Genomic DNA, 56,583 nt, shown 5'->3' with positions numbered 1-56,583 from the left:
CGCGTCCCGTCGGTCCGGAGTCGGACCGGGCGTTAACGGGCCGCGGCGGCGACGCGCTCGCGCTCCTCCTTCTGGGAGATGGAGTAGGAGGCGTTGGCGTCGTAGTCGGCGGCCGCGATCAGCTCGTTCGCGAGCGCCTCGGCGGCCGAGGTGGTGGACTTGTACGTCGCGTTGGCGACGGCGTCGGAGATGAAGAGCAACGCCTGATCGACGCGGCGCTGGGGCGCGACGTCGACCGCCTTCGGGACGGAGATCCCGCCGTACTTCAGGCGGACCGTCTCCTCGCGCGGCGCGGCGTTCTCGACGGCACGTACGAGGATCTGGACCGGGTTCTCCTCGGTGCGCTCGTGGATGACGTCGAACGCGTCACGGACGATCCGCGTGGCCTGCTGTTTCTTGCCCGTGTTCTCCTCGGTCTGCATCAAGCGGTTGATCATTCGCTCGACCAGCGAGATCTCGGACTTCTGGAACTGCTTGGACGCGTGTCGCCCCATCGTGTGGGCGATCGGCGTCACCGTCATGTACCGCTTCGTCGAGGGGTCCTCGTAGGCGATCTCGGTGACGTCCCAGACGTCGAACAGCTTCGCGTTCGCGGTCGCCGCCTCGCTGGCGGCGGGCGCGTCCGGGTCCGGCTCGTCGGCGGGGACGTCCGCGTCGGCCTCCGCCTCGACTTCCTCCCCGCTCATCGGACCGGCTTCTCCGCGTTTCCGCGAACCAGTTCGATCATCGAGACGCCGTTGACCTTCTCGACCTTGTAGTTGACGCCGGAGAGGTCGCCCATCGCACGGCCCTTCGCGCCGCCGATCCCCGCGATCGTGACCTCGTCGTGCTCGTCGATGAAGGAGATGGCGCCGTCGCCGGGACAGAACGCCGTGACCTGCTTCCCGTTCTTGATGAGCTGAACCCGGACGCACTTTCGGATCGCCGAGTTCGGTTGCTTCGCCTCGATCCCGACCTTCTCCAGGACGATCCCGCGAGCCTGCGGGGCGCCCTCGAGGGGGTCGGACTTCTTCTTGAGCCCGCGCTCTCGCCGAGCGTACTCGGAGTCGGACCAGCGGCGCTTCTGCCGGTCCTGTTTGAGCTTACGGGCGGCATATTTGCCGTTCGCCATCGTACGCCTCCTTCCCGACGGAGCTACTTAAGCGTCGTCTTTCCACCCGGAGAAACGCGCGCAGAAGGCTCGAGCGGTACCTCTCGACGGATCTGCGCGCGTTTCGTCGATCGAAAACGACGGACGCTCGTGACCGTTGAACCGGTAAGCCCCCTCGAGAACCCGTCGTTGTCTCGGAGCCGAACCCGTCGTTGTCTCGGAGCCGAACCCGTGGGCGGTCCCCCACTCACCCCTCGGTCTCGTTGCGCGCCTCCGCGACCCAGTCGGGCTCGGTGACCGTCACACCCCGGTCGCGGTACGCGATGTCGACCTCGACGGTCGCCGTCCCGTCGTCGTGAGGACCCTCCCAGGACTGCTCGATCCGCGGGACGAACCCGGCCTCGAACACGTGGACGGTCGCCGACGCGGTCTCGACGCGCGCCGGAACCGACCGCTCGCCGTCGAACGAGTCGGAGACGAACCGGGCGGTCCGCGCGCCGTCGACCTCGCCGTCGCCATCGGCCCGCGGCTCCCAGTTTCCGAGCCCCTCGTGGGTCGTCTCCCCCGAGTCGTCGGATTCCTGCGGGACCTGGATCCCGACGCGCGCCTCCGATCGGAGCGCCTCCGCGAAGTCGTCGGCCGTGCGCTCGACCGCCTGCCGACCGTAGCGGACGTCCTCGTCGGTGCGTTCGCGGAACAGCGCCTCGCCGTCGGCGACGTATCGTTCGATGACCTCCGGCTCCCCGGTTTCGGTCACCTCCTGTCTGAGATACGACCGACCGTTCTCGAGGTCGTAACGCGACTCGTACTCCTGTGAGGGGAGCCACGGGCTCGGGTCGTCATCCCCGTCGTAGCTCGTCTCCGCGGTGGAAAGGAGGGTCACGCCGCCCGCCTCCACCGCCGACTCGACGTGGGTCGTGGCCAGCGTCTCGACGTCGAGCCCGGCGCCATCGCGCCACTCGGCGTCCGGGAAGGGGCCGTCCGCGTCCCCGCCGAGACAGCCCGCGAGGCCGACGCCGGCGACGGCTCCGAGCGCCGTGAGAAGGTGTCGCCTGTTCACGTGGCGTCCGTTCATGCTCGTCCGTGCGGACGCACGGAAAAAAGCCCGCCGACCCGTCCGCGGGTCACCGCTGGCCGGGCCGGGTCACGTGAGTTGGACGTCGTCGATGTCGTGATGGCGCTTCGCCAGCGTCCGCGCGGTCTCGATGTTGCGCCCCTCCGCACCGATCGCGACGCCGCGGTCCGGTTCGGGCACCTCCACGTACGCCACCCGGTCGTTCTGCTCGGAGACGGTCACCGCGTTGACCGCCGCCGGCGCGAGCGCGCTCGCGACGAACGCCTCGGGCGTGTCCGCGTCCTCGACGAGGTCGATCGACTTGCCGAGCCGGCGTTCGGCCTCCTCGACGGTCTCGCCCGCCTGGCCGATCGCCGCGGCCATCTCGCCGGCCGGGAGCAGGAACACGAGCCGGTCGCCCTCCACGAGGCAGTCCTTCGGCGCGACCCCGGTCAGCTCGTCGAACCGCCCGATGTAGCGCCGCGCCTCGTCGGAGAGCTCGACGCGCATCAGTCGTCCGTCGGCTTGCCGCCGTCCGAGACGACGCGCGACCCCATCCGGAGGTCGACGTCGCCGGTCCCGATCGAGATGGGCTTGCCGGCGATGACGTTCTCGATGACGCCGTCGAGCTCGTCGTACTCGCCGTGGACCGCGGCGTCGAGCAGGTGGTTCACCGTCACCTCGAACGCCGCGCGCGCGAGTACCGAGTCTTTCGAGCCGGAGATGCCGTGCCGGCCGATCGACTCGATCTCGCCGTTGTTCGTCATGATGTCCGCCACCAACATCAGGTGCCGGACGTTCACGTCGTCGAGCCCCTGCTCTTCGAGCGTGTTCTTCGTCTCGTCGATGATCGTCTCGCGGGCCGCCTCGACCCCGAGGTTCCGGTAGATCTCGTGGATGTTGTTACACGTCGTCCGCGAGGCGTCGACCCCCTCGATCTCGAGGACGTCGCCGAAGGCCGACCCCTCCGTGTAGAGGACGAACTCCTCGCCCTCATCGAGCCCTTCTTTTCGGATCACGACGCGTTCGACCTCCTCGATCCCCTTGAAGACGATGTCGCGGAGCCGCTCGACCAGCTGGAGGAGCTCGCGGTAGCTCGGCTCGTTCGGGCCGAACTCGATCACGGTCCCCGCCTGTCGGGCGTCGACGCCGAGCGAGTCCTCGATGGTCTCGGTGATGATCCCCGCGACCTCCGAGGGGTCCGAGTGGGTCGGCCACCGCTCCAACAGCGTGTCGTCGTTGAGGTCGATCCGCACGAGCATGTCCGCGACGTTGGTCGAGACGTCGCCGAGCGCCAAGATCCGCGTCGACTCGATCGACCAGACGACCTCGTGGGCCTTCTCGCGGTCCGTCGCGTACTCGCCCTCGAGGTGAACCGTCATCATCGGCGTGTCCGGCGTCTTCCGGGCGTCCACCAGCTCGATGAGCCGGGGGAGCCCCTGCGTGACGTCGATCTCCGCGACGCCGGCGTAGTGGAAGGTGTTCATCGTGTTGTGGGTCACGACACCCTCGGCCGTCGTGAACGTCTCCAATCCCTCGACGGAGAAGTCGTACACGTGGTCGTGGTCGGAGGACACCGTCTCGATCGAGTCGATCCGGTCCCAGACCACGTCGCCGTCGACGGCCCGTCCGAGAGCGTCGAGCGCCGTGGAGTCGACTCCAGCGTCTTCCGCCTCGGCGACGATGTTCCGGAGCCGCGTTCGCCCGATCCGCTGTCGGTTCGATGCGGCGTTGATCTGTCGACTCGGGATCCCCGCGTCGGATGCGACCTCGCGGAGCGCTTCCCCGAAGTTCGGGATCTGGTCGGTCGCGTCGGGACCGTCGGTTTCGACGGCGGCGGCGAGGGAGTCGAGCTCCCTCCCACGGGCACCGACCATCCCGATCTCGTCGTTGAATCGCGCGACGTGTTTTTTCGGGACGCGAAGGGTCCGAGACTCGTCCTGCTTGCCGAACGTCGCGTACACGTCGAACCGAGCGAGCAGGAGTGCGATCCCGGCCGTGAGTCGATGGCTCGTCGAACTGGATCGGACGGCGTTCCGTCCGACGTTTCCGTCTCCGCTGAAGTACCCTCGGAGTAGGCCACGGACGAACGCCTCGTCGGCACCGAACGCGAACCCGGGTACCGTTTTTTCGCCGTCTTCGACGCAGATCTCACGGAACAAGTCGGCGAGGACGGTTCCGTTCACGCGGATGTCGTAGCCGCGAGCGAACCCACTATCGTTCTCGTATTCGTTGATCGAGAGGTCGAATCGCTCGGCGAACGTCCGGACACCCTCCTGGAACGTCTCGTCAACGTTCGAGACGGAAACGTAGTGGTCCGTGAGGGAGCCTTCGGCGAGCCACGCGCCGACGAAGAATCCGGTCTCCTCGTCGAGCGGGAATCGCTCGGGTAACCCGACCGTCCCACCAACCGGGTAGACGCTCCGTTCGTCGATCTTCCCCGTTTCCAGTGCCGCACGTTTGTTCCGAAGCTGGTCGGGGCCGCCCGGAACCGCGTCGACGCCGCCGTCGGTCAGCGTCGACGTGTACCAGTAGTCCGTTACCGGGAGGTACTCCCGAAGGTCGACCGTGTCCGGCCCGTCGGCCTCGAACGATCCGACCACCGGGAGCCAGTCGCCGACATCGAGATCGTCGCCGGCGACGGGAACGACATCGTTGTCCCGCCGCGTGACGAACGAGTGCGCTTTCGTCGCCCGGATCGTCCGTCCGGATTCGAGTTCGAACCGGAGGAGTTCGTCCGGCGTTTCGTGTCGACTGATCTCCTCGACGGCTTTCCATCGAACCGTCTCGTCGTCAGCCAACGAGAGCGTCTCGAGCCCGTTCGGCGCGAGCGCGACTTCGTGTCCATCGATCTCGCGTGTCTCGGCTCGTTCAAGTGCGTCGTCAACGACCGAGCCGATCTCGACGACCTCGGTCTCGCCGTTCCGTCGGACAACGACCCGCTCGTCGTACGGAACGCTCATCTGCGTTCCGGGTTCCCCGATCGACTGCGCGGAGACGGTCCCCACGGGCTCTAACGGGTCGACGCGCGTCTCGATGTACCGGTTCTCGACGCCGGTCACGATGTCGGTCGCCTGCTCGATCGTGATCTCCCCGTGTTCGTCGGCTTTCGCCTCCAGCGTCTCGTACACCTCGGTCTTCAGTCGCTTCGGGAGCTCCGTCGCCTCCACGACGGCCTCCATGTCGTCGGTGACGTGTTCGTACTCAGTCATCGGATTCCACCCCCAGCTCGTCCGCCTTGTTCAGGCCCGGTCCCGCGTGCTCCGAGAGGTTCGTCGGCGGCGTCCGCTCGCCGAGGAACCGCTCCTTCTCGTCGTCGGAGTCGAACTCCGAGTTCAGGACGCGGTCGGCGATCCCGTCCACGTCGATCCCGTCGCCCTCGCCGGAGGAGACCTTGATCGGTGAGGTGCCGTCCTCGCCGAACTCGAACTGGACGATCCGTCCGGAGGTGTCCCGGACGGTGCCGTCGTACTGCGCCTCCAGCTCGGAGAGCGCGTTGATGAGCCGTCGCTGGAGGTAGCCGGACTTGGAGGTCCGGACCGCCGTGTCGACGAGCCCCTCGCGGCCGCCCATCGCGTGGAAGAAGAACTCCTCGGGCGTGAGCCCGCCGCGGTAGGAGTTCTCCACGAAGCCGTGCGCCTCCGCCGAGAGGTCGTCGGCCTCGTAGTGGGCGAGCGTGCGGTCCTCGTAGCCGCGGTTGATCCGCTCGCCGCGGACCGCCTGCTGGCCGACGGAGCCGGCCATCTGCGTGAGGTTGAGCATCGAGCCACGCGCGCCGGAGCGGGCCATCACGACCGCCGGGTTGTCGTCGCCGAAGTGCTGGTCGGCGATCTCGCCGGCGGAGTCGCGGGCCTTCCCGAGCGTCTGCATGATCTTCATCTCCAGCGTCTCGTCGACGCTACGGCCGGGCAGGGACTCCAGCTCGCCCGCACGGTACGTCTCGATCAGTTCGTTGACGCGGTCGTAGGCGCTGTTTATCGCCTCGTCGACCTGCTCTTCTGCTGCCGGCGGGATCGACTCGTCGTCGATCCCGATCGAGAAGCCGAAGTGCATGATCGCCCGCATCGCGAGCGAAGCGATCTCGTTGATGAAGACGCGGGCGCGCGTCTCGCCGTACTGCTTGGTGAGCGTGTCGACGACCTCGCCGCCGAACGCGCCGACCGCGTCCTCGTCGATGGTTCCCTCGACCAGCTCCCCGTTCTCGATGACGACGGCGTCGCCCGTCGAGGAGGTGAACTCCAGGGAGAGGTCGCCGGGCAGTAGCTCCGAGAACAGCGTCCGACCGGTCCAGAACTCCCGGCCGTCGTCGTCGACGCCGTCGGCCGTAGGTAGCTCGTCCACCCGCGTCGCCCGGAGCAGGTCGAGCGCCTGCGTCTCCGTGAACTCGGGGTTCGTGTGGGTGAGCAGGTACGTCCCGGAGATGTGGTCCTGGATCGCACCGATGATGTTGCCGCCGAACCGCGGCGAGAGGATCTGCTCTTGGACGCGCATGAGCACCCGTGCCTCCGCGCGGGCCTCCTCGTTCTGGAGCGCGTGCATGTTCATCTCGTCGCCGTCGAAGTCGGCGTTGTACGGCGGACAGACGACGGTGTTGAGCCGGAACGTCTTGTACGGCATCACGACCACCTCGTGGGCCATGATGGACATCCGGTGCAGCGACGGCTGGCGGTTGAAGATCACGATGTCGCCGTCGACGAGGTGACGGTTCACCTCCCAGCCGGGGTCGACCTTCTCCGCGAGCTCCTCGCAGTTCTTCTCGGTCACCTTCAGCCGCCGACCGTCGGGACGGCGCACGTAGTTCGCACCCGGGTGCGCCTCGGGGCCGTTCCGGACGTACTGGCGCGCGTCCTCGACGTTTCGCTCGGTGACGTTGAGCGTCTGGGTCATCTCCTTGGCCACGCGGTCGGGGACGCCGACCTCGTTCAGGCTCAGCGTGGGGTCCGGCGAGATGACGGTCCGGGCCGAGAAGTTCACGCGCTTCCCCGAGAGCGACCCGCGAAAGCGCCCCTCCTTGCCCTTCAGCCGCTGGCTGAGGGTCTTGAGGGGCCGGCCGGAGCGGTGTCGTGCGGGCGGCGTCCCGCTGATCTCGTTGTCGACGAACGTCGTGACGTGGTACTGGAGGAGTTCCCAGAGGTCCTCGATGATGAGCTGTGGCGCGCCCGCCTCGCGGTTCTCCATGAACCGCTGGTTGATGCGGATGATGTCGACCAGCTTGTGGGTGAGGTCGTCCTCGGAGCGCTGGCCGTTGTCGAGCGTGATGGAGGGGCGGGTGGTGACCGGCGGGACCGGCAACACCGTCAGGATCATCCACTCGGGCCGGGAGTGTTCGGAGTCGATCCCGAGCACCTCGAGGTCCTCGTCGGGGATGTCCTCGAACCAGTCGCGGACGTCCGAGGGCATCAGCTTGTTCATGTCCTCCTCGGTGAGGTCGATGTCGAGCGCCTTCTCGATGGCGCGACGGTCCTCCTTGCGGGGGCGGAACTCGCCGGCCATGATCTCGTTTATGCGCTCCAAGGAGATGTCCGTCTTCTCGGCCAGCTCCTGGGGGGAGGTGCCCGGGTCGTCCGCCTCCTCGTCGGGCTGCATCGCGGCCGCGATGTGTTCGGAGTAGTCGCCCGAGAGCACGTCCTGGACCTCGTAGTAGGTCGTCGGCTTCTCGTGTTTGATGTCCGCCTGCGGCTCGGCGCAGTACGGGCACGTCGACGCCTTCCGGGCCTGCCGGACGGCCGCCTTCAACACGTCGTGGGGGTCCTCGCCGAGCTCCTCGGCGCGTTCCAGCCGGTCCTGGAACTCCTCGCGCTCCGCCTCGGTGAGCGCAAGCTTCCCGCACTCGCGGCACGTCGACCGCAACAGTCGACGGATGAGCTTCGTGAATCCCACGTGGATGACGGGCGCGGCCAGCTCGATGTGGCCGAAGTGGCCGTTACACGAGCCGGAGTGGGACCCGCAGGTCCGACACTCCAGCCCGGGGTCGATGACGCCGAGCCGCGGGTCCATGAGCCCCATGTCGATCGGGTAGCCGTCGTCGTCGTACGTGTCCGCGGTGATCACTTTCGTGGCCGACATGTCCCGGTACGTCTCCGGGTCCATCAGGCCGAAGTCGATCCCGCCGAGCACCTTCGGTGTTTGCATTGACATTTAAATCGCGTCCTCCAGTTCGAGTTTCGGTCGGATACCCAGGGCGATCATCTCGTCGAGCAGGAGCTTGAACGCGTAGCTCACCTCGAGTTCGTGGATGTCGTCCTCGTCGCCCGTGACCGGGTCGTACACGCGGCGCTGCTCCCTGTCCTCGACGGCGACGAGGCCCGTCTCCGCGGAGACGTACACCTGTTCGGCGTCGGACGATTCGAGCAGTCGTTCGTTGAGCACCATCGACGCGCCGTGGCCGATGATCGTGTCGCGCTCCATCTCCCCGACGCGGAGCCCACCCTCGCGGGCGCGGCCCTCCGTCGGCTGGCGCGTGAGCACCTGGACCGGCCCGCGCGAGCGGGCGTGGAGCTTGTTCGACACCATGTGGTACAGCTTGTGGTAGAAGATCGTCCCGACGAAGATCTCGGCGTCGACCTTCTCGCCGGTGACGCCGGAGTACATGACCTCCTTACCGGAGGACTTGAAGCCGTGGTCCTCCAAGCTCCCCCGGAGATCCGCCTCGTCTTCGCCCTGGAACGGCGTCCCGTCGACGCGTTCGCCGCGCAGCGAGCCGACCTTGCCGCCGAGCATCTCCAGCACGTGGCCGACCGTCATCCGGGACGGGAGCGCGTGCGGGTTCATCACGAGGTCGGGGACGATCCCCTCCTCGGTGAAGGGCATGTCCTCCTGTGGCGCGAGGTGCCCCACGACGCCCTTCTGGCCGTGTCGGGACGCGAACTTGTCTCCAAGCTCCGGGGTCCGCTGGTCGCGCACCTTCACCTTCGAGAGCTTCGAGCCGTCCTCGCCCTCCATCAGGGTGACGGTGTCGACGACCCCGGACTCGCCGGAGCGCATCGTCACCGACGTCTCCCGGCGTTTCTGCGGGGAGAGCCCGCCCATGTCGTCCGGCTCCTCCAGGAAGCGCGGCGGGCTCGTCTTGCCGAGGAGGACGGAGGACTCGTCGACCCGCGTCTCGGGGTTGACGAGGCCGTCCTCGTCGAGGTGCGTGTACGCGTCCTCGCCGCGCGCGCCCCGGACGTCCTGGTCCGGGATCTCGAAGCGGTCCTCCTGTCCGCCGGGGTACCGGCGCTCCTCGCCCTCGTAAGTCCGGAAGAAGTGCGAGCGCATCAGCGCGCGGTCGACGGAACCCTGGTTCATCACCAGGGCGTCCTCGATGTTGAACCCCTCGTAGCTCATCACGGCGACGACGAAGTTCTGGGCGGCCGGCCGCTCGTCGAAGCTGATCTGATCGGAGGTCTGCGTCTTCACCATCGCCAGCTGTGGGTAGTGAAGCAGGTGCTGGCGGGTGTCCGGGCGGATCCGGTAGTTGGCGGAGGGGAGCCCGAGCGACTGTTTCATCATCCCCGCGCCCATGGTGATCCGCGGGCTGGCGTTGTGCTCGGGGTAGGGGATCATCCCCGCGCCGATGCCGAACACCAGCTGAGGGTCGATCTCGAGGTGGGTGTGTTTCCCGGTCACGTCCTCCTCGTCGACGGCGACGAGGATGTCTTCCTCCTCCTCGGCGTCGATGAACTCGATGTAGCCGCGGTCGACGAGGTCCTCGAATTCGACGTCGCCGCGCTCCAACGCGGCGATCTCCTCGTCGCCCAACAGTGGATCGCCGTTCTCGACGACGATCAGCGGCCGGCGAGCGCGTCCCGCGTCCGCGTTGACGATGACCTCGCGAGTCCGATCCTTCACCGAGACGTTCACCATCTCGCTCACGTCGCCCCGCCGGCGCGCTTCGCGGATCTGGTCGGCGAGCTCGTGCGGGTCCGGATGGGTCCCGACGAGGCTCCCGTTGACGTACACCTTCGCTTCGCGTTCTGCTTGTGCCATGATCAGTCGTCCGCCGTCTGTCGTTCGACGCCCTCGATGCCGGGGATCCCCTCGACACCCATCGACGCCAGTTCTCGTTTCAGCCCCTGTTCGTCCTCGACGGTCTGTGACAGCTCCATCGCCTGCGCGAAGTTCTTCACGAGCCCGCAGTTCGGTCCCTCCGGCGTCTCGGAGGGGCAGATGCGACCCCACTGGGTCGCGTGGAGGTCGCGCGCCTCGAAGTGCGGCTGCGACCGCGACAGCGGCGACCGGAGCCTGCGCAGGTGAGAGAGCACGCCCATGTAGTCGGTCCGGTCGACGAGTTGGGAGACGCCCGAGCGCCCGCCCACCCAGTTACCCGTCGCGATCGGGTGTTCGAGCCGCTCCGTCAACACGTCCGAACGGACCACCGTGTTCACGGTGAGCTGCCGGTTGCGCATGTTGGCGCGTTCGAGCTGGTACTTCACGTCGCGCGCCAGCTTGTTGAGCGCGGTCCGGAACAGGTCGCGCATCAGGTCGCCGGAGACCTTCAGCCGCTTGTTCGCGTAGTGATCCTTGTCGTCGGCCTCCCGGCGGTCCAAGGCGAGTTCGAAACACGCCTCGGCCATCCGGCAGAGGTAGTACGCCTTGTTGATGCGGACGTCCTCCTCGTCGACGCCCTCCTCGTGGAGGTGCGGGAGGAGGTAGCGGTCGATGACGTAGTTCGCCCGCTTGAGCTGGTAGTTCTTCCCCTGGCCGCTCGCGACCCGCTCGCCGAGGGTCTCGATGGCCTCCTCCGTGGTCTGGACGGAGGCCTCCTCCAGGTTCTCCAGCATGAACTTCACGATCTCGGGGTCGTCCGAGACGCGGTGGACGATCTCCTCGTCGGACTCGAGCCCGAGCGCGCGGACGAGCGTCACGAAGTCGATCGAACCGGACACCGAGGGGAACGACACCTCGAGGAGCCCCTCGCGGTTGCGCTCACACAGCACCAGCGCGCGGTACCCGCGGCGCTGGGAGAACGTCTTCGCGACCTGGATCTCGTCGCCGTACTTCGAGTCGTACTCGGCGAGGATCTTGTTGGGCGCGAGGTCCTCCGAGGTCATGAGCACGCGCTCGGAGCCGTTGACGATGAAGTAGCCGCCGGGGTCGACGGGGTCCTCGCCGATGTCGATCAGCTCCTCGTCCGTGAACTCCGCCATATTACACTTGTCGGAGCCGACCATGATCGGCATCCGGCCGACCTTCGTCTCGGTGCTGTCGACGACGGTCTCGGGCTCCTCGTCGCCGCCGCGCACGATGGACATCTCCATGAACACCGGCGCGGAGTAGGTGATGTTCCGGAGGCGGGCCTCCTGGGGGTACAGCAGTTCCTCGGAGCCGTCGGCCTCGCGGACCCGGGGGGTGACCATCCGCACGTCGCCGAGTTCGACGTAGACGGGTTCCTGGCCCTCCTTGTCGCCGATATCGGTATCTATCGTCTCCTTCTCGTCGACCACTTCCTGCATCCCGCGGCCCAGGAAGTTGTTGAACGATCTGAAGTGGTGTTCGGCGAGCCGTTCGTCCGAGAAGTACTCGCGTGACACCACGCGTCGGTCTTGCCTGTTCATGAGATGACCAGTCGGAACACGACTGCTTGGTCCGTCGTTCGCGAATCTCGAACGATCTTCACTACGTCCCCGACGGCGGCGTCGTCCGGGACCGCGGGGTCGGTGCGTTTGATCTTCGGTAGGTTCGTCTTCTTCACGTCGTACTCGGCCAGGACCGCCTCGACCTCCTCGGGGTCGTCGAGCAGGACGTGGTCCGGGACGAGTTCGTGTTGGCTTACGTCTACCATGGGTGGTGGTGGTGGGGAAAAGCTATCACGAGATACTACAGACTGTTACCGACTCCAGCCGGATAAGGTTTGTCAACTCCGCTGAGCACCGCTCTCCGCGACGGGGCGTTCAACGTCCTCACGGTGGGGAGTGACACACAAAAACGTACCGCCCGCCCTGTGACGTACCGCCCGCCCTGTGAGCGGTCACCACCGCCGTCGGCGATGACAAGTCTTATTTGCCAGACACGGGTACGACAGGTTGCGACGCGCCCGGATGGTGTAGTGGCCCATCATACGACCCTGTCACGGTCGTGACGCGGGTTCAAATCCCGCTCCGGGCGTTTTCGACGAACGACACGGCGAGTGGAGCGAGGCGAGGTATCGCGGGCACCTCGAGACGCGAACGGCGAAGCCGTGAGAACCGATCGACCGGCGTCACTCGACGTCGATGCGGTGTCCGTCACTCCCCGACGCGGACCGTTTCGGTAGCGTGACGGTGAGCACGCCGGCGTCGTAGCCAGCGCTCGCGGCGCTCGGCTCGACCGCCACCGGCAACGGGAGCCGTCGGGAGACCGACCCGTGGCGACGCTCGCGGAGGTGGTAGCGCTCGCCGTCGTCCGCTTCGCTCGCGTTCCCGTCGTCCACGTCGTCCGCGTCGGACGACTCCTCGCCCCCCGGCGTCGCCCCGACGGTGAGCGTCTCGTCCCTGAGCTCGACGCTGATCTCGTCGTCGTCGAACCCCGGTAGGTCGACGAGCACGGTCAACTCCTCGTCGCCTTCGATCACGTCGACGTCGACGTCGGAGCGTCCGGGCACGTCCAGGCCCGTCCCGAGCTTCTCGAGTTCGCGGTCCATGCGCTCGAACAGTTCCTCGATGTCGCTGAACGGATCGCGTCGGGTCATACGGGTCAGGATTCGCTCCCGAACGACTTGAACGTGTGGTCGACCGTCGCGGGACGGAGCGTGTCGCGGACGGGCGAGAGCGTCCTAGAGGAACGGCCGCCAGTAGTACGGGCTGACGAAGCCCTCGACGAGGCCGGCGACCGCGAGGAGGACGCCGACCCCGACCACGACCCAGAACGCGTGCTCGAGCGCGTCCGCGAACCCGACACGGCTCAGCCGCCCGCGGAACGCGCGCCAGGCGACGACCCCCAGTCGAACGCCGAGCGCGCCGGAGACGACGATCGCGGGGATCTCGAGGAGTCCGTGCGGAACCACGAACGCGACGAGCGCCGGGAGGTTCGCCTCCAGGGCGGCGACCGCGCCGAGCGCGAGACCGTTGAACGCGATCGAAGCGAGCGCGGGGACGACGAGCGCGACCCCGCCGAACGCCGTGGCGATCGTCACCGTCCAGTTGTTCCCGAAGAACGCGAGGGCCGCGGCCGGCGGGAGGTGCCCCGCGAGCCGCGCCTCGATCGAGGTGGGGGCGACCCCGACGAACGGCTCGGCCAGCGTCCACCCCGCGATGCCGCCCGCGACGCCGACGGCGACGACGAACAGGTGGGTGCCCGGCGTCCGTCGGACGAAGACGCGCGTCTCGGCCAAACCGCGACGGACCCCGCCCGTGAACTGTGCGCGGACCCCCTCGGTCGGCGGGTCCACGGGGGCGACCGCACTGCGGTGGTCGCCGTAGAGGACGGTCTTCAGGAGGTCCAGCGCCGGCGCGGCGAGGACCGCGCTGGCGAGCGCGACGGCCGCGCCGCCGCCGAGGAACGCCAGCGCGGACGCGGCCGAGGAGATCGCGACGAGGACGCCGACGGCGACGACGAGGTAGGCGACGGCGTCGACCGGGTTCGACCGGACGAACCCGCCCGCGCCCTCGACCGCGTCGAACACGCCCGCGTCGTCGACGACGATCGCCGCAGGGGCGAACGCGAAGACGATCCGGACGAGCACGAGCGCCGTCCCCCCGGCCAGGAGCGCGCCGAGGCCGACGACCGCGCCGGCCAGCGGCCCGCCAACGAGCGACGCGACGCCCACGGCGACGCCCGCGAGGAGGAGCACGCCAACCCACAACAGGAACTCCGCGAGGTAGAGCGCGAGGAACGTGAGCCAGCGATCCCGGACGCCGGCGATCCCCGCGGTCAGTCCCCGCACCCCGCGCAACCGGGCGAACACGGCGCTCATCTGGCCGGCCGAGACCGCCGCGTACGCGAGGACCGATATCAGGAGGGCCAGGGCGCTCCCGACGGCGACGAGCGCGACGGCGGTCGGCGAGACGAGTGGCTCGAGCGCGGGCGCGATCGCCTCGGCCCACCGCTCGACCGCCTCGGGGTCCTCGAAGTCCGGCGGCGTCGGGTCGGTCCCCGCGAGGGCGTCTCGGACGACGGCGAGCCGACCGGTGAGCTCGGCGTGGAGGTACACGCCGGCGAGCGCGACGAGGAGGGCGGTGCGGGCGATCACGGGGACGGCCGTCCCGAGGAAGTAGAACGGGAGGAGGTCCGCCGGTCGCCGTCGGAGGGTCGAAACGGTGGCGGTGACCGCCGTCGACAGGTCCATGTCCGCCGGTTCGTCCCTATGACACTTAACAGCGTGTGCCGCCGGTTCGTCCCTGTGACACTTAACAGCGCGTGCCGCGACGCCGCTACTCGTCGGGGTACTTCGGCTCGCGGCGCTCGGCCCGCTCGGTCGCGCGTTCGATCACCTCCCGTACCGTGTCCGACCCCTCGCCCGCGCGGTAGACGTCGCCGTGTCCGGGATACATCGCCTCGACCGTGTCGGGCAGGCGGTCGAGGAGCCGGTGGAGGCTCTCGATCAGGCGCTCGCGCGACTGCCCGGCCATGTCCGTTCGACCGAACGAGCCGTCGTCGAACGCGCCGTCGTTGTAGACGACCACGTCGCCGGTGTAGACGCGCGCTTCGCCCACCAGCGAGACGTGGTCGTCGGCGTGGCCGGGCGTCTCCACGACCGTACACGGCTCGCTCCCGACGAGCACCTCGTCGCCGTCGCCGATCGCCACGTCCCGGCGCGGGTGGTCGGCAGCCGCGAACAGCCGCGGCTCGAACCGGTCGAGGACGGCGTCGAGTTCGCCGACGTGGTCGTGGTGTTGGTGGGTGAGCACGACCCGATCGACCTCGTCGACGTGCTCGGCGACGACGTCCTCGACGCCCGGCATGGTCCCCGCGTCGACGAGCGTGGTCGCCTCCCCGGGGACGAGGTACGCGTTACAGGTGAACTCCTCGGCGTCGGCGGTGACGGTGATCGGCTCCATGTCCGTACTACCCGGCCGACCGGACAAAAACGTGTGCGACGGCGTCGCAGTCGCGAACCGTCGGGGAAACGGCAGGCTTACTGATCCGACAGGGGGTTTATATGTGTCGATCCATTACTGTCACACACACATGGGTTTCGGGAGCTACGACGAATCCGAACAGGAGAACCAGGACCTGGACGCGGACTTCGACGACGACGACGGCGTCCAAGCCGCCCAGGAGACCCACGACGGGTCCGTCGAGTACGAGCCCGGCGCGTCGAACGACGAGCTTCTCGACCGGCTCCAGGAGATCAAATCCGAAGGGACGTGACGCGTTCGCGACGCCGTGACTGACCCGCCGAGCCGGACGCTCGGTGTCGCCTTCTCCGACGGGGACCGCGTGAGTCGGGTCGCCGGGGCGGTCCTCAGGTCCGACTTCGCCCTCGACGGCCTGGCCTACGGGTCCTGTACGGTCGGCGGCACCGACGCCACCGACGCGGTCGTCGACCTCACAGCCGACCTCGGTCGCGAGGACGTTCGCCACGTCTGTATCGCCGGCGTCGCGCCCGCGTGGTTCAACCTGCTCGACCTCCGACGGATCCACGAGGCCCTCGACCGCCCCCTCTCCGCGGTGAGCTACGAGGCGAGCCCCGGGCTCGAACCCGCGCTCCGCGAGGCGTTCGACGGTGACGGCGATGGCGACGACGACGGTGACGGCGATGGCGACGACGACGGCGACGGCGATGGCGACGACGACGGCGATGGCGACGACGACGACGACGACGCGCTCGCCGACCGGCTGGCCCGCTATCGGTCCCTGCCGTCCCGCCGACGGGTCGACCGTCCCGACGACCCCGCCCCGTCCGCCGACCCCCTCTTCGTTCGCGCCGTCGGCGTCGACGACGACCGCGCCGTCGAGGTCGTTCGGTCGCTCGTCCGCGAGGGGTTCCGCCGCCCCGAACCGCTCCGGGTGGCGGCCATCGCGGCGAGCGCCCACCGCGAGGCGGTTCCCGACGCGCCGTTAGGGCCCTGAGTTCGGCGCGACCTCGACGGTCCGCCGGTGCCACCCAGTCGACCCGCCCGGCCGTGGGTCGGTCCGCTCTTCGGTCTGGACCGTCCCGTCGCGCCGTACCGCGCGGACGACGACGTCGAACTCGGTCCGGTTCGGGGCGTCGAACGCGTACCGCCAGCGCCGCCACGCGTGTGCGCCGATCTGCCCCTCCAGTTCCCCCTCGCTCCACGTCTCCCCGCCGTCGACGCTGACCTCGACGCCCGACAGTTCCTCGAGGCCGGTCTCCAACCCGCCGAAGGCGACCCCGCCGACGACGACCCGGTCGCCGTCGCGCTCGGCAGCCCGGACGTACGACATCGTGTTCGCGACCGCCTCCTCGTCCCAGCCGCGCTCCTCCCAGTAGGCCTCGTGGTCCACGTCCGAGACCTCGATCCGCTCTATCCACTTCGTCATCTTCATGCCGTACCGCCCGGGGACGAGCAGTCTGGCCGGGAAGCCGTGTTCCGTCTCCAGCGTCCGATCGCCCATCCCGTAGACGATCAGGACGTCCTCGCGGTCGACGATCTCCATCGGGATCGCCTCGCTGTAGCCGTCGGCGGCGTGCGTGACCACGTCGACCGCGCCCTCGGCCGGCCGCGCCGCCGTGACGAGGTCGGACAGCTGGACCCCCGTCCAGTGGGCCGTCCCGATCAGGTCGCCGCCGACCTCGTTGGAGATACACACCATCGTCGTCGGCTGCTCGACGCTCTCGTCGTGGCCGACCAGGTCCTCGTACGCGAGCGAGTACGGCTCCGCGACCGCCCCGTCGACGTCGAGGCGCCACGCCTCGAGGTCGAGTATCGGCGGGTTCACGTTGACGTCGACGACGTAGTGGTCCGCCGGCGACGTGACCGCAGCAGGCATCGTGCCGAAGTCGAACGCGGGGTCGCCGGACGGGGGCGAAACCGACCGCTCGAGCGGCTCCCCCACCCGCTCGCTCGGCTCCGGCCCGCCCAGCCGGTCGAACAGCAACCGGAGGCCCGCGAGCGGGACCGCGCCGGCGACCGCCAGCCCGCCGACGCGCCGGAGGAACCCCCGACGACCCCGGAGCCGGTCGGTCCGCGGGAGCCTGCGAGCGACGAGCGCCGGCGGCGCGACGGCGACGAGGAGCCCGACGACGAAGCCGCCCGAGGGCGTCGCTCCGGCGGCGAGAAGCAACGGCACGGTCGCGAAGAGGCCGACCACAGCGACCGTGGTGCCGGTTCGCGCCCGGAGCGTCCGCCCGACCGCGGGGTTCCCCGCTCGCGCGAGCAGGACGGGAACGACGAGCCCGCCGACGGCGGCGACGCCGACGACCCCCGCGACCACGGCGGCCACGAGGGTGGGCGTCGCGTAGAAGCCGAGCAGGTCGATCGCCAGGGTCGAGAGCCAGCCGGGCGAGCGCGCGATGACCGCCTCGGCGACGGGCTCGATCCCGAACCCGCCGACGAGCGGCGCGGCAACGAACAGCCCCGCGACCCACGCTGTGCCGACGACGGCCCCGCCCAGCGCGCGACGGACGACCGTCTCGCGGTCCCCGTCCGCGCCCCCGTCCCCGCCGTCGGGTGCGTCCGGATCCATGGCGGGTATCACCCCGTACCGGCCGCGGGTCGGGACGGTTCGGCGGGCGTCGCTCCGGGAGGTGTGTGTCGCGTCCGTCGCATCTACCCCTCATTGGTCTGTTAGCACATAACGTGTCGGGTCGAGAGCGCGGCTATTTGTCCCCGGCCGCCCACTGCCCGGCCATGACGGACGTGACCTTCCGCGACCGCGAGCGGGTCGCCCGGACCCCGCCCCACGGCGTCGCGCTCGACTGTCTCGCAGCGGGGATCGAGGCGGCGCTCCCGGCGAACGTCGTCGCCGACGCGGTCTCGGTGGCGGACGGAACCCTCCGGATCGAGGCGGTCGACGGCGGGGCGGACGCGGACGACGGCGGGACGGGCGCGGACGACGGCGGGGCGGACGCGGACGACGGCGGGACGGGGTCGTACGACCTCGGCGCGTACGAATCGGTCCGCGTCGTCGGGGCGGGTAAGGCCGCCGACGGGGTGGCGACGGCGGTCGTCGATCGGCTCCGTGGAGGACTCGGAGACCGCCGCGCCGGCAGGCCCGACGACCGGTTCGCCGGCAGCCTCGGCGATCGGTTCGACGGCGGGGTCGTCGTCACCGACGACCCGGACCGGTCGGGCGAAACCGGGCCGTTCGAACTCCTTCCCGGCGACCACCCCCTCCCGACCGAGCGCGGCGTCGAGCACGCACGGCGCGTCGTCGACGCTGCGGCGGCCGGCGGCCCCGACGACCTCGTCCTCGCGGTCGTCACGGGCGGCGCGAGCGCGCTCCTCGCCGTCCCGGCCGACCCGATCGACGTCGACGACCTGCGCGAACTCACCGACGCCCTGCTCGCTTCCGGCGCGTCGATAGACGAGATCAACGCCGTCAGGAAACACTGCTCGGCGGTCAAGGGCGGCCAGCTCGCCAGGGCCGCGGCCCCCGCCACCGTCGTGACGCTCGCGGTGAGCGACGTGGTCGGCGACGACCTCGCCGTGATCGGCAGCGGCCCGACCGTCCCGGACCCCTCGACGTACGACGACGCGCTCGCGACGCTGAAGCGGTACGGGATCGACGCCCCGGCGACGGTTCGCGAGCGTCTCCGCGCGGGGGCTGACGGCGACCGTCCCGAGACGCCGGTCGCCGGGGACCCGGCGTTCGAGCGCGCTCGGACGTTCGTGATCGGGAACGCGCGGACCGCGCTCGACGCGGCCGCGACGGCCGCGGCCGACCGCGGATACGACCCGGCCGTCGTCGCGGACGACGTGGTCGGCGAGGCCCGGGACGCGGGCCGGGAGCACGTCGCGTTCGCCGAGGCGTGCGCCGTGGACGGCCGGCCGGTCGCCCCGCCCGCGGTGTTGCTCACGGGCGGCGAGACCACCGTGACGCTCGCGGACGGGACCGGCGACGACCCGGTCGAGCCCGGCTCCGGCGGGCCGAACGCGGAGTTCGTCACGAGCGCGGGGATCGAACTCGAACGCGAGGGAGTGGTCGTCGCGAGCGTCGACACCGACGGGATCGACGGGGCGAGCGACGCCTGCGGGGGGATCGTCGACGCCGTGACGCTCCCGACCCCAGCCGCGCGGGACGCGCTCTCCCGCCACGACGTGGCCCCGCTGTTGGACGAGGCCGACGCGCTCCTCCGGACGGGGCCGACGGGGACGAACGTGAACGACCTCCGGGCGGTCGTCGTCACGGAGCGGTCGAAGTGAGCGGCACGGACGGGAACGGCCGTCCGGTCGTCGACCGTCCGGACTTATGTCTCCACCCTCCAACCCGAACGTATGAGTGAGGACGGAGGCGACGCGGACACGGTCGTCGACGACGGAGCGCTCAACGCGAACGGTTCCGCGCTCGACGCTGACCTGCGCGTGGGGGCCTGCGAGCGCTGTCCGGCGCTGGTGGAGTCGCGGAGCCGGATCGTCGAGGGCGTCGGCCCGACGGACGCCGACCTGCTGTTCGTCGGCGAGGGCCCCGGCGCGAACGAGGACGAGCAGGGGGAGCCGTTCGTCGGGCGTTCCGGCGACGTTCTGGACGAGGCGTTGCGGGACGCGGGGCTCGCGCGCTCCGACGTGCGGATCACGAACTGCGTCCGGTGTCGGCCCCCGGAGAACCGCGACCCGACGACCGAGGAGCTGGCCAACTGTCGCGGCCATCTCGAGGCGGAGATAGCCGGGCTCGACCCGGAACTGATCGTCACGCTGGGGAAGGTGCCGAGCGAACACCTCCTCGACCGGTCGGTGCGGATCACCGCCGAGTCGGGCGACGTCGTCGACGCGCGGATCGGCGGGGCCTCCCGGCGCGTCCTGCTGTCGGTCCACCCGGCAGCGACGCTGTACGACCGGAGCCAGCGGGACGGCTTCTTCGAGACGATCGCCCGGGCGGGCGCGCTGAGCGGGGTCACCGCCGGCGGTGACGGCGGATCCGGCGGCCAGTCCAGGCTCGGCGAGTTCTGACGGCGCATCGAACCGACCGCTCCTCCCCCGAGAACGGTCGACGGGTGCCTGCCCCAAGGGAAACCGATTTTTCCGTCCCCCTCCGAGACGTGGTATGAGCACCTTCGAGCCGCCCGCGGAGACGCTGGCGGACGTCGTCCTCGTCGACTACGGCCTCGGGAACCTCCGGTCCGCGACCCGCGGGCTCGAACGCGCCGGCGCGGCGGTCGAGGTCACCGACGACCCCGAGGCGTTCGCCGCGGCCGACGGCGTCGTCCTCCCGGGCGTCGGCGCGTTCCGCGAGGGGATGGAGAACGCCGGTCCGCTGCGCGAGGCGCTGACCGACCACGCGGCCGCCGGCCGCCCGCTCTTCGGGATCTGTCTCGGAATGCAGATGCTCCTCACCTCGAGCGAGGAGGCCGACCACGAGGGCGAAGGCGAGGTGACCGGCCTGGACCTGGTCCCCGGCACCAACGTCCGGTTCGACGTGGACCGCAAGGTCCCGCACATGGGCTGGAACGAGCTGTCGGTCGAACGAGAACACCCGATCGTCGACGGCGTCGACGGCGAGTACGCCTACTTCGTCCACTCCTACTACGCCGAACCCGACGACCCGAACGCCGTCGTCGCGACCGCCGACTACGGCGTCGACTTCCCGGCGGTCGTCGCCAACGGGGCGGGCAACGTCTTCGGCACGCAGTTCCACCCCGAAAAGAGCGGGGAGACGGGCCTCCGGATCCTCCGGAACTTCGTCGAGTACTGCGCGGACCGGTAGCCCTACAGCCCCTCGTAGGGGCTCGCCTTCGCGTCCGTCAGCCGGTCGACCTGCTCGTCCGAGAGGTCGATCGCCGTAGCAGTCAGGTTCTCCTCGAGCTGGTCGACGGTCCGTGCGCCCACGATCGGCGCGGTGACGCCGTCGCGGTGGACCAACCACGCGAGCGCGACCTGTGCCGGCGAGGCGTCGACCTCGTCGGCGACCGCGTCGAGCTCGTCGTGGACGTCGAAGTTCTCCTCGGTGAGGTAGCCGTCGCGGAACCGGCTCGAGGCCGCCACCTTCGAGTCCTCCGGGAGGTCCTCCTCGCGGTCGTACTTGCCGGTCAGGAAGCCCTGTCCGAGCGGACTCCACGGGCAGACCGCGAGCCCCTGCGTGCGGGCGAACTCGAGGTAGTCCCCCTCGATCTCGCGGTCGACGAGGTTGTACCGCGGCTGGAGCACGGTGAACGGCTCCCACCCCTCGGCGCGGGCGATCTCGTTCGCGCGGGCGACCTTCCAGGCGTTTGGCCGGTGCGTCGACGCCCCGAGGTAGTGGACCTTCCCGGACTCGACGAACCCGTTAAGCGTCTTCATCGTCTCCCGGGCGTCGGTCGCGTCGTCCCAGCGGTGGATGTAGAGCACGTCGACGTAGTCGGTTCCGAGCCGGTCGAGCAGGGCGTCGAGGCGGTGTCGGAGGTTCTTGCGGTTCGTCCCGCGGCTGTTGGGGTCGCCGTCGCGGATCTGCCAGTAGATCTTCGAGGCGACCGTGTAGCGCTCGCGGTCGCGGTCGTCGAGCCAGTCGCCGATCCACTCCTCGCAGGTGCCGCCGCCGTACACGTCGGCGGTGTCGATGTAGCGCCCGCCGGCGTCGGCGTACGCGTCGAGGAGTTCGTGGGCCCGCCCCTCGCCGATCTCTATCTCGCCCGCCTCGTTCTCCTTGCCGAACCGCCAGGTGCCGAACTGGAGTTCGCTGGTGTACAGGCCGGTGCCGTCGAGCTTCACGAACTCGAGGTCGATCTCGTCGAGCGTGGACGTCATCGGCGTCCGCTTGGAGCCCTCGAGTCAAAAGGACCGAGGAAGCGGAAGGGATCGACGTCGGGGCGGGGCGGTGACGGGAGTGACGCGATCCGAGGGACAAGACTCTTGAACCGCACGCGCCAGAGACGGACGGATATGCTGCTAACCGGAACCGTCGTCGCCGACGCCGGGACCGTCATCGACGACGGGGCGGTCGTCGTCGAGGACGACGAGATCGCCGCGGTGGGCGAGGCGGAGCGCCTCCGTGAGACGTACTCCGACCACGAACGACGGCGTTTCGACATCGTCGCGCCCGGACTGGTCGGCGGTCACATCCACTCCGTCCAGTCGCTCGGGCGGGGGATCGCCGACGACGCGGCGCTGCTCGACTGGCTCTTCGAGGCCGTGTTGCCGATGGAGGCCGCGATGGACGCCGAGGCGACGCGGGCGGCCGCCGAGCTCGGCTACCTCGAGTGTCTCGAGTCCGGAACGACGACCGTCGTCGACCACCTCTCGGTGAACCACGCGGGCGAGGCGTTCGAGGCGGCGATCGAGACGGGGATCCGCGGGCGGCTCGGCAAGGTGTTGATGGACGAGGCGTCGCCGGACGGCCTGCTCGAGGACACCGACGAGGCCCTCGCCGAGAGCGAGGCGCTGATCGAGGCGTACCACGGCGCTGCCGGTGGTCGGGTGCGGTACGCGGTCACGCCGCGGTTCGCCGTCACCTGCAGCGAGGCGTGCCTGCGCGGCTGTCGCGACCTCGCGGACCGGTACGACGGCGTGACGATCCACACCCACGCCAGCGAGAACGAGGACGAGATAGAGCGGGTCGAAGCCGAGACCGGGAAACGAAACGTCCACTGGCTCGACGAGGTCGGGCTCACCGGCCCGGACGTGACGCTCGCACACTGCGTCCACACCGACGAACGCGAGCGGAAGGTCCTCGCGGAGACGGACACCGTCGTCACCCACTGTCCCTCCTCGAACATGAAACTCGCCTCGGGGGTGGCCCCGGTACACGACTACCTCGACCGCGGGATCACGGTCGCGCTCGGCAACGACGGGCCGCCGTGTAACAACACCCTCGACCCGTTCACGGAGATGCGGCAGGCGAGCCTCCTCGGGAAGGTGGACGCCCGCGACCCGACCCGCCTACCGGCCGAGACGGTCCTCGAGATGGCGACGGCGAACGGCGCGCGCGCAGGGGGCTTCGACCGGATCGGCCGGCTCACGCCGGGGTACGCCGCCGACGTGATCGGGATCACGACCGAGCGGACGCGGGCGACGCCGGTCCACGACCCGATATCGCACCTCGTGTACGCCGCCCACGGCGACGACGTGGTCTTCACGATGGTCGACGGCGAGGTCCGGTACGACGACGGCGCACACGTCGGGATCGACGCTGCGGCGGTCCGTGCTCGCGCAGTCCGGCAGGCGGAGCGGGTCGTCGCCGAGGCGGGGATCGACGCGCCGGGATCGTGACCCTCGGACGCGGAACCCGCCGGAACCGGAACCTGCCGGAACCGGAACCCGCCGGAACCGGAACCCGCCGGAACCCGTCGGACCGGGCGCCGATCCGAACACGCACCCCGAAGCCGCCACAAACCGGGTTGATCCGCGCAAACTCGGAGTGAGTATCTTCGGAGTATATCCGGTCGGGTTCCCTTCGATGAGCTACCATGACGGACCGATCGCGGACGACAGGCGACGACCGCACGCATGACACGCCAGGTGACGGGGTCGGGCGACGTGAGTTCGTCGCGCTCGGCGCGGGTGCGAGTGCGACGATGCTGGCGGGCTGTGCCGGCGACGGGGGCTCCACCTCGTCCGACGGCTCCGACGGGTCGGACGACGGCTCCGACGACGCCGACGGTTCCGGCGGATCGGAGACGCTCACCGGCACCTTCCGGCTCCTCATCAGCGACGCGCCGGCGGATATCGAGGACTTCGACAGCCTCGACGTCACCCTCGACGAGGCCCGGCTGTTCGAATCACAGGACGGGGAGGACGAGGAGGACGACAGCGACGACGAAACGGCGGACGAGGAGGACGATGACGACGGCGAGGACGACGGCGAAGGCGACGAAGGCGACGAAGACGACAGCGACGACGACGAAGCCGACAGCGACGACGACAGCGACGACGACGAAGACGACAGCGACGATGACGACGAAAACGGCGACTCCGATCGTGGCTTTACCGTCGTCGAGCTCGACGGCGCGACCGTCGACCTCACGCAGGTGATCGAAGAGGACGCGATCGCGGTGTTCGACGGCGAGATCCCGGCCGGAAGCTACGAGAAGGTCGAACTCTCCGTCACCGACGTCGAGGGGATCGTCGACGGCGAGCAAGTCGACGTGAAGCTCCCGAGCGAGAAGCTCCAGATCACGAACGGCTTCGAGGTCACGACCGACGAGCCCGTCAGCTTCGTCTTCGACATCAACGTCGTGAAGCGTGGGCCGAACAACGGCTACATCCTCCGACCCGTGATCTCCGGGAGCGGAGTCGCAGGACGGGACGTCGAAGTCAACGAGATCGACGACGAAGACGACGGCGGAAAAGACGGAGAAGACGACGACGAGGACGACGACGACGGAGGAGACGACGACGGAGGAGACGACGACGAGGACGACGACGACGAGGACGACGACGACGGAGAAGACGACGACACAGAGGAGTCGGGATCGGAACCGGCGGACGACGAGGACGGTCCCGAGACCGGCGGAAACGAAACGCAAAACGGGACCGACGACTGACGCGTGATCGGGGGCCGAGTCGAGGAGCCGGACGCGAGCATCGACCGGCCCGACCGGCCCGACCGACCCGACCCAAATCGATCCGACCGAACTGACCCGACCGACCCGAATCGATCCGACCGAACTGACCCGACCGACCCGAACCGATCCGACCGAACTGACCCGACCGACTCGAACCGGTCGCGTCCCCGCAGAGATCCGGACGGAACTCCCGGAATCGATGGGTTCAAAAATCGGATCCCACGAACGTCCAGTATGAGCCGCAAACGGAGGGATAATTCGTGAGTATCGGAACCGGCGGGATCCGGCGGGCGAGCCGGATCGCGAGCAAGTACTTCGTCGTCTGGGTGCTCGTCGCCTCGGCGCTGGCGCTGTACTCGCCGGGGACGTTCACCCCGATCGCGCCGTACATCACGCCGCTCCTCGGGGTCATCATGCTCGGGATGGGGCTCACGCTCGAGCCGGTCGACTTCAAGCGGCTGGTCGAGCGCCCCCGCGACGTGGCGATCGGCGCGGTCGCCCAGTGGCTCGTGATGCCGCTCGCGGCGTGGGCGCTCGTGGTCGCGTTCGACCTGCCGGACGCGCTCGCCGTCGGGTTGATCCTCGTCGGGGCCGCCCCCGGCGGCACCGCCTCGAACGTGATGACGTACCTCGGGAAGGGGGACGTGGCGCTCTCGGTGGCGATCACGACGGTGACGACGCTCGCCGCGCCGGTCGTCATGCCCGCGTGGGTCGTGTTCATCCTCGGGGAGAGCCTCGAGGTGACGTTCATGGAGATGTTCGTCAGCATCGTCCAGATCGTGATCGTCCCGGTCGTGCTCGGGTTCGCGATCCGGTACGCCCTCGACCGGACGGCACCGCGCGTGGCCGAGGTCGGCCTCGACGTGTTCCCGGCGGTGAGCGTCGCGGCCATCGTCGCCATCGTCGCCGCCGTCGTCGGCCTCAACGTCGAGAACATCCTGACCGCGGCGGCGTTGGCGTTCGCGGCGGTCGTCGTCCACAACGGCATCGGGCTCGGCTCGGGGTACGGCATCGGGAAGCTGACCGGGATGTCGGAGGACCGTACCCGCGCCTGCGCGTTCGAGGTGGGCCTCCAGAACAGCGGGCTCGCCGTCGCGCTCGCGACGTCCTTCTTCAGTGCGGAGGCCGCGCTCATCCCGGCGCTGTTCTCGGTCTGGCACAACGTCTCCGGGCCGGCGCTGGCGAGCTACTTCTCGGCGAACCCGCCCGCCGACGGCTCCACAGGAGCGAAGCCGTCGGCGGCGGACTGAGGCGGGTCGACCGCAGTCGGCGGAACGACGTTCAGTATCTTTCAAGGCGGAGCCCCCGGGCTCAAGGAGCGAGAGCTTCCGATACGTCGGAAGCGCGAAGCGAGTAGGCCGGGGAGGAAGCCGACATGATGGGAAACGAACACCGATGCTGTCACTGAGAGACTTGCCACCCGATACACTTTTTCCGGGCGCCGCCATACCGATGAACAGTGGTACCGTCGCACACGTCGCCGGTATCACGGGCCGCAGTAGCCCGGCCCCCGAATGGTGTGGACACCGACCCCGAAGGTCGTTCGGTACGGGCGAGGAACGACCTTCCTCCCCAGCGACAACTGACGGCGAGTCCCACATCAAAGCCCCACCCTCAACGAGCGAATCCGTCAGGGTGAGCGAAGTAGAGTGGGGTCGGTTACACGAGCGACCCGTGCGTCGCCGACGCGGAGTCGCGCTTTGCCCACCCGAGCGCCGTCGCTTCGTCGTTGAACGGCACGATCTCGACCCCGCCGACGTCGAGCGTCCGCTCGAGGTACCGGCGTTTCGGCCGCTCCGCGACGACCGCGAAACGGGTCACGCCGTGTTCGAGCGCGACCGCGACCGACCGGCGGAGCGTCCGCCGACCGGCGTCCGAACAGGGTCGGTCGGTTCGAACGACGACCACGACGGCCTCGATCCGGGGCGTGACGACGAGCGAGCGCCAGCGATCGAGCAGCGCCTCGCCGGCAACGGGGCTGATGCCCGTTCCGTGCGGGAACTCCACGACGAGAACCCCCTCGTCGATCCGCGTCGACCACCGCTCGCCCGGATCCATGCGAACGGGTGACGTACCAGGGGGCATAAGCGCTCGCGTCCGAATATCGAGAGAGATAATTGGCGGGGACGGACCTGCGGATCCGGACGCGTCCACACCGAAGGACGGAAAACCGACGGGCGTGGGTTCGGTCGGCGGTTCTCACGCACCGGGATCGGTGGACGGTCGGTTCGCCCACCCTACTCGTCGCCGCTGGGAGCGCGGACCTCCTCGTCCGCGTCCGCTCCGCACTCCGCTGCCGAACCGTCGTCCGCGCGGTCGCGGGCGATCTCCACGACCCGCTCGGCGAGGGCCGCGAAATCCGCCGTATCGGGGACCACGTCGACGTCGATCCCTAGACCCCTCGCGGTTTCGGCGGTCGGCGGACCGATCGCGCCGACGACGGCGTCGTTCGCCCCGGCGAGCGCCGCTGCCCGGACCCCCCGATCGTCGGCGGCCGCGAGGAAGTGCTCGACGGTGAGCGAGGAGGTGAACGCGAGCGCGTCGAGCTCGCCCGCAGTCGCGCGCGCGACCGACCTCCCCGCGTTCTCCGGCCGGGTCAGCCGGTAGAGGACCGTCTCGGTCACGGTCGCGCCGGCGTCACGGAGCCCCTCGAGGAGCACGTCGCTCCCGTGGTCCGAGCGCGCGACCTCGACGCACACGCCGTCGACCCGGTCGCGAAGCGTCGCCACGAGCCCCGCGGAGGTGTACTCCTCGGGGACGAGATCGACCGCCCAGCCGGCCTCGCGGGCCGCGGCCGCCGTCGACGGGCCGATGGCGACGAGCGTCACGTCGCCCGGGTCCCACCCGGACTCGGCGGCGAGTTCGACGCCCGTCTTGCTCGTGAACACCACGACTACAGCGTCGTCTCCCGGGGCCGTTCCCGTCGGTTCGACGGCGAGCATCGGGTCCGGCACGGGGCGTGCGCCCAGCGAGGCGAGCAGGTCGACCGCCTCATCGATCCGCTCGTCGTTCGGGCGAAAGACGGCGACGCGTGGACCGGCGTCGTCGCTCACGCGTTGTCACCCCGGGACGCCGTACCCTCGCGTTCCGGTCCGCCCTCGGTGGGCATCGTTTCGGGGCCGGCCTCCGCGTTCGTCAGGAACCCGACGACGCGCTCGCGGGTCGCCGCCACGTCCCCGATCACCGTGATCGCGGGCGGCTCGATGCCGGCATCGTCGCGGACGTCGACGATCGTCTCCAGGGTGCCAGTCGCGACCCGCATGTCGGGCCACGTGGCGCGCTCGACGAGCGCGACCGGCGTGTCCGGGTCCATCCCGGCGTCGCGGAGCTCTGCGGTGTACGCCGGCAACTTGCCGACGCCCATCAGGACGACTACCGTCCCGCCGGTCGCCGCGAGCGCGTCCCAGTCGACGGCCGACTCCGCCTTGGTCGGGTCCTCGTGGCCGGTGACGAACGACACCGAGGAGGCGTGGTCGCGGTGGGTGACGGGGATCCCGGCGACCGCCGGGCCGGCGATCGCCGAGGTGACGCCGGGGACGACCTCGAAGGGGACCCCCGCGTCCGCGAGGTGTTCGGCCTCCTCGCCGCCGCGCCCGAAGACGAACGGGTCGCCGCCCTTGAGCCGGACGACCGACTTACCCTCGCGCGCGAGTTCGACCATGCGGCGGTTCGTGTACTCCTGGGGGGTCCACTCGCCGCCCGCGCGCTTGCCGACGTCCTCGCGTTTCGCCTCGGGGATCCGCCCGAGGATCTCCGGGCCGGGCAGCTTGTCGTGGAGCACGACGTCCGCCCCGTCGATCAGGCGGGCTGCCTTCACCGTGAGCAGGTCCGGGTCGCCAGGACCGGAGCCGACGAGGTACACCGTGCCGACGTCGTCGCGGTCGGTCGCGACCGAGTCCGACCCGTCCTCAGACATCGGCGTCGACCTCCTCGCGGGCGTCGGCTATCAGCTCCGCCGCGCCGCGGTCGGCGAGGTCGGCCGCGAACGACGCCGCGGTGGTGGCGTGCGACCGGATCGGGAGGTCGCGCGTCCCGCTCACCTCGTCGGTGCCGTCCGTCGAGAGCACCCGGGCCCGGACGTGGACGTGCTCGCCCTGAACGAGCGCCGAGACGCCGATGGGCGCGATACAGCCGCCGTTGAGCTCGGCGAGGACCGTCCGCTCGACGGTCGTAGCGACCCGCGTTCGGGGGTGGTCGACCGCCGACCGCACCGCCTCGACGACTTCGTCGTCCACAGCGGTCACGGCGATGGCCCCCTGCCCGGCCGCGGGGACGAACTCCTCGCGGGCGAGCCGCGTGGTCCCGACCTCGTGGAACAGCTTCGACCGCCGGAGCCCCGCCTCGGCGAGCACGAGCGCGTCGTACTCGTCCTCCACCCTCCGCTCCATCGCCGAGCGTTCGAGGTCCGACAGCGAGTCGAACCACTCCTCGACGCTACGCTCGAACGTCTCGTCGCTCTCGGCTACCACGTCGCCCTCACCTTCCGCCGCGGTCGCCGCGCGCGCCTCGCCGGAGGCGGTCAGCCGGCGTTCGTGTTCCGCCTGGAGGCCGGGCGCGAGCAGTTTCTCGATCCGGGTGTCGACGTTGCCGCGGATCGGCTCGACGACGAGGTCCGGGCGTACAGCCTTGATCTGGGCGGTTCGCCGGAGCGACCCGGTCCCAACGACGGCCCCGGACTGGAGGTCCGCGAGCGGCTTGCCTTCGGGGTGGACGAGGAGGTCGCCGGAGGCACCTCGTTCGGGGACACCGGCGACGACGAGGTCGTCGGGCGAAGCCCGACTGCCGGAGGCGTGGAGCGCCTCGCTGTCGTCACTGCTCTCCGTGGGGACGTCCTTCATCGAGTGGACGGCGAGGTCGGCGTCGCCGGCGAGCACCTCCTCGTCGAGCGCGCGGACGAACGCCCCGGTCCGGCCGAGCCGGTGGATCAGCTCGTCCGGGATCTGGTCGCCGCGGGTCTCCACGCGGCGGATATCGACCTCGCGCTGCCGGGTCGCGAGCGCGTCCCGGACGATCTCGGCCTGCCGGAGGGCCAGGTCCGATCCGCGGGTGGCGAGGATGAGGGTCTCGGTCATGTCTGAACGCAAGCCCCCCGCGTTCAAAAGCGCACCAGTTCGCCTCCACCTTTTTCTCGTCGGGTTCCCTCGCTCACTCCGTTCGCTGTGGGAACCGCTCCTCGAAAAACCTGGAGCGAAAAAGCCGACGGCTCGGCGTTCGCCTCGCCGTCGGTGAACCGCTCACTTCGTTCGCGGATGCTCAGTACAGGTGAGCACGCTATCGATCCGGTGCGGTGGCGTCGCCGGCGCTTCGCGCCGGCTGCCAGAGGGACCTTCGGTCCCTCGCTGGACGTCGCGAACGAAGTGAGCGACGAGGCTGGGGAGGCGTGAGGTGCGGTTGCGGTACGGTCGGGTGGGACTCAAAGGGGCAGTCGCGAGGAGGCCGTAGGCGACACAAGCACCGCAACGAGGGAGCGATAGCGACCGAGTGAGGAGCGCAGCGAGCGTACGGCCTCCTCGCGGCTGGGGCTTTGGAGGTGTTTACCGTGTCGGCAACTGCGTATCGCCGAACAGCTGGGGCGTTGGACGTCTTCACCCCGCCAGAAACGATCCCCTTCTGCTCACCCCGACCCCCATCGAAACAACCGTACTACTAGCAAACGTGTTCTTCAGATTAATTCGAGTAGAAAAGAACGAATATAATACGTTGTGAAGTGTTCCATGACACCCTCTCGATCACCGGCATCAGAACATGATCGATCAGTATATACCTGTTTTGTTATATGTAGATCCGGGGCACCATGGTATACCTTACATGGCTTATTTCTGCGTTTCAGCGCGTCTATTAGAATGATACATGATAGCATTTATCAAAACATATTTGAAATATGAAAGTTTATCCCCGTCGAGAGCTAAGGGGGAGACATGACGGAGACAGACCGAACACCGACCCGACGCACAGACCTTCGAAGCGACCCGCCGTCGGTCGCCAGCTCGATCGGCACGATCCTCGCGACCCTCCTGCTCGTGACGGGCGCGCTCGTCGCCGTGGAATACCCCGCCGCCATGCTCGCCCTGATCGCGGGGGCGGTCGTCGTCCTCGCAGGCGTTCGCGCCCTCGCCGACTTCGCCGTGCTCGAGAGCGCGTCGCGGCCGTTCGGCCGGATCGTCCGGTACGGCCCGCGCCGGCGCTACCGCTTCTAACGACGTTTCGACCTGCTTTCGACGTTTTTTCCGATCGCTTCGCTTTCCAGCGACGCGTCTGCGTCACCGGACGCGACGCGTGCCGCCTATCCCCAGTGCCAGAAGGAGTTCCCGTCCTCGTCGACCGCCTCGGTCCGCTCGCGGAGGTCAGCGACGTCGCCGGCGGTCGGCTCGGTGTCCTCGGGCAGCGACTCCATACACTCGAAACAGAGGAAGAACTCGGAGCCGTCGGCGAGTTCGAGGGTCATCCCCTGGGTCGACTCGAACGCGAAGTTCCAGAGGTCGCCGATCCCGCCGGCGATCCTGACGGACCGCTCACAGACGTCACACGGCTCCGAGGCCATGCTCGGCTTTGGACCCCGGCCGGTTAAGACGTGTCGGCCGTGGAGGCGACACTGATCACGTGCGCGTTCGCGGGGTCGAACCCCACGGCGACGGTGCCACGGAGCGGGTCCTCGGTCCGCACGACGAGCTCGCGGTCGCCCCACCCGAGGTGGACCCGCGTCGTCTCCCCGAGGAACTCCGCGCTCTCGACGTCGGCCCGGAACCCGTTGTCGCCCCGTCCCACCCGGAGGTGTTGCGGGCGGACGCAGAAGGTGATCCGGTCACCGGGAGCCGGAACCCCGTTCACGGCGTCGTCGCGACCGCCGACCGCGACGTGGAGGGTCGTACCGCCGACGTCGACGGGGACGGTTCCGGGTCCGCCCCGGTTCCCGTCGCCGCCCGTCGTCCCGTTCCGCCCTCCCTGTCCGTCGCCGTCTCCACTCTCACCCCCCGCGACGACCCCCTCGAAGACGTTGTTGTCGCCGACGAACTCGGCGACGAACCGCGAGGCCGGCCGGCGGTACACCGTCCGCGGCGGCGCGACCTGTTCCGGCGTCCCGTCCCGCATCACCGCGACGCGGTCGGAGACGGAGAGCGCCTCCTCCTGGTCGTGGGTGACGTAGACGGTGGTGATCCCGAGCTCCCGCTGGATCCCCCGCACCTGAAGGCGGAGGCGCTCGCGCAGGCGCGCGTCGAGCGCGCTCATCGGCTCGTCGAGGAGCAGGAGGTCGGGGCCGGGCGCGAGCGCCCGCGCCATCGCGACGCGCTGTCGCTGCCCGCCGGAGAGGCTCTCCGGGTCACGGTCGGCGGTCCCCGGGAGGTCGACGAGGTCCAGCAGCTCGCGGACGCGCTCCGCGGGGCTCACGCCGCCGGGCGGGTCCGAAAACCGTAGCCCGTAGCCCACGTTCTCGCCGACGGTCATGTGGGGGAACAGCGCGTAGTTCTGGAACACCACGCCCACGTTCCGCCCCTCCGGCGGCACGCCCGAGACGTCGCGGCCGTCGAAGCGGACCGTGCCCGCCGTCGGCTCCTCGAAGCCCGCGATCAGCCGGAGCGTCGTCGTCTTCCCGCAACCGGAGGGGCCCACCAGGGTGAAGAACTCGCCCTCCCGGATCCGCAGATCCACGCCTTCGACGGCGACCGCGCCGTCGTAGCGTTTGCTCACGCCCTCGAGTTCGACGGCGACGGGGGCACTCGCGTCGTCCCGCTCAGATCCCATCGTACTCACCCCCGAGCCGCTCGATCACGACGAAGCTCAGCCCGGTCACGACGAGGAGGACGACGCCCATCGCGGTCGCGGGTCCGAGCCGCCGCCCGATGAACCGTTCGATCGCGACCGGCATCGTGTACGCGTCCGCGCCGGTCGCGAGCACCACCGTCGCCGTGAACTCGCCCATCGAGATGGCGACGGCGAACGCCGCGCCCGCGACGACCCCCGGCCAGACCAGGGGGAGTTCGACGTCCCGGAGGACGCGGGCGCGCGACGCCCCGAGCGCGCGCGCCGACTCGATCAGCGACCGGTCGAGCGACTCCAGCCCGGGGGCGACGGTGCGGACGACGAACGGGTAGCCCGCCACGGCGTGGGCAGCGACGATCGCCGCCGAGCCGGCCACCGCGATCCGCCATCCGGCGACCTCGACACCGAAGACGAGCCCGCGGAGCAACCCGAGCCCGACGAGGATCCCCGACACCGCGAAGGGGGCCATCGCGACCGCGTCGACGAGCTTCCGGCCGCGGTACCGGCGCGTGGTCACGACCGCGACGACGACCCCCATCGGGAGCGCGACCAGCGCCGACGCCGCCGCGAAGACGAGCGAGTTGCGGACGGCGGGCCACGGCCGCACCTGGAACGCCGCACCCGTGCGCTGGCGGTCAAGGAGGAACCGGTAGTGGTCGAGCGTGAGCGCCCCGTCGCCGCCGGTGACGCTCGCGAGGACCATGGAGACGATGGGCGCGAGGAAGACCAGCGCCGCGACGCCCCCGTAGACGCCGAGTCCGAGACGGGTGAGGACGTCTCCCGGCGTCGGCGCGGACGGGACGAGCGGTCGCCGCGGGAGCGGCCGCACGCCCCGCGAGGTCACCGTGTGTCTCGCCTCGTACCGGAGGTACGCGCCGAGCACCGTCAGCGAGATGACGAGTTCGACGACCGCGAGCGCCGCCGCCTCCGCGTAGTTCAGGTCGCGCGCGAGGCGATAGACGAACACCTCGACCGTCGCCAGTTCGAACCCGCCGAGCGCCAACACGATGGGGAACGTCCCGAAGGTGAAGACGAACGTCAGCGCCGCCCCCATCAGCACCGCGGGGTACACCTGGGGCGCGACCACGTCGAGGAACGCGCGGAGCGGTCCCGCGCCGAGGCTCCGGGCGGTCTCGACCGCGCCGGCGTCGACGGACTCCCAGGCTGCCGTCGTCACCCGCGCGACGAGCGGCGCGTTGTAGAAGGCGTGGGCGATCACGATCGCCTCCAGCGTGAACATGAGCTCCACGGGACCGAGCCCGACCGCGCCGAGGAGGACGTTCAGGGTCCCGTTGCGGCCGAAGGTGGCGACGTACCCCACCGCGACCATGATCGACGGGAGCACGAACGGGACGATGGTGAGGGACCGCAACGTCCGCCGGCCGGGGAACTCGAAGCGCGCGAGCAGGTAGGCAGCCGGGAGGCCGAGCGCGACGCTCGCGACCGTCGAGAGGGCCGCCTGATAGGCCGTGAACCCGACGATCCCGAGCCGGCGGTCGGGGCCGACGAGCGCCCGCGCGACCGCGATCGGCCCCTCGCCCGCGAACAGCCGGGCGAACTCGCCGAAGTAGAACGGGTCCCGCAACAGCCTCGCGAAGACGCCGAGCGTGACCGCGCCGTCGACGACGACCGACTCGACGAGGACGGTCCCGATCGGGTAGTAAAAGACGACGGCCAACACCGCGACGGTCGCGGCCGTCAGGCCGGCCAGCGCGCGTCGCTCGAGGCGGTCGCGGAGCCGGGCGGGCCGGTCCCGCCGGTGATCGGGGGCGTCCGGCGCGTCGCGGCCCCGCGGTCCGTCGCTCACGGGTCCGGGCTCAGTTGCCCGCGAACTGTCGTTCCCACTCGGAGGTCCATCCGTCGAGCGACCCTTGGAGCTGGTCGTACGTGAACGTGACCGGTTCGGCGGGCTCCTGGGCCAACTCGGCGTAGTCGTCGGGCAGTTCTGCGGTGTCGGTCGCCGGGAACGCCACGTTGCGCTGGGCGATCTCCCCCTGAACGTCGGGTTCGAGCATGAACGACATGAACTCCCGCGCGAGCTCGGGCTCGTCGGCGTCGGCGAAGACGGCCATCCCCTCCGGGGTCGCGTAGGCCTGGTCGTTCAGGAAGCGTATCTGATGTTCCTCGAGGTCCTCCCCCTCCATGTCCGCGAACACCTGGTCCGTGGAGTAGGAGACGACGATGGGCGCTTCCCCCTCCGACCAGGAGGTGTAGGCGTCGTCCCACGACCCGAGCACGCGGACGTCGTTGTCCTGGAGATCCGCCCAGTAGTCGAGGTAGTCGTAGTCGGCGTCACCGTCGCCGCCCTCGACCGACCCGTCCGCGCCGTCGCCGAACCGGGCGACCGTGTGTAACATGAACGCCCGGCCGGTCGAGGAGCTGCCGGGGTCCTGGGCGATCAGGTCGCCGCGGTGCTCCTCCTCGAGCAGGCCCTCGAACGTCTCGGGAGCCTCGGTCTCGGTGCCGTCGTACACGAGGCTGACGTAGCCGGTGTCGAACGGGACCGCCCGCTCGAAGGGGTCGAACCGGAGCCCGTCGCGGACCGCGTCGCTCCCCTCGACGTCGCCGGCCGGGACGAAGAGGTCGTCGTCGACCTCCTCGTCGACCCGGACCAGGTCCTCGGCGGTGAGCCCCACGTAGAGGTCGGCGTCGATCGACGCGCCCGAGGCCGCGCGCTCGACGTAGTAGTTCACCTCGTTGTCGGGGGTCGCCCACTCCAACTCGGCGTCGACGCGCGACTCGAACTCCTCTTTCAGCCACTCGCCTGGACTCACGGAGGGGGCGTCGATGAACGCGCCGTAGGTCGCGACCGTCAGCGTCGGCGTCTCGCTTTCGCCGTCGTCGCCTTCGCCGTTATCGCCTCCACCGTCGTCACCCCCGCCGTCGTCGCCTCCGCCGTCATCGCCTCCGCCGTCGTCGCCGTCGCCGTCCCCCGTGCGCTCCGCGCTACAGCCGGCGAGCCCCGCCACGCCCGCCGCACTGCCGAGCGCGAGGAACCGCCGCCGCGTGTGTCGGCCCGTCGATCGGTCCATGTCGGCCTCGTCGGTATCCATTACTTGGTTGTTGTACTCGGTGGTTAGATAAGGGATCCGTGTCGCGGGCGGAATGGGATCCGTGTCGCGAGCGGAATGAGATCCGGGCGGGAGGCGGTCCGGACTCGCGACGCCTCGACCCTCCGGACCGGTATACGGAACGGACGGAACCTGATCGACGTGGGGTAGCGAGCCCCGCGGAGCGATCGTGGGCCGCCGGAACGGGGATCCACGACGAGGATCCCCGGCAATATCTGCGAACACGTGGGGCTCTTTGTGGCGAAAATTGGGTTGCTTTCACCAAATAAGTAAATACATACTGAAACGTTCTCGGTTGTGGGTGTATCCCATGGATATCGACAGACGGAGGGCGTTCAAGAGTCTCGGTGTGGGAACGGTGGCGTTGCTCGGCGGGGTCGGCACGGGGGCAGCCGAGCCGCCGAGCGAGGGGAACACGATCGTCGACGTGGCCGCCACGGCCGACGGCTTCGACGTACTCGTCGCCGCGGTGGGGGAGGCGGGTCTCGTCGACGCGCTGAGCGGCAACCGCCAGCTGACCGTGTTCGCCCCGACCGACGAGGCGTTCAACGAGGCCGGCATCACGGTCGACGGCGTGGACGAGGTCGACGACGAGTTCCTCGTCGACGTGCTCACGTACCACGTCGTCCCTGGTCGGCGGAAGGCGGACTCCGTCGTCGACGCGGACGGTGTCCCGACCCTGAACGGCACGCGTATCGACGTGGACGGCACCACGCTCAACGACGGGCAGGCCGAGATCGTTGCCACGGACATCGAGGCCTCGAACGGCGTCGTCCACGTCATCGACGGCGTACTGCTCCCGGAGAGACTCCCGGCGTTTACGCCGGGAGTGAATCCGACAAGCCTTCCACAGACCACGTTCTGACGCTGATGGGGATATTTATTTGGCGTCACATCGTACCATAACAGACACCGAGACGGTTTCACCGCCCACCCAACTGCGCAATATCGGGACTCCGAGATCCAGAACGTTCGAGACACCCTCTCGAACCGCTGTGGTGTCTCGGTCAAGATAACTCCGAGTCCCCCTGTCGGGCGAGAGGAGTAACGGCGGTGTGGCCCCGCCATCGGCTCGTCACGCCGACGAGTCGTCAACCAGCAAATATCCCAACCCAGCGGTGCGGTGCCGTGGGAAGCCTCGCCGTTTACGGCGAGGAGGAGGTCACCCACGTGGTTTATCTGTTCAACTCACGATAGGTACTCCCGATGGAGCCGGTGCTCTGGCAGGTGTTAGCGGGAACGCGAGGGGGTCCGAACCGGGCCCGCCTGCTTCGGGCGCTCGACGAACGACCGCGAAACGCCAACCAGCTCGCCGAGGACCTCGACCTCGCGTACAAGACCGTCAGACACCACCTCGACGTGCTCGAGGAGAACGACGTGGTCGAGAGCACCGGACAGGACTACGGCGCCGTCTATCTCCCGACCGAACGCGCCCGGAACCACTGGGAGACCGTCGAGGACATCATCGATCAGGTGGAGTGAGCATGACCCGAATCTGGAACGCAGTGACCGACGGAGAGATCGGAGGGAACGCGAAATGACCCTGGTACTCGACGTGGCGCGAGTCGCCGCCGCGGTCAACGTACTGCTGTTGGTCGTCCTCGTCGGCATCTGGGGGCGCAACTACCTCGAGATCCGCTCGAAACACACTCTCGGATCGGTGGTGTTCGCCCTCTTCCTCCTGGCCGAGAACGCGCTGGCGCTGTTCTACTACCTCGACCCGCCGGCGATGTCGCCGCCGGCCGTCCGGGCGATGATGTACCTCCAGATCCTCGAGTTCGTCGGGATCGCGTTCCTCGTCTACGTCACCGTTGACTGACCGCCGGAAACGGTCGGCTAGCGGGTGCTCGAGCCCCGTCTCCCACCCCGCCGTGTTCACCTCGAGAGCGTGCCGTCGTGTTCACCCCGAGAGCGTGACGAGGGTCGCGCCGACCACGACGACGGCCGACCCCACGACTAACAGCCACGTGACCCGTTCGAGACGTCGCGGGAGGAACACGACGGACAGCGCGATGACGATCAGGGGTGCGGTGTGGGTGATCGGGATCGCGATCACTACCGGGGCGGACGCGATCGCTCCGAAGTACGCGAGCAGTCCGGCCGTGCTCGCCACGCCGGCGCCGACGTACCACCCCGTGTGCGGATCGCCGAACACCGACGGAACGGGACGCCCGTTCAGGCTCCGATAGCCGGCGTAACCGACGAACGCCGTGACCATCATCACGGTGAGTCCGACGAGCACCGGCGTGCCGGTGTCGAGTCCGACCCTGACGAGGATCGGTTCGATCCCGACGAACACCGCGGCGCCCATCGGAAACAGGAGCGACGTACCCGCGTCCCGCAACGAGTCGTGAGACGGGTCGGTCGAGGCGGTCACCCACGAGATGGTGGCGACGCCGGCGACGATACAGACGATCCCGGCGAGGTGCGGTAGCGTGAGCGTTTCGTCGAACAGCCACACCGCCAGCACGGCGGCGACGAGCGTCGAGGCCGACACGATCGGGGTCGTCCGGCTCGCACCGATCCGCTCTATCCCCGCGAACATACAGACCCGTCCGAGGACGAGGCCCACGACTCCCGCCGTGGCGAACGACCCGAGCGCGACCCACGAGAGCCCGTACTCCGGATAGTGGAGGAGCACGGCCGGCGGTCCGACACACACGAGGTTGACGGCCATCACGACGACGACCGCGTCGCCCGTGTCACCCGTCGTCGTGCCGATCCGGATACACAGGTTCTGTACCGCCAGGAGGACGGCGGCCGCGACCGCCAGTGTGATCCCGACGAGCGGGACGAGTCCGGTCATGCTCGTTCTTCGGGCTCTTTCGCGTTACGACACCGGCCTCTCGGCATCGTTCCGTGATCGAACGTTCGAAAGGACCGCTTCGTGGTTCCTGGTTCCCATGCCACGCTCGAGCACACGTGATGAAATAAAACCCTGACGACATGTGGTTCCATATAACATGCAACACGATCGTGGTCGCTCCCGATCCGTCGATCCCCCGACGATACCCGGAGGGACGACCACGGAGCGCTCGCGAGCCGTCTCGGTAGCGTCCCGCTACCCCGCCGCGGTCACTCGAACCGGTACGTCGTCCCGTCCGGCCCGTCCTCGATCTCGACGCCGACCTCGCCCAGCGCGTCCCGCAGTTCGTCGGCGCGCTCGTAGTTGCCGGCCTCGCGCTCGGCCTCGCGGACGTCTAAGACCAGCTCGACCACGTCGCCGGCGAGGTCGACGTCGCCGCCGGTCGGAGCGTCGAACTGGAGGCCCAACACGTCGCCGCCGAGCGTCTCGAACGCCTCGACGGCCTCGCGGAGCCCGCGGTAGTCGTACGGCGGCTCCGCGTCGACGTGGCGGTTCACGGCGTCGGTGAGCGCCAGGAGCGCCGCGGTCGCCTCCCGGAGGTTGAGGTCGTCGTTCATCGCCGTCTCGAACCCCTCGCGGGCCGACGCGACCGCCGCTCGCAGGTCCTCGTCGACCGTCTTCGATCGGGCGTCGACCGAATCGAGCGCGTCAATCGCCCGCTCGTGAGCGCGCGCGAGCCGCTCGAAGCGTTCCTCGGCCTCCGCGATCGCCTCCTCCGTGAGCGCCTGCTCGGAGCGGTAGGCGGCCCCGGCGTAGAACGTCCGGACGGTGTTGACGCCGAGTTGCTCGAGGGCGTCGGGGACGGTCCAGAAGTTGCCGACGGAGGAGGACATCTTCTCGCCTTCCATCTCCAGCAGACCGACGTGGAGCCAGTGACGGACGAACTCCTCGCCGGTCGCCGCCGACGACTGGGCGATCTCGTTCTCGTGGTGCGGGAAGACCAGGTCGCGACCGCCCATGTGAATGTCGAGCGTGTCGCCGAGGTGCGTCGTCGACATCGCCGAACACTCCACGTGCCAGCCAGGTCGCCCCTCGCCCCACGGCGACGCCCACGTCTCGCCGGGCGGCGTGGCGTCCCCGTGGTCGTGTTTGGCGTGCTCGCGGGCGGCCGTCTCGCTCACGCCGCCGGCCTTCCAGAGCGCGAAGTCCGCGGGGTGACGCTTCTCCGACCGCTCGTCCGGCTCACCCTGCGCCTCGAGCTCCTCGACGTCCTGGTTCGAGAGCCTCCCGTAGTCGTCGAACGTCGTGACGTCGAAGTAGACGGAGCCGTTCGACTCGTAGGCGTACCCCTTCTCGACCAGCGTCGAGACGATGTCGACGATCTCCGGGACGTGCTCGGTGACGCGGGGGTACACCTCCGCGCGGAGCAGATTCAGCCCGCGCATCGACTCGAAGGTGCGCGCGGTGAACGCCTCGGCCACGTCGCGCTCCTCGTTCCATTCGTCGCGTTCGCCCACGCGGGCCGTGATCTTCTCGTTGACGTCGGTGACGTTCTCGACGTGGCGCACGTCGTAGCCGAGGTACTCGAGCCACCGGTGGAGGACGTCGGCGTGGAACCACAGCCGAGCGTGCCCGAGGTGGGGGTCGTCCGACACCGTCAGCCCACAGACGTACAGCGTGACGTCGCCGTCGGCCGTGAACTCGACGCGCTCGTCTTCCAGGGTGTCGGTAACGACGAGACTCATTACGCGCCGGTACCCGCGGGGAGGCTTTGAAATCGTCGGATCGTCCCCGGAGCCGGGCGCTCGAACGGGATCGCTCCGGAGGCTACAACGGGAGTCTGACCCATCCGACGCGTTATATCCCCGGGATCGAAACGGGGATCCACCGATGGACCAGCACGCGACGCCCGCCGCCGACGCCGACGCGGCTTCCCGAGCCGACGCCGACGGGGACGCGACCCGCCGAGCCGCCGCCGTCGACCTCCCCGACGGCCGCGACCTCGACTATTCCGTCCGCGGCCCGTCGGACGGCTTCCCCGTCGTCCTCCACCACGGCACGCCCGGCTCCCGGCTGTTCGCGGCCCTGCTCGCGGACGCCGCCGTCGAGGCGGGTGTCCGGCTGATCACCCCGGACCGGCCCGGATACGGGCGCTCCTCGCCGCCACCGGACGGCTGGGACTGGCACGGCTGGCGAGAGGACCTCACCGCGGTGCTCGACGCGGAGTCGATCGATCGGGCCGGAGTGTGCGGGTTCTCGGGAGGCGGCCCGTTCGCGATCGCGGCCGCCGAGAGCGACCGGACGACCCGGCTGGCACTCCTGAGCACGATCGTGCCGCCGAGCGACGCCGGGCTCGCCGGGCCCGCGCGGGTCCCCTACGCGATCCGCCTGCTGTTCCCCCTCTTCGGCGTCTTCGCGTCGGTGTCGGGGCCTGACGCGGTCGTCGGTCAGTACACCGACCGGTCGGTGTCGCCGGCGGTCGCCCGGGCGGTGGCCGCGGACTTCCACGAGGCGCTGGGGAGCGGCGATGCCCGCGACGGCGTCTCCCTCGGCGACGCGAGCGCGGTCGAACGCGAGAGCCGGTCGTTCGCGACCGAGTCGGTCGATCCCGGCCGGCTCGACCGCCCGGTCCGCGCGTGGCACGGCACCCGCGACGACAACGCCCCGATCGCGCCGGTCGAGGAGTTCGTGGACGACTGTGGAGGAACGCTGACGACCACCGACGCCGACCACCTCGGGACGCTTCTCGACCACGGCGCCGACGCGCTCCGGTGGCTCACTGCCGAGTAGGGCGGCGAGGCGCTCCGGTGGCTCACTGCCGAGTAGGGCGGCGAGGCGGCCTCGCTCACCGATCGGCGTCGACGTCGGTCCGCGAGGTGACCCCGTACCCCGCCCCGCGGACCGCCTCGACGACGCGTTCCATGTGGGCCGGGCCGTTCGTCTCCACCTCGAAGACGAGGTCGGCGTCGCCGACCGGGAGGTCCGGGCGGCTGCGCTCGTGGCGGACCGTCCGGATGTTCGCGCGCTCCCCGCCGATCAGCGTCGCGATCTCGCCCATCTTCCCGGGCGTGTCGTCGATGCGGACGGTGAGCTCGACCAGCTGGTGGCGCTCGACCAGCGCGTGGGCCAACACCTCCTGCAGCGACGTGATGTCGATGTTGCCGCCACAGAGTAGCGGCACGACGGTCTCGCCGGACAGCTCGAGCTCCTCGACGATCCGGTCGTCGAGCAGGGCGGCCGCGGCGGTCGCGCCCGCCCCCTCGACCATCTGTTTGGCGCGCTCCAAGAGGAGGAGGATCGCGGCGGCCACGTCGTCGTCGCTGACGACGACCACGCTATCGAGGTGTGTCTCGAGGAGTCCGAAGGTGAGGTCGCTCAGCCCGCCGGTGGCGATCCCGTCGGCGATCGTGTCGGGCTCCTCGCGCGTGACTAGCTCGCCCGCTGCAAGGCTCTCCGAGAGCGTCGAGGCCCCCTCGGTCTGGACGCCGACCACCCGGGCGTCGGGCGCGCGGGCCTTCACCGCGGTCGCGACCCCGCCCGCGAGCCCGCCGCCGCCGACGGGGACGAGCACGCTGTCGACGTCGGGGGCCTGCTCGAGCACCTCCAGCCCGATGGTCCCCTGGCCGGCGACGACGTCGGGGTCGTCGAAGGCGTGGACGAACCGCGTCGCCGGGTCGTCGACGAGGGTCCGCGCGTACGCCATCGCCTCGGCGAAGACGGCTCCCTCGAGGACCACGTCCGCGCCGTACGATCGGGTGGCCTCGATCTTCGCCCCCGGGGCCGACTCCGGCATCACGACCGTCGAGTCGAGGCCGGCGGCGGTCGCCGCGAGCGCGACGCCCTGCGCGTGGTTGCCCGCGCTCGCGGCGACGACCCGCTCGACCGACGGCTCCGACTCCACGAGCCGGGAGATCGCGTTGTACGCGCCGCGGGGCTTGAACGAGCCGGTGCGCTGGAGGTGTTCCATCTTCAGCAGTACCTCCGCGCCGCACCGCTCGGAGAGCGACCGGCTCCGCTGGACGGGGGTTCGCTGGACGATGTCGGCGTCGGCGAACCGCGCCGCCGCGGCCTCCACGTCGTCGACCGTGACTCGGGACATGGGCGGCCGGTTCACGCCCGGACGCGAAAAGGACTCGGTTGCGGAACCGGGTTTTCACTTGCCCCGGTGGGGAACCACGTTTCTCACTTCCCCTCGGCGCCCGGGACCGCCGCCAGCGCGTCCTCGATCACCCGGAGCGCGGTCGCCCCGTCCCGTCGGTCCACGACGACGGCGAGCGAGTCCCCGGCGACGCCCGCCGCCGCGACCGCGACGTCGACCGCGTCGAGCCGGCCGAGCACGGCCGAAAGCGCCCCGGCGTCGACGTCGCCGGTCGCGAGCAGTGCGGTCCGTGACCCCTCGGGGACGACCGTCGCGCCGGCGACGCGGAGGAGCGGGTCGTCGGTGTCGCCTTCGTCGTCGCCGTCCTCGTCGTCCGTCACGATGCGGACGCCGCTCCGCATCGTGACGCTCGCGGCCCGCTCGTCGGTCGCGTACGGGGGGAGGTCCTCGCGGAACCGGCGGAGCGCGGTCGCCACGGCGTCCGCGTCGCCGTCGAGGTCACGCTCGTCGGCGAGCCACGCGGCGGCCGCGCTGTAGTTCAGGACCCCCGAACGGAGCGCGTCGAGGAGGAAGGGGTGCGCTCGGACCGCCTCGCGGGTGTCGGCTGCCAGCGACATGCCCGCCCCTGTGTGGGCGGTCGGCATGGCGGTTTCGGTTGGACTGGCGGGTTCGGTCGGATCGGCGGGTTCGGTCGGATCGGCGGGTTCGGTTGGACTGGCGGTTTCGGTCGGATCGGCGGGTTCGGTCGACGGGGAGGCGGTAGCCCGGTCGGCTTCCTCGACACTTCGACGCGTTCCCACCTCCCCACAACCTTCGAAGTCCCTAAGAACGGCGCGCCCCCAGGTCGGGTATGCAGTCGCTCGTCATCGTCGCGCACGGCTCCCACCTCAACCCGGAATCGAGCGCGCCGACGTACGCACACGCCGACACGATCCGCGCGTCCGGCGCGTTCGACGAGGTGAAGACCGGCTTCTGGAAGGAGGAACCGCACTTCCGCGAGGTGCTCCGAACCGTCGAGGGCGAGGAGGTCTACGTCGTCCCGCTCTTCATCTCGGAGGGGTACTTCACCGAACAGGTTATCCCGCGCGAACTCCGCCTCGACGGCTGGGACGTCTCTGAGTGGGACTCCGACGGCCTCTCCGCGGACCAGGCGACGCTCGTCGCCCGGGACGTCGACCGGGAGGTCCACTACTGCGGCCCCGTGGGGACCCACCGTGCGATGACGGACGTGATCGAGCGGCGCGCGGAGTCGGTCACGAGCGACCCCGACGTGGGCGAGGGGTTCGGGCTCGCGGTCGTCGGGCACGGCACCGAGCGCAACGAGAACAGCGCGAAGGCGATCGAGTACCACGCCGACCGGATCCGCGAGCGCGACCGCTTCGACGAGGTTCGGGCGCTCTACATGGACGAGGACCCGGAGGTCGACGACCTCCCGGAGTACTTCGAGAGCGACGACGTCGTGTTAGTCCCGCTCTTCGTCGCCGACGGCTACCACACCCAGGAGGACATCCCCGAGGACGTCGGGCTCTGTGAGGACCACACCGAGGGGTACGACGTGCCGGAGACGGTCGACGGAACCCGGATCTGGTACGCGGGCGCGGTCGGGACCGAACCGCTCATGGCCGACGTGATACTCGAGCGCGCGGCGGACGCCGGCGCGGACCTCGGCGACGCGCTCGCGAGAGTGCGTGACACGACCCGCGTCACTGCGGGGGACTGACCGTGAACGACGCCGACCCCACGACGGCCGAGGAGCCCGTGGTCCCCGATATCGACCTCCCGAGCGACGCGTTCGACGCAGTCCTCGACGCGCTCGGCGACCTCGCCCCCGACGACCGGCTCCGGTTCGAGGGGTTCGCGGTCGGGCGTGACCCCGGCGCCGAGGACGCCTACGTCCTCGAGACCGCCGGCGACGACCCCCGGACGGGCCTGAGCGAGCGCGACCTCCACGCAGCGCTCGACGACCGCGCTCCCCGGGTCACCGACTGGTACGTCTTCGAGCGCGTCGTCGGGGAGTTCGGCCCCCGTCGGGCGTTCCTCCGGTGGATCGAGGACGCCGACGGTGCGACGGTGGCGACCCGGTACGCCGCGCTCGCCGAGGGGATCGAGCGCGCCTGGGGCCAGCTGCGGATCACGGCGACCGTCACCGACCGTGGCGAGCGCCGATACGAGGTGCGCCACGCCGACGACGCGGGCGTTCCGCGCGCGGAACTGACCGCCCACGACGACCCGCTCGACGCCCGCGACGTCGTCAAACTCGACGAGAAGGGACGGTACCGGCCGCTGAAGACCGCGCCGACGCTACACAGCGGCTGGGTCTTCCCGGAGTTGGGCCCGCGGGACGCCTACGAGCTCGTCGAGACGGTGTACCCGGCGACGGTCGCGAACTGGCACCGCGAGCGCGAGGGCGACCTCGACGTCACCCACTGGCGCGAGGCGATGGCGCGGCAGTCGGGGATCTACGGCGTGATCAAGACGTGGGACCGCGGTGAGGGCTACGAGCACGTGAACTGGGTGGCGGAGGCGTGCTGTGACGACTCCCAGTGTCTGAAACGCCGGGAGTGGCAGTACGACGACGAGACCGACCTCGACGTCGACGGCGGCGACGGCCTCTTCCCCTGCCGGGAGCCCTGTTCGGTCGTCGTCAGCGCCGCGCGCAGGTGGACCCGCCTGGAGAGCGAGCAGCCCCGCACCTACGAGTTCGAGCTGACGCCGAGCGAGAAGGAACAGCTCGAGGCGGTCGTCGACGCCGTCGCCGACGGCCGGATCGACGAGATCCGCGAGGCGGACACGAAGGAGGGCGCGAACCGCTACCGCGCCCGCTTCCTCCGCGCGAAGCTGTTCGACGACGCGGGGAACCTCGGCGGCGTTCCGACCGACCCGGACGACGCCGAGTAGGGGATTCCGGAGATCGACGAGTGCCCTGGGGTCGCAGCGGCGACCTCACGTGAAGTCCGCGATGCCGGATTATCCGTTGCGCCTGAATTCTTCTATTATACTCCTGATTATCGCTGAGATCGCTAGAAATAAGATCTCAAATCAAAATCCGTTTTCCACCAAGATTTGGATCTGAATTTCACACTAAAACCATTATGAATTGAAATGCGGCATATAGCAGTGCAATCAACACAATGGCTTTGATGATCAGGCCGGGCGCATTGTTTGGTACCTCTTCCCATTGTTGAGCTAGACCGGGTTGGCCCGAAGAGCCTCCACTTACTGTATGGTTGCCTCCAAAGATGTCTGCTCCAAACATTTGTTCCATTTCTCTATCCTGCCGATCCATCATAGCTTCAAATTCGTTGTAGTCGTCAAATCGATTTTTGACGGTACTAACGTATGAAGCACTACAATCACAAGCTTCGGCGATCTGCTTGTTCGTTACATTTGGATTCTGATACCATGCCAATAGTATATCTCGTTGTAATTCTGTTTTTTGACTGCCTGACATGGTCATGTCAATACATTCCAACATTTTAATTCTTTTTGATAATTATATTTTCATCAAACTCCCGAAACAGGAATTCGTGTTTGTGTTTAAAATCGTAAACTTAGACACGCACATGCCGCCGGTTAACCTTGAGGAGTTTTCGATAGACCCCGATCCGTGACTCTGTTTAAATTCTATTTTTCTGACACAAACACTTCTGAAACAGCGAATTCATGAAGAATGCTTGTAGGGCGGTTGTTTCGCGGTATGTCGAGGTGATTGGAACGGGATCGTTGCTGGCGCGGTGATCGTCTCCAAAGCCCCAGTCGCGACGGCTCGCGCGACTCGCTGCGGTCCTCGTCGCTCACTCCGTTCGCTCCTGCGGTCCTTACGTCGCCGGGCTTCGCCCTCGCGACTGCCCCTTTTGAACCCCACCCCGCACCTCACACCTCCCCAGCCTCGCCACTCGCGCGCATCACGCGCTCGCGGCGTCCCTCGCGGACTCCTCGCGCCCGTCTGGACGCTCGGAGGCGCGCCACCGCACTACAACTGATCGTTGCTTAGGCTGTACTGACCGCAAGGGAAGCCAATTATATATTTCTGGCTCTGTTGAAACCCTCAGTAGTTGATATATTCTGCCCCGGTTGCGGTCAATACAGAGGAGTCACGAATCGCTCAGTACAGAGTGTCTCCTATCTCGATTACCCCTAACAGTTATTCAGGGTGAGGCCGATGCCGGTGTATGAATCTACGAGGACAACTCTACTTGGCAGGGCTAATTGGTGCCTCAATATCCTACATCTTCAACGTGCTAGCCTTCACTGGCGAATTCAACGTGATTCGATGGAGCGTCTTCATAGTGGTGTTTCTCGTCGTTTTCGTCGGTTTCGAGAAACTCATTGCGTGGGCGGATTCACCGGAAGCTAACTGATCTATTCGCACTCTTCAGCGACCGGCTGTTTCAGGTGAGAATCTATCTGAAGAATGGGATTTCAACAGAGCCATATTTCTCTAACGATTTCAACAGAGTCCGATTAATCTAATCAACCAACAATAATGGTCGCTACATGAAGTCCGCGATGCCAGACTGTTTGTTCGTGTCGAACACCCCGGCGACCCTTGCGAAAGACCCTCCGCTTATTACTGAGGCGCATCAAGAAAGGGGTGGGTCACGTCCAATGACCACCCCACGCGAAAAATACGACCGACGACTAGAAACGTTTAACGAATATGTGGAGACGGGCGAAATCGATCCCGCGACCGCGCGCGCGGTTCGAGAGCTACTGAACGCGTACGACGATCACAATATGATGGAGTCCCCTCCAGAGGGAGAGGGAACTCGTGAGTTCTCCACGCTCCTCACCTGGTTGTATCCGCTTATGATTATGGCTCGTGAGCGGAACCTTACCGAAGTCGATGTTGATCGTCTAAAACGGGATCTCCAACAGATGCATGATGGGAGCTACCCCCACGTGAAAGAGGAGGGCATCAAAAAGAGCACGCTGAGAAATTATCAGGTCGCTATCCGTCGGTTTTACCGACACCATGATTTCGGGATCGATCATAACGAGATTCCGCTATTCCAAAAGACGGAATCTCCGGTGGATCCCAACGACATGCTCACGAAAGAGGAGATTCAGGAGGCAAGAAGCGCTGCTAAGAATCCTCGCGACCGAGCCATCTTTGAGTTACTCCTCTACACGGGACAGAGGAGAGAAGCGATTCGTACTCTTCGGTTAAAAGATGTGAATATCGAGCAGGGGATCTACCGGTTGAACCCCAAAGTTGACGGATTAAAGGGAGCAGCTGACCGCAATGGTAAGCGTCCACTTTTGGGAGCTAAAGGACCACTACAGAACTGGTTACAGTACCACCCAGACACAAGTAATCCGGAAAATTATCTCATCACTTCTCTCCCTAGTTACTCTGTTGTCGATCCTAGTTCGCCAGTCTCGGGGGAAACTATCCGCGCGGTCATGGCGAAGATCAAAGACCGGACTAGTATCGAGAAGCCGATGAATCCACACGCTCTCCGCCACAACTTCGTTACCATTGCGAAGAGAGACTACGATCTTCCAGATGACACGATTAAGTATTTGATTGGGCACGCGCCTGGGAGTAAGGTAATGGAAACGACCTACTCACACCTATCTGGCGATGATCACGTCCAACGAGCAGAGGAGGCGTGGGGTATCAGAGAACCCGAGAACGATTCACCGCTTACTCCAGATGTCTGTGACGTATGTGGTAATCCGTTGAATCCCGACGCTAAAGCGTGTAGTCGGTGTGGGACGATCTACACACCAGACGCAAAGTCGGCACAAGACATGATGGAAGAGCTAGCTTTAGAGGGAATGCGTGAAGCGAAAGATGAGAAGGAAGCTAATGCTGTGGAGGATTTCAGAAAGTTCTTGAAAGAGAACCCAGAGCAGGCAGTAGAAATCCTCAGCGACGAGCTATAACAGCTCAAGCGCATTTTCTGCGGTATTTGCCATCGGATTGTCTCGCTCGATCAGGAGTTCTAACGATTCTTTGAGGTCATCACCCACACCATCTGCTCCATCTTCTGCTGATACTTCCGATTTCATATGTAATTAAACCGCTTGACTACACGTATGTTATGTATAAACTTATAAATTCTCATAAATATACAGACAATCACCTCGGGGGTAGTCGTTTATATAATGGGATACCACTATTCCAGTATTCCAAAAAGTAATTTATATTATACATTGTCCCATCGCACTAGATCTGAGTAGATACTTGCTCAAACCCATCCCATACACGAGGATATTCTTGCTTACATAGCTGGGTGGCTTCCTGTTTTGATTCTCCACGTAAGGCTTCGAATGCGATGGAAATTACTCGACGCTTGATATCGGAAACCCGTTCCTCAATTTGTTTGTCAGTGTCTCTGATGATCTCCTCGATGTTATCCCGCTGCTCCCGCATCTCGAGACCACGACCTGCCTCAAATATGACTCGCGCAAGGAGATCAGACTCGTAGATTCCAAGTGTATCTGCTATTTTAGCGATAGAGATCTTCTGATACCAGATAACTCGCCAGTGCTCTTGTTTTCCTTGAGTTCTACCACCCTTCATTTGTAATTTTTCCACTTCTTTTGAGAATGAGTACATATTCGGGCTTGTGCTAGTATATGTACTCAACTCACGTGCTGCTTGTTTGTACTGATGAGCATCTAGAATATGTTGTTCCCAAGATGACACCACTCTAGGAAGTCCATATCTAGCTAACTGCTTGATCGTGTGAGAGGGAGACTGAGCACTGGACCGATCTAGTGCGCGATCAACGATTAGCTCGCACGTACTAGTCGGTGTGACCGGTAGCTTACGCGTCCATTCAGTCTTGTCGAGTGATTCAGGTGGTTCTTGTTCAAATCGAGTCCAATCCGTAGTGAGAGCATCTTCAAAGGACCAAGGATGCTCTATTCGTTCCTCGATAGCACTCGCAACATCTTCACCGAAAATCTCTCTGAGTTGGTCATCACTCATTGTCGTCACTCCGAAACGATCGTAAAGCGTGCTCTTGATCTGTACATCTACCAGCCGTCTTACGTCGGTGTGAGAACACTTTAGTAGACGGTGGGTCAAGGAAAAGGTGGTAAGCCGGGTCCTTGACCCGATTTTTGATAATTCTTATCTCCTATTATTTAGTACTCACTTTGACATTCTTCTCGTTGATCTGTCTCTGACTCTCTGACTCGTACAGTAGCGCAAGGTAGCCAACCATCGTTGGAGGAAGATTGAACGGCTCCTGAAACTGGCCGACCCGTCTATTATTGATCCGGTTCAGGATCTGTTCTCCGAACTGTGTCACATCACGATGGACTGGATCCGCAGTTGAGCCGTGATATTGCTCTAGAACTTCCTCAAAATCCCTTTGCTCAAGGGATTCGTATAGTTCCTCTCTCTGATCGTTATCCATCGCTCTACTCCATCATGACTTCGAGCTCGCGGAGCGACCGCTTCTGCCGCTTCTGATCCCCGAGACCGGGCGGGATCTCGAGTTCCTTGTTGGCGTGTTCGAGAGCGCTGTTGAGCCGATCCTGAAGCTTTCGACTCATCCCGAGTTTGTTCGCAGCGTCATCGGTGACACGCTGATCTGACTCGTAAACCGGACCCTGAACGCCGGTCATGTACACGATGATCCGCCAGTTTGTGCTTCCGCCTTTGATCACTGGGAGAAGCTTGTACGAGAACGGACCTTCCGTCTCGGTAAACGTCGAGAGAGCCTCCATCTCCTCGCTCACGTTGGGCGAGTCCTCGACGACTTCGACGTTATTCAGCTCTGCCTGTTCTCCACTACCGTTATCGGCCTTATCCGTCGCCATACAGGGGTGATAGTCCTCTACCCATATATAATTTCGGGTAAAATTATACGAAATAAATGATCGAGGTAGCATAGAGGGGAATATGATCATCTAGATCGTCACTAACCCGAGGATCACCGAGTTTTGTACTGAATACAATCGGATCAGTGGATAACCAAGATCCAGCGATCAATTGCGTTATTGACTAGCGAGTAATCTGGCTGACACAGGCACAATAGCCCAACTACCACTACCCCCCGTTCGGAGTTTTTACCTACCCCGCTAGAAGTGGCTCTAAGCAATTTTCCCCAAATACGGCGGGACGATAGGAGGAAAATACAGGCGCGTTTCAGGCGGCTTCCTGGCCCCTGTCAGGCAAGGGTATAGCGTGGGTTATAGTTGGCATCCCATCCGCTTTTCGTCTCCCGTCCCATGTCGATGCTATGGCCGAACCGTCGCTTCCAGTGTACGAGTGGGACGATCCCGAGAAGTACGAGCTGCTTGCTTGGGTGAAGGCATCTGATCGACGTGTTGATGTTCTCACCACTTTGTCTGAGGCTCCGAAGAACACGAATGACTTTGCTGATTCTTGGGGGGTTGAACTTGAAACTGTGAGGTATCACTTGAAGCAATTACAGCACGGCGGGCCTAATGGAGAGCTTCCAGCATTGGTTCGAGTCCTAACTCCAGATAGACAGCAGTATCGGCTTTATGGGCTAACTCGAACGGGAGTAGACGTTGTGAAGTTTTTGTAATTACTTAGAGAAAGAAAGTGTCGGAGATGGGTTTTGGAAGCGTGTTTCTGCTACTACCCCGACCCATTTGGAGGAACGTACACCTAAGAAAGTCTCTTGATCTATCCGCTAGTCGAGAGCAAGTATATCCGATACTTCGTCCTGGACCACTGCGAATGTCTCCTTCGCTACATCGAGGTCTCGGCTGCCTGTAATCACAACACGACCTGAAGCGAAGAGTAGAACAACACAATCAGCGCCAGACGGCCGGTAAATCAATCCAGGGAACTGCTCAGGCTCGTATTCGGTATTTTCGAGACCGAGACCGATTGTGAGCGCATTGAGATTCAACGATTCCCCCAACTCTGCTGTACAGACGAAGTTCTGAATTCGAAACCACTCGTCCTCAGAAGTGGGGATCATTTCGTTATCAGCAAGGAGGTTGAGAAGGCGTTTCCGTATTGAATATGCCTCCTCTTCTGAGTCTGCCCCGGTAACGATGTATTTCCCAGTTCGATAGACCGTGACGAGGGGAGCATCCTCAGCAAACCTTAGATACATGCCAGGATACTTGTCAGGGTTGTACTCAGCGATGGAACCGATGTCGGCAGCGACTCTCTCCAAGTCAAATTCAACGTCTAACAAACCAGATCCAATCACATTGACAATTTCAACCATTATTTGTGGTATTGAATATTGAAATATAATTAGATATCATCCAGAGTATATTCCACATTGAACTCATCTTCAAACCAAATTATAATTCCCTCAGCTGTACCTTCCATCGAGATACAACCCATACGTTCTAATTCTTGTATAGCTTTCTCGGCGGCATCTTCGTCCATTTTATCGACTCCACTACTGGTACTGCTTAGGGAAGTGATTTTGTTTATTAGATCTTGTTTATAAATAAACTCTCCTCGCTCGGTCGATTCCCATCCTACAGCATAGGCAAGTGCTTGATGTTCCGTGACTTTCTCTACATTAGGGCGTGCTACACTTTTTACAATATACAGGGCAATCAGTACTGATGTCGGATCAGTAGTAATATTTCCAGATAATAGTGAGACACCAGCAACGATCGCATCACTAACGTTTATTCGGGCTGTAACCGGCGGTTTTCGTTCTGTATTCCTAATAGAGGTTCCAGTCATTACGTCTTGAACCGCAAATTCATGTAAAGCAAACTCCTCAGCGGCACCTGTTTTGTGTATTTCAACCTCAACGCAATTTTCAAGGATCCGGCCAAGTTGATCCTCGTTTACACCTAGTTCATCTGTACCAAATTCGTTCAGAATTTCTCCTCTAAGTCTCTCTCTCACGCGATTAGATTCGAGGATCTTTTCTAGGTTATCAGGATCAGAGATGGTATTACCAATCAGGCTGGAAAGACTGGATCTAAATTCATCAATCAATTCTTGCGGAGAAAGGGTGGTAAACTCCTGTTTCGCCCTCTTGAGCCCACCTATGTTGCTAATCGGAGGATCATAGAAGTCAGAACTAGAAATTCCATTCGGTGGTTCCGCAGTAGCAGACATAAGTTCAAGATAATCTTGCTCTACCTGGGTGAACTCATATTCGTTTAACACAGTCCGAGTATGTTCAACTCTCTCGTCAAATGTTGGAAGCCTTCCAGTTAATGCTTCATTCACAAAATCGATAAGTGAATGATCTCTACCTTCTGTGATAGGTTCATATGCTTTTTTGAGAAAGATAGGTACGTAGTATTGAGAGAGATTCTGTAAATGTGTTCGAAGAGAGCTATTTGCCGTCTCAATATCTGATGCCTCGTCTATGTCTTGTTTGAGCCTTTCAGCTTCAGCACGAACATCACTTCGGAATGCTTTACGGAATCCCTCAGCAGTAAGTCGCTCGCCCGTTTCTGTCGGAAAGACTGGTTCTGAACGAAGTACTTCGTCGGGGACATCAACAATAGCGGGGCCTTCGTCTTTATCGGGATCGTGCTTTTCGTCCGAGGATCCATTACTGCTCGCAGGGGTTCCATAGTCTAGCGTTCCGAAAGGCGGTACCCCCTCAAAATACTCCAGAGCTCCCACACAGTCGTAGATATTGAAATGGGTCTTATTGTCATAAACCCGCGTCCCCCTACCTAACATCTGATTAAATAACACTGGAGATTTCACCGGGTTAAGTAGTACAACATTCTTCAACGGGCGAATGTCAACTCCGGTACTAACCATTTGGACAGTCACTGCTATGGCTGGTGATGGATCGTATGGATCAGAGAACCGAGCTAGAACATCATTTGGACGGTCAGATTTATAGGTGATTTTCTGAACGTAATCGGGAGGTTTGTCAGAGAACACGGTCTCTCGTAGGTCTTGTACAATTCGAGTGGCATGGTTATCATTTCTCGCAAAAATAAGTGTGAGTTCGTTTTCATCCTCCATTTTATTACGAATCTCTTGACCAACTTTCCGATGAGTATCTGGAACAAGTACCTCACTCCCAAGCGCGTCTGGTGGGTAGTACTCTCCGGTTTCATCGTCAATTACCCCACTCATAGTGATCTCTGTCTCAAGAGCGTACATCTGAAACGGAACGACATGCCCATCAGAAACCGCATCTTCGTAATCATATTCAAAAATAAGGTTATTGTCGAAACGAGCGACTGTGCGTTCAGTTGGTGTTGCTGTAAGGCCAATCTCTACGGCATCAAATTGTTGAAAGACACTTCCATAGCCCTCATCTTCGTAGACCGACCGATGACACTCATCAGAAATTATTACATCAAAGTCACCAGGGTGGAAGTCCACATCATCATTGTCCAGTAGATGGTACATTTTTTGTAAAGTGGTAATCACTACTTCCCCCCTTTTTAATCGGTCAGACTCCTCTTCTTCGAGATTTACGATACGATAGCGGTCACGAAATGGAGGAGCACCAGTAGGATCATACTCTGAAAATGAGTCATAGGTATCTTCTGCGAGCTTTCGAGTATCCGGCACGAACAGAATACGGTCCGCAAATCCTGATTGAAGAAGACGGTATGTAATCGCCTGAGCAGTCCGAGTTTTTCCTGCTCCAGTCGCCATTTGGATTAGCATCCGACGCTTTCGGTTACGCAAGTTCTCGTCAACTGTGTCCACACACTGCTCCTGATGATCCCAAAGGTCGGGGTCGAATTTAGACGCAGAGTGGTTTTGGAGCCACCCATGTGCTTTCTCATATTCTCGTGTTACAAGACGTTCCAAACCCCCAGGAGTGTGAAAAGTGGAGATCGATCGAGAAGCAGGTGCTTGATTACGGAAATCATAGAGATGTGTCTCGGCGCCGGTGGCTACATAGGCAATTGGAACACCATAACCCCCATCAATGGCGTACGATCCACCAACAGATCTCGAATATCGTTCGACTTGCTGAAAATGTCCTGATGCGTTTGTATTGGTGGATTTTGATTCAATTAGCGCTATAAGATTCCCTTCAAATATTAGTCCATAATCGACCGGTCCAGTTTCAGTACCAAGTTCTTCAATGAATCCGGTTTTATTCAGATCAGTTATATCTTCATAGCTAACATATTCTCCAATTTTTTCCCAATCAGCAGATTCTAACTGTTGGTTGATCTGTACTCTTGCTCGCTGTTCAGGTGGGAGTTTCTCGTTAGTCATTTTTTAGATCACTTTGGCTATCAGTTACACTGAGATCTCCTTGGAGTAGATATGACAGAATAGAATTCTCGTACTCATCAAATAACTCTTGAAGCTCTCGCACTCGTTTACGGGCACCGTGTATTCCATCCTCGTACGTAGTATATTGTGATACTACTTGTTTCTGAACGTCAATATCCGGAACTGGGATTTTGGCATCTTTAACATCCTGGATACCGACTGCAGGATATGCCGCACCACGCTGTTCTCTTCTGAGTTGTTCAACGAACATCGGTGAGCGAACAGCATAGAATAAATAATCTGAGTCAATTGCGGCGGTTGGTGTTAAAACTGCGAATGCGGTTGAACAGATGTGGCCATCGTATTCATCAGGTACTTTAGCAAACCCCTTCAGGTACGGTCGTACGGTAGATACAATTGTATCTTCTTCCGCCATTACCCTCTTTGCCCGACTGGGAGAAGTAGAACCAGTTATTGTTTCATGATTGTATATTTCTCCAGATTCTTCATCGACATCGGATACACTAACGTATTTAAATTGGTGATCCGGGTAATCTCTCTCGAGGTTATAATTAGTTCGGTTAACCTCACAAATGTTTGATACTTCCTCCAAGCTCCAGCCGTTGGGCAGATTTGTTTCTTTAGGGATATTTGCTGTTGTCTCACCTTTACCACTAAACGGAATCCCTGTTACAAGTGGCTGAGTAACACTTTGGAAAGTAGAAAGTGTATCTTCGATTTGCTCTGCCACTTCCACCGGATGGCGGAACTGACTAGCGGCGTATTCCTTATATTGTGTATGATTCAGATCATAATCATTTGATTTAATATCGCTTTCTGGGACTGTGAAGAAATGTTCTGTATCGCGACGATTCTCTTCTCCCTCAAAATTCTGAACGAATTCCTCAAAATGATTTTTAGTGAGAGGATTTGATTCCTTTATTTTTTCTGTGTCCGAGCGCATATCATAATACCAGACTTCATCTGTACCCTCAGAATCGCGTTCGAAAAAGAGCACATTCGCATCTACCTCCGCATACGGATGGAAGGAGCTTTCGGGAAGAACAAGGACACAATCAAGATTATACTGTTCTAAAAGTCGCTCCCGAACAGATTGTTCCGCACCACCTCTAAATAGAATTCCTTCAGGAACGATTACCGCTGCTCGCCCATTCTTAGATAAAGATCGCATGATAAGCTGTAGAAAGTTCGTCTCCGGCGCGGGACTGTCTGCCCATGCCCCAGTAAATTTGTCAGAGCCGTTTCCACCATAGGGAGGGTTTGCCAGCACTACATCATATTCTTGATCAACACTACGTGTGAGTGAATTGCCTCTTAACGATTCCATCTCGGTGGGGTCAATGTCGTGAAGTATGAGATTCATTAGCCCCAGACGGTAAGTCTGACTGGTCAATTCTCGGCCGGTAAGTTGTTCAGCATACGAACGAGGGCCATCATCAGGCGTTTCTAAAAATTGGCGAGACTGTCCTCTGATCTCACCAGCGGTTTTATCACCAACATGATTGTAAGCCTCAATGAGAAAACCGTTTGTTCCACTAGCAGGATCATATATCGACTCAGTATACCCAGGATCAACGACGTTTACCATCGCGTGGATCAGTGGTCGAGGGGTGAAATATTCGCCCGCACCATCTGCCTTATCGGCGTACTTCTCTAGAAGAAATTCATACGCGTCTCCGAAGAAGTCCGAATAGCCCTCGTATTGGTCCCAGAAATCAAGAGATTCAATATCATCGATTGTGTTTTTAAGTGTCGTCTCGCTACCAAACTTATTGTTGAAATTGTTGAATGCTTTTCTGGCTAATTCTCCGTCGGTCTGGAGCTGATCAATCATCTCATCGTAAGTAGCCAGAAGACTCTGCTCCCTCCGAACTTTATTCGATACCAACTGTTCCCAACGAGCAGACTCAGGGATATTTAAGTCATCTTGATTAATTCGAGGACTTTCCTGACACGCCTTGAGAAAAAGTAGACCAGAAAGTTGCTCAATATAGTCGGATATTATCAGTACATCACAAAGCCGGTTAGTTGAGGCGTCTGCTTGCTGAAGGTGTGTCTA

Annotated in this window: 52 protein-coding genes and 1 tRNA gene; 19 read left to right on the top strand and 34 right to left on the bottom strand. The window is 65.2% G+C overall.

The annotated features are described in order from the left end of the window. Positions 1-32: 32 nt before the first annotated feature. From DQW50_RS09975 to DQW50_RS09935, 9 genes are all read right to left on the bottom strand, one after another. Positions 33-686 carry a 30S ribosomal protein S7 gene (locus tag DQW50_RS09975; protein ID WP_112079132.1) on the bottom strand — a complete coding sequence of 218 codons (654 nt, stop codon included), beginning with the start codon at positions 684-686 and terminating at the stop codon, positions 33-35. Next, on the bottom strand, positions 683-1,111 hold the full coding sequence (locus tag DQW50_RS09970; protein WP_004048726.1) for a 30S ribosomal protein S12: 429 nt from the start codon (positions 1,109-1,111) through the stop codon (positions 683-685). The genes DQW50_RS09975 and DQW50_RS09970 overlap by 4 nt, the downstream gene beginning before the upstream one ends. 226 nt (positions 1,112-1,337) lie before the next feature. Next, positions 1,338-2,150 (bottom strand): hypothetical protein, encoded by an 813-nt coding sequence (locus DQW50_RS09965; RefSeq protein ID WP_198664655.1) that lies wholly within the window; start codon positions 2,148-2,150, stop codon positions 1,338-1,340. Positions 2,151-2,234: 84 nt separating this feature from the next. Then, the gene (locus DQW50_RS09960; RefSeq protein WP_112079130.1) at positions 2,235-2,654 is read right to left on the bottom strand and encodes a NusA-like transcription termination signal-binding factor; all 420 of its coding nucleotides are present in this window, start codon (positions 2,652-2,654) and stop codon (positions 2,235-2,237) included. After that, positions 2,654-5,326 carry a DNA-directed RNA polymerase subunit A'' gene (locus tag DQW50_RS09955; RefSeq protein WP_241964392.1) on the bottom strand — a complete coding sequence of 891 codons (2,673 nt, stop codon included), beginning with the start codon at positions 5,324-5,326 and terminating at the stop codon, positions 2,654-2,656. The genes DQW50_RS09960 and DQW50_RS09955 overlap by 1 nt, the downstream gene beginning before the upstream one ends. Before the next feature lie 22 nt (positions 5,327-5,348). Further along, positions 5,349-8,276, bottom strand: coding sequence for a DNA-directed RNA polymerase subunit A' (locus tag DQW50_RS09950; RefSeq protein WP_112079128.1), 2,928 nt, complete (start codon positions 8,274-8,276; stop codon positions 5,349-5,351). Positions 8,277-8,282: 6 nt separating this feature from the next. Continuing rightward, positions 8,283-10,112: a DNA-directed RNA polymerase subunit B gene (rpoB, locus tag DQW50_RS09945; RefSeq protein ID WP_112079127.1), complete on the bottom strand. Its 1,830-nt coding sequence runs from the start codon at positions 10,110-10,112 to the stop codon at positions 8,283-8,285. Between the two features lie 2 nt (positions 10,113-10,114). Further along, positions 10,115-11,680 carry a DNA-directed RNA polymerase subunit B'' gene (locus tag DQW50_RS09940; RefSeq protein ID WP_112079126.1) on the bottom strand — a complete coding sequence of 522 codons (1,566 nt, stop codon included), beginning with the start codon at positions 11,678-11,680 and terminating at the stop codon, positions 10,115-10,117. Then, complete coding sequence (locus DQW50_RS09935) at positions 11,677-11,907, bottom strand: DNA-directed RNA polymerase subunit H (RefSeq protein WP_112079125.1); 231 nt, start codon at positions 11,905-11,907, stop codon at positions 11,677-11,679. Before DQW50_RS09935 ends, DQW50_RS09940 begins: the two co-directional genes overlap by 4 nt. 250 nt (positions 11,908-12,157) lie before the next feature. Here DQW50_RS09935 and DQW50_RS09930 point away from each other — a divergent pair. Beyond that, positions 12,158-12,230, top strand: a tRNA-Asp gene (locus tag DQW50_RS09930). Positions 12,231-12,324: 94 nt separating this feature from the next. On the opposite strand, the gene DQW50_RS09925 is transcribed toward DQW50_RS09930, so the two are convergent. The 3 genes from DQW50_RS09925 to DQW50_RS09915 form a co-directional block, all read right to left on the bottom strand. Beyond that, entirely contained in the window at positions 12,325-12,792 is a 468-nt protein-coding gene (locus DQW50_RS09925) for an Hsp20/alpha crystallin family protein (RefSeq protein ID WP_112079124.1), read from the bottom strand. A gap of 84 nt (positions 12,793-12,876) precedes the next feature. Next, the gene (locus DQW50_RS09920) at positions 12,877-14,388 is read right to left on the bottom strand and encodes a stage II sporulation protein M (protein ID WP_112079123.1); all 1,512 of its coding nucleotides are present in this window, start codon (positions 14,386-14,388) and stop codon (positions 12,877-12,879) included. Between the two features lie 85 nt (positions 14,389-14,473). Continuing rightward, positions 14,474-15,100, bottom strand: a complete 627-nt coding sequence (locus DQW50_RS09915; RefSeq protein WP_112079122.1) for an MBL fold metallo-hydrolase — start codon at positions 15,098-15,100, stop codon at positions 14,474-14,476. Between the two features lie 130 nt (positions 15,101-15,230). Between DQW50_RS09915 and DQW50_RS09910 the strand changes: the two genes are divergently transcribed. Then, positions 15,231-15,413 (top strand): DUF5786 family protein, encoded by a 183-nt coding sequence (locus tag DQW50_RS09910; protein ID WP_112079121.1) that lies wholly within the window; start codon positions 15,231-15,233, stop codon positions 15,411-15,413. Positions 15,414-15,428: 15 nt separating this feature from the next. Further along, entirely contained in the window at positions 15,429-16,115 is a 687-nt protein-coding gene (locus DQW50_RS09905; RefSeq protein ID WP_112079120.1) for a DUF99 family protein, read from the top strand. Here DQW50_RS09905 and DQW50_RS09900 read toward each other — a convergent pair. Continuing rightward, on the bottom strand, positions 16,104-17,693 hold the full coding sequence (locus DQW50_RS09900) for a molybdopterin-dependent oxidoreductase (RefSeq protein ID WP_112079119.1): 1,590 nt from the start codon (positions 17,691-17,693) through the stop codon (positions 16,104-16,106). The genes DQW50_RS09905 and DQW50_RS09900 overlap by 12 nt on opposite strands. Positions 17,694-17,857: 164 nt before the next feature. On the opposite strand from DQW50_RS09900, the gene DQW50_RS09895 reads away from it, so the two are divergent. The 3 genes from DQW50_RS09895 (at position 17,858) to hisH (ending at position 20,870) form a co-directional block, all read left to right on the top strand. Further along, positions 17,858-19,372 (top strand): glycerate kinase, encoded by a 1,515-nt coding sequence (locus tag DQW50_RS09895; protein ID WP_112079118.1) that lies wholly within the window; start codon positions 17,858-17,860, stop codon positions 19,370-19,372. A gap of 72 nt (positions 19,373-19,444) precedes the next feature. Next, positions 19,445-20,116 carry a uracil-DNA glycosylase family protein gene (locus DQW50_RS09890; RefSeq protein ID WP_241964390.1) on the top strand — a complete coding sequence of 224 codons (672 nt, stop codon included), beginning with the start codon at positions 19,445-19,447 and terminating at the stop codon, positions 20,114-20,116. A 94-nt stretch (positions 20,117-20,210) separates the two neighbouring features. Continuing rightward, the gene (hisH, locus tag DQW50_RS09885; RefSeq protein ID WP_112079117.1) at positions 20,211-20,870 is read left to right on the top strand and encodes an imidazole glycerol phosphate synthase subunit HisH; all 660 of its coding nucleotides are present in this window, start codon (positions 20,211-20,213) and stop codon (positions 20,868-20,870) included. Positions 20,871-20,872: 2 nt separating this feature from the next. Here hisH and DQW50_RS09880 read toward each other — a convergent pair whose 3' ends face one another. Beyond that, positions 20,873-21,886 carry an aldo/keto reductase gene (locus DQW50_RS09880; RefSeq protein ID WP_112079116.1) on the bottom strand — a complete coding sequence of 338 codons (1,014 nt, stop codon included), beginning with the start codon at positions 21,884-21,886 and terminating at the stop codon, positions 20,873-20,875. 135 nt (positions 21,887-22,021) lie between these two features. Between DQW50_RS09880 and DQW50_RS09875 the strand changes: the two genes are divergently transcribed. The 3 genes from DQW50_RS09875 to DQW50_RS09865 all read left to right on the top strand — a co-directional run bounded on the left by DQW50_RS09875 (position 22,022) and on the right by DQW50_RS09865 (position 25,892). Continuing rightward, complete coding sequence (locus DQW50_RS09875) at positions 22,022-23,347, top strand: 5'-deoxyadenosine deaminase (protein ID WP_112079115.1); 1,326 nt, start codon at positions 22,022-22,024, stop codon at positions 23,345-23,347. A 197-nt stretch (positions 23,348-23,544) separates the two neighbouring features. Next, complete coding sequence (locus tag DQW50_RS09870) at positions 23,545-24,621, top strand: DUF4382 domain-containing protein (protein ID WP_112079114.1); 1,077 nt, start codon at positions 23,545-23,547, stop codon at positions 24,619-24,621. A gap of 287 nt (positions 24,622-24,908) precedes the next feature. Beyond that, positions 24,909-25,892: a bile acid:sodium symporter family protein gene (locus DQW50_RS09865; protein ID WP_394338584.1), complete on the top strand. Its 984-nt coding sequence runs from the start codon at positions 24,909-24,911 to the stop codon at positions 25,890-25,892. A 409-nt stretch (positions 25,893-26,301) separates the two neighbouring features. Here DQW50_RS09865 and DQW50_RS09855 read toward each other — a convergent pair whose 3' ends face one another. From DQW50_RS09855 to DQW50_RS09840, 4 genes are all read right to left on the bottom strand, one after another. Next, positions 26,302-26,700 carry a hypothetical protein gene (locus DQW50_RS09855; protein ID WP_112079112.1) on the bottom strand — a complete coding sequence of 133 codons (399 nt, stop codon included), beginning with the start codon at positions 26,698-26,700 and terminating at the stop codon, positions 26,302-26,304. Between the two features lie 179 nt (positions 26,701-26,879). Beyond that, complete coding sequence (locus tag DQW50_RS09850) at positions 26,880-27,695, bottom strand: uroporphyrinogen-III synthase (protein WP_112079111.1); 816 nt, start codon at positions 27,693-27,695, stop codon at positions 26,880-26,882. Next, a complete protein-coding gene (gene cobA / locus DQW50_RS09845) occupies positions 27,692-28,558 on the bottom strand; it encodes a uroporphyrinogen-III C-methyltransferase (protein ID WP_241964389.1) in 867 nt (288 codons plus the stop codon). Before cobA ends, DQW50_RS09850 begins: the two co-directional genes overlap by 4 nt. Beyond that, positions 28,551-29,714, bottom strand: a complete 1,164-nt coding sequence (locus DQW50_RS09840) for a hydroxymethylbilane synthase (protein WP_112079110.1) — start codon at positions 29,712-29,714, stop codon at positions 28,551-28,553. The genes cobA and DQW50_RS09840 overlap by 8 nt, the downstream gene beginning before the upstream one ends. Before the next feature lie 846 nt (positions 29,715-30,560). On the opposite strand from DQW50_RS09840, the gene DQW50_RS09835 reads away from it, so the two are divergent. Beyond that, positions 30,561-30,839 (top strand): hypothetical protein, encoded by a 279-nt coding sequence (locus tag DQW50_RS09835; protein WP_112079109.1) that lies wholly within the window; start codon positions 30,561-30,563, stop codon positions 30,837-30,839. 86 nt (positions 30,840-30,925) lie between these two features. On the opposite strand, the gene DQW50_RS09830 is transcribed toward DQW50_RS09835, so the two are convergent. Genes DQW50_RS09830 through DQW50_RS09815 form a run of 4 tightly spaced genes read right to left on the bottom strand, consistent with a single transcriptional unit; the run spans position 30,926 to position 35,453 of the window. Further along, positions 30,926-31,183 carry a hypothetical protein gene (locus DQW50_RS09830; RefSeq protein ID WP_112079108.1) on the bottom strand — a complete coding sequence of 86 codons (258 nt, stop codon included), beginning with the start codon at positions 31,181-31,183 and terminating at the stop codon, positions 30,926-30,928. A gap of 23 nt (positions 31,184-31,206) precedes the next feature. Continuing rightward, on the bottom strand, positions 31,207-32,382 hold the full coding sequence (locus DQW50_RS09825) for an ABC transporter ATP-binding protein (RefSeq protein WP_112079107.1): 1,176 nt from the start codon (positions 32,380-32,382) through the stop codon (positions 31,207-31,209). Then, entirely contained in the window at positions 32,372-34,207 is a 1,836-nt protein-coding gene (locus tag DQW50_RS09820; RefSeq protein ID WP_112079106.1) for an iron ABC transporter permease, read from the bottom strand. Before DQW50_RS09820 ends, DQW50_RS09825 begins: the two co-directional genes overlap by 11 nt. Before the next feature lie 10 nt (positions 34,208-34,217). Beyond that, complete coding sequence (locus DQW50_RS09815; protein WP_112079105.1) at positions 34,218-35,453, bottom strand: thiamine ABC transporter substrate binding subunit; 1,236 nt, start codon at positions 35,451-35,453, stop codon at positions 34,218-34,220. A gap of 328 nt (positions 35,454-35,781) precedes the next feature. On the opposite strand from DQW50_RS09815, the gene DQW50_RS09810 reads away from it, so the two are divergent. The 3 genes from DQW50_RS09810 to DQW50_RS09800 all read left to right on the top strand — a co-directional run bounded on the left by DQW50_RS09810 (position 35,782) and on the right by DQW50_RS09800 (position 37,290). Next, the gene (locus DQW50_RS09810; RefSeq protein ID WP_112079104.1) at positions 35,782-36,336 is read left to right on the top strand and encodes a fasciclin domain-containing protein; all 555 of its coding nucleotides are present in this window, start codon (positions 35,782-35,784) and stop codon (positions 36,334-36,336) included. A 341-nt stretch (positions 36,337-36,677) separates the two neighbouring features. After that, positions 36,678-36,953: a winged helix-turn-helix domain-containing protein gene (locus tag DQW50_RS09805; RefSeq protein ID WP_112079103.1), complete on the top strand. Its 276-nt coding sequence runs from the start codon at positions 36,678-36,680 to the stop codon at positions 36,951-36,953. A 55-nt stretch (positions 36,954-37,008) separates the two neighbouring features. Next, positions 37,009-37,290: a hypothetical protein gene (locus tag DQW50_RS09800; RefSeq protein WP_112079102.1), complete on the top strand. Its 282-nt coding sequence runs from the start codon at positions 37,009-37,011 to the stop codon at positions 37,288-37,290. Between the two features lie 81 nt (positions 37,291-37,371). Here DQW50_RS09800 and DQW50_RS09795 read toward each other — a convergent pair whose 3' ends face one another. Both DQW50_RS09795 and cysS read right to left on the bottom strand, forming a co-directional pair. Then, on the bottom strand, positions 37,372-38,277 hold the full coding sequence (locus DQW50_RS09795; RefSeq protein ID WP_112079101.1) for a DMT family transporter: 906 nt from the start codon (positions 38,275-38,277) through the stop codon (positions 37,372-37,374). Positions 38,278-38,546: 269 nt separating this feature from the next. After that, complete coding sequence (gene cysS, locus DQW50_RS09790) at positions 38,547-40,022, bottom strand: cysteine--tRNA ligase (RefSeq protein WP_112079100.1); 1,476 nt, start codon at positions 40,020-40,022, stop codon at positions 38,547-38,549. A 145-nt stretch (positions 40,023-40,167) separates the two neighbouring features. Between cysS and DQW50_RS09785 the strand changes: the two genes are divergently transcribed. Further along, positions 40,168-41,067 carry an alpha/beta fold hydrolase gene (locus DQW50_RS09785; protein WP_112079099.1) on the top strand — a complete coding sequence of 300 codons (900 nt, stop codon included), beginning with the start codon at positions 40,168-40,170 and terminating at the stop codon, positions 41,065-41,067. A gap of 55 nt (positions 41,068-41,122) precedes the next feature. Here DQW50_RS09785 and ilvA read toward each other — a convergent pair whose 3' ends face one another. Both ilvA and DQW50_RS09775 read right to left on the bottom strand, forming a co-directional pair. Continuing rightward, positions 41,123-42,376, bottom strand: coding sequence for a threonine ammonia-lyase (gene ilvA, locus DQW50_RS09780; RefSeq protein ID WP_112079098.1), 1,254 nt, complete (start codon positions 42,374-42,376; stop codon positions 41,123-41,125). Between the two features lie 83 nt (positions 42,377-42,459). After that, complete coding sequence (locus tag DQW50_RS09775) at positions 42,460-42,993, bottom strand: hypothetical protein (protein WP_112079165.1); 534 nt, start codon at positions 42,991-42,993, stop codon at positions 42,460-42,462. 233 nt (positions 42,994-43,226) lie between these two features. Between DQW50_RS09775 and DQW50_RS09770 the strand changes: the two genes are divergently transcribed. Then, positions 43,227-44,096 carry a CbiX/SirB N-terminal domain-containing protein gene (locus DQW50_RS09770; RefSeq protein WP_112079097.1) on the top strand — a complete coding sequence of 290 codons (870 nt, stop codon included), beginning with the start codon at positions 43,227-43,229 and terminating at the stop codon, positions 44,094-44,096. A gap of 2 nt (positions 44,097-44,098) precedes the next feature. Next, positions 44,099-45,274, top strand: a complete 1,176-nt coding sequence (locus tag DQW50_RS09765) for a DR2241 family protein (RefSeq protein ID WP_112079096.1) — start codon at positions 44,099-44,101, stop codon at positions 45,272-45,274. 178 nt (positions 45,275-45,452) lie between these two features. On the opposite strand, the gene DQW50_RS09760 is transcribed toward DQW50_RS09765, so the two are convergent. Next, a complete protein-coding gene (locus tag DQW50_RS09760; protein ID WP_112079095.1) occupies positions 45,453-45,827 on the bottom strand; it encodes a MarR family transcriptional regulator in 375 nt (124 codons plus the stop codon). 721 nt (positions 45,828-46,548) lie between these two features. Here DQW50_RS09760 and DQW50_RS09755 point away from each other — a divergent pair. Beyond that, positions 46,549-46,737 carry a hypothetical protein gene (locus DQW50_RS09755; protein ID WP_112079094.1) on the top strand — a complete coding sequence of 63 codons (189 nt, stop codon included), beginning with the start codon at positions 46,549-46,551 and terminating at the stop codon, positions 46,735-46,737. A gap of 247 nt (positions 46,738-46,984) precedes the next feature. After that, the gene (locus tag DQW50_RS09750) at positions 46,985-48,268 is read left to right on the top strand and encodes a site-specific integrase (protein ID WP_157964858.1); all 1,284 of its coding nucleotides are present in this window, start codon (positions 46,985-46,987) and stop codon (positions 48,266-48,268) included. Here DQW50_RS09750 and DQW50_RS18630 read toward each other — a convergent pair. From DQW50_RS18630 to DQW50_RS09740, 4 genes are all read right to left on the bottom strand, one after another. Beyond that, positions 48,263-48,394, bottom strand: a complete 132-nt coding sequence (locus tag DQW50_RS18630) for a hypothetical protein (protein WP_255417630.1) — start codon at positions 48,392-48,394, stop codon at positions 48,263-48,265. The genes DQW50_RS09750 and DQW50_RS18630 overlap by 6 nt on opposite strands. Positions 48,395-48,551: 157 nt before the next feature. Next, the gene (locus DQW50_RS17625; protein ID WP_127341331.1) at positions 48,552-49,319 is read right to left on the bottom strand and encodes a hypothetical protein; all 768 of its coding nucleotides are present in this window, start codon (positions 49,317-49,319) and stop codon (positions 48,552-48,554) included. A 154-nt stretch (positions 49,320-49,473) separates the two neighbouring features. Then, positions 49,474-49,752, bottom strand: a complete 279-nt coding sequence (locus tag DQW50_RS09745; RefSeq protein ID WP_112079092.1) for a hypothetical protein — start codon at positions 49,750-49,752, stop codon at positions 49,474-49,476. Between the two features lie 4 nt (positions 49,753-49,756). Then, entirely contained in the window at positions 49,757-50,158 is a 402-nt protein-coding gene (locus DQW50_RS09740; protein ID WP_112079091.1) for a hypothetical protein, read from the bottom strand. Positions 50,159-50,580: 422 nt separating this feature from the next. Here DQW50_RS09740 and DQW50_RS17620 point away from each other — a divergent pair, with 422 nt between their 5' ends. Then, positions 50,581-50,892 carry a hypothetical protein gene (locus tag DQW50_RS17620; protein ID WP_127341330.1) on the top strand — a complete coding sequence of 104 codons (312 nt, stop codon included), beginning with the start codon at positions 50,581-50,583 and terminating at the stop codon, positions 50,890-50,892. Positions 50,893-51,000: 108 nt separating this feature from the next. Here DQW50_RS17620 and DQW50_RS09735 read toward each other — a convergent pair whose 3' ends face one another. Genes DQW50_RS09735 through DQW50_RS09720 form a run of 3 tightly spaced genes read right to left on the bottom strand, consistent with a single transcriptional unit; the run spans position 51,001 to position 56,358 of the window. After that, positions 51,001-51,549, bottom strand: coding sequence for a TATA-box-binding protein (locus tag DQW50_RS09735; protein ID WP_112079090.1), 549 nt, complete (start codon positions 51,547-51,549; stop codon positions 51,001-51,003). Positions 51,550-51,578: 29 nt separating this feature from the next. Further along, a complete protein-coding gene (locus DQW50_RS17615) occupies positions 51,579-54,503 on the bottom strand; it encodes a DEAD/DEAH box helicase family protein (protein ID WP_127341329.1) in 2,925 nt (974 codons plus the stop codon). Then, positions 54,496-56,358, bottom strand: coding sequence for an N-6 DNA methylase (locus DQW50_RS09720; RefSeq protein ID WP_127341328.1), 1,863 nt, complete (start codon positions 56,356-56,358; stop codon positions 54,496-54,498). The genes DQW50_RS17615 and DQW50_RS09720 overlap by 8 nt, the downstream gene beginning before the upstream one ends. Positions 56,359-56,583 lie beyond the last annotated feature (225 nt).

Source organism: Halorubrum sp. 48-1-W, from assembly GCF_003287355.1.
Taxonomy (GTDB): domain Archaea; phylum Halobacteriota; class Halobacteria; order Halobacteriales; family Haloferacaceae; genus Halorubrum.
The sequence above is the reverse complement of the archived record's forward strand: the minus strand, read 5'-3'. Positions and strand labels throughout refer to the sequence as shown.

Coding starts and splice junctions, on each gene's coding strand:
- DQW50_RS09975 (WP_112079132.1), bottom strand. CDS start 686: ATGAGCGGGGAGGAAGTCGAGGCGGAGGCCGACGCGGACGTCCCCGCC.
- DQW50_RS09970 (WP_004048726.1), bottom strand. CDS start 1,111: ATGGCGAACGGCAAATATGCCGCCCGTAAGCTCAAACAGGACCGGCAG.
- DQW50_RS09960 (WP_112079130.1), bottom strand. CDS start 2,654: ATGCGCGTCGAGCTCTCCGACGAGGCGCGGCGCTACATCGGGCGGTTC.
- DQW50_RS09955 (WP_241964392.1), bottom strand. CDS start 5,326: ATGGAGGCCGTCGTGGAGGCGACGGAGCTCCCGAAGCGACTGAAGACC.
- DQW50_RS09950 (WP_112079128.1), bottom strand. CDS start 8,276: ATGCAAACACCGAAGGTGCTCGGCGGGATCGACTTCGGCCTGATGGAC.
- rpoB (WP_112079127.1), bottom strand. CDS start 10,112: ATGGCACAAGCAGAACGCGAAGCGAAGGTGTACGTCAACGGGAGCCTC.
- DQW50_RS09940 (WP_112079126.1), bottom strand. CDS start 11,680: ATGAACAGGCAAGACCGACGCGTGGTGTCACGCGAGTACTTCTCGGAC.
- DQW50_RS09935 (WP_112079125.1), bottom strand. CDS start 11,907: ATGGTAGACGTAAGCCAACACGAACTCGTCCCGGACCACGTCCTGCTC.
- DQW50_RS09925 (WP_112079124.1), bottom strand. CDS start 12,792: ATGACCCGACGCGATCCGTTCAGCGACATCGAGGAACTGTTCGAGCGC.
- DQW50_RS09920 (WP_112079123.1), bottom strand. CDS start 14,388: ATGGACCTGTCGACGGCGGTCACCGCCACCGTTTCGACCCTCCGACGG.
- DQW50_RS09915 (WP_112079122.1), bottom strand. CDS start 15,100: ATGGAGCCGATCACCGTCACCGCCGACGCCGAGGAGTTCACCTGTAAC.
- DQW50_RS09910 (WP_112079121.1), top strand. CDS start 15,231: ATGGGTTTCGGGAGCTACGACGAATCCGAACAGGAGAACCAGGACCTG.
- DQW50_RS09900 (WP_112079119.1), bottom strand. CDS start 17,693: ATGGATCCGGACGCACCCGACGGCGGGGACGGGGGCGCGGACGGGGAC.
- DQW50_RS09895 (WP_112079118.1), top strand. CDS start 17,858: ATGACGGACGTGACCTTCCGCGACCGCGAGCGGGTCGCCCGGACCCCG.
- DQW50_RS09890 (WP_241964390.1), top strand. CDS start 19,445: ATGAGTGAGGACGGAGGCGACGCGGACACGGTCGTCGACGACGGAGCG.
- hisH (WP_112079117.1), top strand. CDS start 20,211: ATGAGCACCTTCGAGCCGCCCGCGGAGACGCTGGCGGACGTCGTCCTC.
- DQW50_RS09880 (WP_112079116.1), bottom strand. CDS start 21,886: ATGACGTCCACGCTCGACGAGATCGACCTCGAGTTCGTGAAGCTCGAC.
- DQW50_RS09875 (WP_112079115.1), top strand. CDS start 22,022: ATGCTGCTAACCGGAACCGTCGTCGCCGACGCCGGGACCGTCATCGAC.
- DQW50_RS09870 (WP_112079114.1), top strand. CDS start 23,545: ATGACGGACCGATCGCGGACGACAGGCGACGACCGCACGCATGACACG.
- DQW50_RS09855 (WP_112079112.1), bottom strand. CDS start 26,700: ATGGATCCGGGCGAGCGGTGGTCGACGCGGATCGACGAGGGGGTTCTC.
- cobA (WP_241964389.1), bottom strand. CDS start 28,558: ATGTCTGAGGACGGGTCGGACTCGGTCGCGACCGACCGCGACGACGTC.
- DQW50_RS09840 (WP_112079110.1), bottom strand. CDS start 29,714: ATGACCGAGACCCTCATCCTCGCCACCCGCGGATCGGACCTGGCCCTC.
- DQW50_RS09835 (WP_112079109.1), top strand. CDS start 30,561: ATGACGGAGACAGACCGAACACCGACCCGACGCACAGACCTTCGAAGC.
- DQW50_RS09830 (WP_112079108.1), bottom strand. CDS start 31,183: ATGGCCTCGGAGCCGTGTGACGTCTGTGAGCGGTCCGTCAGGATCGCC.
- DQW50_RS09825 (WP_112079107.1), bottom strand. CDS start 32,382: ATGGGATCTGAGCGGGACGACGCGAGTGCCCCCGTCGCCGTCGAACTC.
- DQW50_RS09815 (WP_112079105.1), bottom strand. CDS start 35,453: ATGGATACCGACGAGGCCGACATGGACCGATCGACGGGCCGACACACG.
- DQW50_RS09810 (WP_112079104.1), top strand. CDS start 35,782: ATGGATATCGACAGACGGAGGGCGTTCAAGAGTCTCGGTGTGGGAACG.
- DQW50_RS09805 (WP_112079103.1), top strand. CDS start 36,678: ATGGAGCCGGTGCTCTGGCAGGTGTTAGCGGGAACGCGAGGGGGTCCG.
- DQW50_RS09800 (WP_112079102.1), top strand. CDS start 37,009: ATGACCCTGGTACTCGACGTGGCGCGAGTCGCCGCCGCGGTCAACGTA.
- DQW50_RS09795 (WP_112079101.1), bottom strand. CDS start 38,277: ATGACCGGACTCGTCCCGCTCGTCGGGATCACACTGGCGGTCGCGGCC.
- cysS (WP_112079100.1), bottom strand. CDS start 40,022: ATGAGTCTCGTCGTTACCGACACCCTGGAAGACGAGCGCGTCGAGTTC.
- DQW50_RS09785 (WP_112079099.1), top strand. CDS start 40,168: ATGGACCAGCACGCGACGCCCGCCGCCGACGCCGACGCGGCTTCCCGA.
- ilvA (WP_112079098.1), bottom strand. CDS start 42,376: ATGTCCCGAGTCACGGTCGACGACGTGGAGGCCGCGGCGGCGCGGTTC.
- DQW50_RS09775 (WP_112079165.1), bottom strand. CDS start 42,993: ATGTCGCTGGCAGCCGACACCCGCGAGGCGGTCCGAGCGCACCCCTTC.
- DQW50_RS09770 (WP_112079097.1), top strand. CDS start 43,227: ATGCAGTCGCTCGTCATCGTCGCGCACGGCTCCCACCTCAACCCGGAA.
- DQW50_RS09760 (WP_112079095.1), bottom strand. CDS start 45,827: ATGTCAGGCAGTCAAAAAACAGAATTACAACGAGATATACTATTGGCA.
- DQW50_RS09755 (WP_112079094.1), top strand. CDS start 46,549: ATGAATCTACGAGGACAACTCTACTTGGCAGGGCTAATTGGTGCCTCA.
- DQW50_RS09750 (WP_157964858.1), top strand. CDS start 46,985: ATGACCACCCCACGCGAAAAATACGACCGACGACTAGAAACGTTTAAC.
- DQW50_RS18630 (WP_255417630.1), bottom strand. CDS start 48,394: ATGAAATCGGAAGTATCAGCAGAAGATGGAGCAGATGGTGTGGGTGAT.
- DQW50_RS17625 (WP_127341331.1), bottom strand. CDS start 49,319: ATGAGTGATGACCAACTCAGAGAGATTTTCGGTGAAGATGTTGCGAGT.
- DQW50_RS09745 (WP_112079092.1), bottom strand. CDS start 49,752: ATGGATAACGATCAGAGAGAGGAACTATACGAATCCCTTGAGCAAAGG.
- DQW50_RS09740 (WP_112079091.1), bottom strand. CDS start 50,158: ATGGCGACGGATAAGGCCGATAACGGTAGTGGAGAACAGGCAGAGCTG.
- DQW50_RS17620 (WP_127341330.1), top strand. CDS start 50,581: ATGGCCGAACCGTCGCTTCCAGTGTACGAGTGGGACGATCCCGAGAAG.
- DQW50_RS09735 (WP_112079090.1), bottom strand. CDS start 51,549: ATGGTTGAAATTGTCAATGTGATTGGATCTGGTTTGTTAGACGTTGAA.
- DQW50_RS17615 (WP_127341329.1), bottom strand. CDS start 54,503: ATGACTAACGAGAAACTCCCACCTGAACAGCGAGCAAGAGTACAGATC.
- DQW50_RS09720 (WP_127341328.1), bottom strand. CDS start 56,358: ATGATTGATCAGCTCCAGACCGACGGAGAATTAGCCAGAAAAGCATTC.